This window comes from Salicibibacter cibi, assembly GCF_016495865.1.
GTDB classification, from domain to species: Bacteria; Bacillota; Bacilli; order Bacillales; family Marinococcaceae; genus Salicibibacter; species Salicibibacter cibi.
In genome coordinates this window covers 1781915-1838448 of sequence record NZ_CP054706.1, presented here as the reverse complement: position 1 = coordinate 1838448, position 56534 = coordinate 1781915, and the positions used below count along the sequence as shown (strand labels likewise).

Annotated in this window: 69 protein-coding genes and 1 pseudogene (2 of these 70 running past the window's edge); 21 read left to right on the top strand and 49 right to left on the bottom strand. The window is 41.8% G+C overall.

Annotated features, from left to right (window positions below; genetic code table 11):
- The 3 genes from HUG20_RS09415 to HUG20_RS09405 form a co-directional block, all read left to right on the top strand.
- A protein-coding gene (locus HUG20_RS09415) for a GyrI-like domain-containing protein (RefSeq protein ID WP_200090260.1) crosses the window boundary here: on the top strand, window positions 1-382 show its 3' portion. 104 nt of this gene lie to the left of the window's left edge; the window shows 382 of its 486 coding nt (coding positions 105-486); its start codon lies beyond the left edge, outside the window; its stop codon occupies window positions 380-382.
- 314 nt (window positions 383-696) lie between these two features.
- On the top strand, window positions 697-2070 hold the full coding sequence (locus HUG20_RS09410) for an FAD-binding oxidoreductase (RefSeq protein ID WP_425504102.1): 1374 nt from the start codon (window positions 697-699) through the stop codon (window positions 2068-2070).
- Between the two features lie 7 nt (window positions 2071-2077).
- Window positions 2078-3043, top strand: a complete 966-nt coding sequence (locus tag HUG20_RS09405; protein ID WP_200090258.1) for a bile acid:sodium symporter family protein — start codon at window positions 2078-2080, stop codon at window positions 3041-3043.
- Window positions 3044-3050: 7 nt separating this feature from the next.
- Here the strand turns inward: HUG20_RS09405 and HUG20_RS09400 are convergent, their stop codons facing one another.
- The 3 genes from HUG20_RS09400 to HUG20_RS09390 form a co-directional block, all read right to left on the bottom strand.
- A complete protein-coding gene (locus HUG20_RS09400) occupies window positions 3051-4250 on the bottom strand; it encodes a multidrug effflux MFS transporter (RefSeq protein ID WP_200090257.1) in 1200 nt (399 codons plus the stop codon).
- A 237-nt stretch (window positions 4251-4487) separates the two neighbouring features.
- Complete coding sequence (locus HUG20_RS09395; protein WP_211200017.1) at window positions 4488-4682, bottom strand: hypothetical protein; 195 nt, start codon at window positions 4680-4682, stop codon at window positions 4488-4490.
- 315 nt (window positions 4683-4997) lie between these two features.
- Window positions 4998-5831, bottom strand: coding sequence for a MerR family transcriptional regulator (locus HUG20_RS09390; protein ID WP_200090255.1), 834 nt, complete (start codon window positions 5829-5831; stop codon window positions 4998-5000).
- A gap of 360 nt (window positions 5832-6191) precedes the next feature.
- Between HUG20_RS09390 and HUG20_RS09385 the strand changes: the two genes are divergently transcribed.
- From HUG20_RS09385 to HUG20_RS09335, 11 genes are all read left to right on the top strand, one after another.
- On the top strand, window positions 6192-6827 hold the full coding sequence (locus HUG20_RS09385) for a TetR/AcrR family transcriptional regulator (protein ID WP_200090254.1): 636 nt from the start codon (window positions 6192-6194) through the stop codon (window positions 6825-6827).
- Entirely contained in the window at window positions 6824-7732 is a 909-nt protein-coding gene (locus HUG20_RS09380) for an ABC transporter ATP-binding protein (RefSeq protein WP_200090253.1), read from the top strand. Before HUG20_RS09385 ends, HUG20_RS09380 begins: the two co-directional genes overlap by 4 nt.
- A complete protein-coding gene (locus tag HUG20_RS09375; protein WP_200090252.1) occupies window positions 7732-9333 on the top strand; it encodes an ABC transporter permease in 1602 nt (533 codons plus the stop codon). The genes HUG20_RS09380 and HUG20_RS09375 overlap by 1 nt, the downstream gene beginning before the upstream one ends.
- A 486-nt stretch (window positions 9334-9819) precedes the next feature.
- Window positions 9820-10419 (top strand): class I SAM-dependent methyltransferase, encoded by a 600-nt coding sequence (locus HUG20_RS09370; RefSeq protein WP_200090251.1) that lies wholly within the window; start codon window positions 9820-9822, stop codon window positions 10417-10419.
- A 423-nt stretch (window positions 10420-10842) separates the two neighbouring features.
- Window positions 10843-11736, top strand: a complete 894-nt coding sequence (locus HUG20_RS09365) for a helix-turn-helix transcriptional regulator (protein WP_200090250.1) — start codon at window positions 10843-10845, stop codon at window positions 11734-11736.
- A 182-nt stretch (window positions 11737-11918) separates the two neighbouring features.
- Window positions 11919-12743: an NAD(P)H-binding protein gene (locus HUG20_RS09360; protein ID WP_200090249.1), complete on the top strand. Its 825-nt coding sequence runs from the start codon at window positions 11919-11921 to the stop codon at window positions 12741-12743.
- An 83-nt stretch (window positions 12744-12826) separates the two neighbouring features.
- Complete coding sequence (locus tag HUG20_RS09355; protein ID WP_200090248.1) at window positions 12827-13783, top strand: ATP-binding cassette domain-containing protein; 957 nt, start codon at window positions 12827-12829, stop codon at window positions 13781-13783.
- Window positions 13780-14604, top strand: coding sequence for an ABC transporter permease (locus HUG20_RS09350; RefSeq protein ID WP_200090247.1), 825 nt, complete (start codon window positions 13780-13782; stop codon window positions 14602-14604). The genes HUG20_RS09355 and HUG20_RS09350 overlap by 4 nt, the downstream gene beginning before the upstream one ends.
- A gap of 133 nt (window positions 14605-14737) precedes the next feature.
- On the top strand, window positions 14738-15283 hold the full coding sequence (locus HUG20_RS09345) for a PadR family transcriptional regulator (RefSeq protein WP_200090246.1): 546 nt from the start codon (window positions 14738-14740) through the stop codon (window positions 15281-15283).
- 137 nt (window positions 15284-15420) lie between these two features.
- Window positions 15421-16146: an ABC transporter ATP-binding protein gene (locus tag HUG20_RS09340; protein WP_200090245.1), complete on the top strand. Its 726-nt coding sequence runs from the start codon at window positions 15421-15423 to the stop codon at window positions 16144-16146.
- Between the two features lie 6 nt (window positions 16147-16152).
- On the top strand, window positions 16153-16863 hold the full coding sequence (locus HUG20_RS09335) for an ABC transporter permease (protein WP_200090244.1): 711 nt from the start codon (window positions 16153-16155) through the stop codon (window positions 16861-16863).
- 319 nt (window positions 16864-17182) lie between these two features.
- Here the strand turns inward: HUG20_RS09335 and HUG20_RS09330 are convergent, their stop codons facing one another.
- Window positions 17183-17431: a hypothetical protein gene (locus HUG20_RS09330; RefSeq protein ID WP_200090243.1), complete on the bottom strand. Its 249-nt coding sequence runs from the start codon at window positions 17429-17431 to the stop codon at window positions 17183-17185.
- A gap of 277 nt (window positions 17432-17708) precedes the next feature.
- Between HUG20_RS09330 and HUG20_RS09325 the strand changes: the two genes are divergently transcribed.
- Window positions 17709-19754, top strand: coding sequence for a catalase (locus HUG20_RS09325; protein ID WP_200090242.1), 2046 nt, complete (start codon window positions 17709-17711; stop codon window positions 19752-19754).
- A 144-nt stretch (window positions 19755-19898) separates the two neighbouring features.
- Here the strand turns inward: HUG20_RS09325 and HUG20_RS09320 are convergent, their stop codons facing one another.
- Entirely contained in the window at window positions 19899-20051 is a 153-nt protein-coding gene (locus HUG20_RS09320; protein ID WP_200090241.1) for a hypothetical protein, read from the bottom strand.
- Between the two features lie 1334 nt (window positions 20052-21385).
- Between HUG20_RS09320 and HUG20_RS09315 the strand changes: the two genes are divergently transcribed.
- Window positions 21386-21985, top strand: a complete 600-nt coding sequence (locus HUG20_RS09315; protein WP_246476604.1) for a tyrosine-type recombinase/integrase — start codon at window positions 21386-21388, stop codon at window positions 21983-21985.
- Window positions 21986-22015: 30 nt separating this feature from the next.
- Here HUG20_RS09315 and HUG20_RS09310 read toward each other — a convergent pair whose 3' ends face one another.
- The 18 genes from HUG20_RS09310 to HUG20_RS09235 all read right to left on the bottom strand — a co-directional run bounded on the left by HUG20_RS09310 (window position 22016) and on the right by HUG20_RS09235 (window position 35018).
- Window positions 22016-22462, bottom strand: a complete 447-nt coding sequence (locus tag HUG20_RS09310; protein ID WP_200090239.1) for a tyrosine-type recombinase/integrase — start codon at window positions 22460-22462, stop codon at window positions 22016-22018.
- A gap of 11 nt (window positions 22463-22473) precedes the next feature.
- Entirely contained in the window at window positions 22474-23145 is a 672-nt protein-coding gene (locus HUG20_RS09305) for a tyrosine-type recombinase/integrase (protein ID WP_211200016.1), read from the bottom strand.
- A gap of 535 nt (window positions 23146-23680) precedes the next feature.
- Complete coding sequence (locus HUG20_RS09300; RefSeq protein ID WP_246476603.1) at window positions 23681-24034, bottom strand: RNA polymerase sigma factor; 354 nt, start codon at window positions 24032-24034, stop codon at window positions 23681-23683.
- A gap of 451 nt (window positions 24035-24485) precedes the next feature.
- Window positions 24486-24587: a metal-sensitive transcriptional regulator gene (locus HUG20_RS20090; RefSeq protein WP_343073208.1), complete on the bottom strand. Its 102-nt coding sequence runs from the start codon at window positions 24585-24587 to the stop codon at window positions 24486-24488.
- Between the two features lie 188 nt (window positions 24588-24775).
- Window positions 24776-25009: a metal-sensitive transcriptional regulator gene (locus HUG20_RS09295; protein ID WP_200090237.1), complete on the bottom strand. Its 234-nt coding sequence runs from the start codon at window positions 25007-25009 to the stop codon at window positions 24776-24778.
- Window positions 25010-25081: 72 nt separating this feature from the next.
- Complete coding sequence (copZ, locus tag HUG20_RS09290) at window positions 25082-25288, bottom strand: copper chaperone CopZ (protein ID WP_200090236.1); 207 nt, start codon at window positions 25286-25288, stop codon at window positions 25082-25084.
- A gap of 43 nt (window positions 25289-25331) precedes the next feature.
- Window positions 25332-26246, bottom strand: a complete 915-nt coding sequence (gene trxB / locus HUG20_RS09285; RefSeq protein ID WP_425504117.1) for a thioredoxin-disulfide reductase — start codon at window positions 26244-26246, stop codon at window positions 25332-25334.
- Between the two features lie 172 nt (window positions 26247-26418).
- Complete coding sequence (locus HUG20_RS09280) at window positions 26419-26625, bottom strand: copper ion binding protein (RefSeq protein ID WP_200090234.1); 207 nt, start codon at window positions 26623-26625, stop codon at window positions 26419-26421.
- 253 nt (window positions 26626-26878) lie between these two features.
- Complete coding sequence (locus tag HUG20_RS09275; protein WP_200090233.1) at window positions 26879-27253, bottom strand: Spx/MgsR family RNA polymerase-binding regulatory protein; 375 nt, start codon at window positions 27251-27253, stop codon at window positions 26879-26881.
- Window positions 27254-27277: 24 nt separating this feature from the next.
- A complete protein-coding gene (locus tag HUG20_RS09270) occupies window positions 27278-27565 on the bottom strand; it encodes a glutaredoxin family protein (RefSeq protein ID WP_200090232.1) in 288 nt (95 codons plus the stop codon).
- 444 nt (window positions 27566-28009) lie between these two features.
- Window positions 28010-28855: a hypothetical protein gene (locus HUG20_RS09265; protein WP_246476602.1), complete on the bottom strand. Its 846-nt coding sequence runs from the start codon at window positions 28853-28855 to the stop codon at window positions 28010-28012.
- Window positions 28856-28866: 11 nt separating this feature from the next.
- Window positions 28867-31287 (bottom strand): heavy metal translocating P-type ATPase, encoded by a 2421-nt coding sequence (locus HUG20_RS09260; protein ID WP_200090231.1) that lies wholly within the window; start codon window positions 31285-31287, stop codon window positions 28867-28869.
- Window positions 31288-31290: 3 nt separating this feature from the next.
- Window positions 31291-31629 carry a (2Fe-2S) ferredoxin domain-containing protein gene (locus HUG20_RS09255; RefSeq protein WP_200090230.1) on the bottom strand — a complete coding sequence of 113 codons (339 nt, stop codon included), beginning with the start codon at window positions 31627-31629 and terminating at the stop codon, window positions 31291-31293.
- 823 nt (window positions 31630-32452) lie between these two features.
- The gene (locus HUG20_RS09250; protein ID WP_200090229.1) at window positions 32453-32686 is read right to left on the bottom strand and encodes a hypothetical protein; all 234 of its coding nucleotides are present in this window, start codon (window positions 32684-32686) and stop codon (window positions 32453-32455) included.
- A 295-nt stretch (window positions 32687-32981) separates the two neighbouring features.
- Window positions 32982-33113: a hypothetical protein gene (locus HUG20_RS19470; protein ID WP_281392430.1), complete on the bottom strand. Its 132-nt coding sequence runs from the start codon at window positions 33111-33113 to the stop codon at window positions 32982-32984.
- 357 nt (window positions 33114-33470) lie between these two features.
- On the bottom strand, window positions 33471-33806 hold the full coding sequence (locus HUG20_RS09245; RefSeq protein ID WP_425504101.1) for a DUF2834 domain-containing protein: 336 nt from the start codon (window positions 33804-33806) through the stop codon (window positions 33471-33473).
- A gap of 214 nt (window positions 33807-34020) precedes the next feature.
- Window positions 34021-34341, bottom strand: a complete 321-nt coding sequence (locus HUG20_RS09240) for a pyridoxamine 5'-phosphate oxidase family protein (protein WP_246476601.1) — start codon at window positions 34339-34341, stop codon at window positions 34021-34023.
- Between the two features lie 35 nt (window positions 34342-34376).
- Window positions 34377-35018, bottom strand: a complete 642-nt coding sequence (locus tag HUG20_RS09235) for an alpha/beta fold hydrolase (RefSeq protein WP_200090227.1) — start codon at window positions 35016-35018, stop codon at window positions 34377-34379.
- Window positions 35019-35065: 47 nt separating this feature from the next.
- Here HUG20_RS09235 and HUG20_RS09230 point away from each other — a divergent pair, with 47 nt between their 5' ends.
- Together HUG20_RS09230 and HUG20_RS09225 are read left to right on the top strand one after the other, a co-directional pair.
- Complete coding sequence (locus HUG20_RS09230; protein WP_200090226.1) at window positions 35066-35350, top strand: GyrI-like domain-containing protein; 285 nt, start codon at window positions 35066-35068, stop codon at window positions 35348-35350.
- Window positions 35351-35618: 268 nt separating this feature from the next.
- Window positions 35619-35981: a DUF3021 family protein gene (locus tag HUG20_RS09225; protein WP_246476600.1), complete on the top strand. Its 363-nt coding sequence runs from the start codon at window positions 35619-35621 to the stop codon at window positions 35979-35981.
- A gap of 516 nt (window positions 35982-36497) precedes the next feature.
- On the opposite strand, the gene HUG20_RS09220 is transcribed toward HUG20_RS09225, so the two are convergent.
- From HUG20_RS09220 to HUG20_RS09210, 3 genes are all read right to left on the bottom strand, one after another.
- Window positions 36498-37034, bottom strand: coding sequence for a peptidoglycan-binding domain-containing protein (locus HUG20_RS09220; protein ID WP_200090225.1), 537 nt, complete (start codon window positions 37032-37034; stop codon window positions 36498-36500).
- 43 nt (window positions 37035-37077) lie between these two features.
- Window positions 37078-37230, bottom strand: coding sequence for a hypothetical protein (locus tag HUG20_RS09215; protein WP_200090224.1), 153 nt, complete (start codon window positions 37228-37230; stop codon window positions 37078-37080).
- Between the two features lie 79 nt (window positions 37231-37309).
- The gene (locus tag HUG20_RS09210; RefSeq protein ID WP_200090223.1) at window positions 37310-37438 is read right to left on the bottom strand and encodes a cation transporter; all 129 of its coding nucleotides are present in this window, start codon (window positions 37436-37438) and stop codon (window positions 37310-37312) included.
- A gap of 382 nt (window positions 37439-37820) precedes the next feature.
- Between HUG20_RS09210 and HUG20_RS09205 the strand changes: the two genes are divergently transcribed.
- Both HUG20_RS09205 and HUG20_RS09200 read left to right on the top strand, forming a co-directional pair.
- Window positions 37821-38660 (top strand): C40 family peptidase, encoded by an 840-nt coding sequence (locus HUG20_RS09205; RefSeq protein ID WP_200090222.1) that lies wholly within the window; start codon window positions 37821-37823, stop codon window positions 38658-38660.
- Window positions 38661-38974: 314 nt separating this feature from the next.
- Window positions 38975-39619 carry a class D sortase gene (locus tag HUG20_RS09200; RefSeq protein WP_200090221.1) on the top strand — a complete coding sequence of 215 codons (645 nt, stop codon included), beginning with the start codon at window positions 38975-38977 and terminating at the stop codon, window positions 39617-39619.
- A 163-nt stretch (window positions 39620-39782) separates the two neighbouring features.
- Here HUG20_RS09200 and HUG20_RS09195 read toward each other — a convergent pair whose 3' ends face one another.
- The 14 genes and pseudogenes from HUG20_RS09195 to HUG20_RS09140 all read right to left on the bottom strand — a co-directional run bounded on the left by HUG20_RS09195 (window position 39783) and on the right by HUG20_RS09140 (window position 49096).
- Window positions 39783-40319, bottom strand: coding sequence for an SCO family protein (locus HUG20_RS09195; protein ID WP_200090220.1), 537 nt, complete (start codon window positions 40317-40319; stop codon window positions 39783-39785).
- 50 nt (window positions 40320-40369) lie between these two features.
- Complete coding sequence (locus HUG20_RS19785) at window positions 40370-40744, bottom strand: redoxin domain-containing protein (RefSeq protein WP_343073207.1); 375 nt, start codon at window positions 40742-40744, stop codon at window positions 40370-40372.
- 5 nt (window positions 40745-40749) lie between these two features.
- Window positions 40750-40962, bottom strand: a complete 213-nt coding sequence (locus tag HUG20_RS19780; RefSeq protein ID WP_343073206.1) for a hypothetical protein — start codon at window positions 40960-40962, stop codon at window positions 40750-40752.
- 18 nt (window positions 40963-40980) lie between these two features.
- Window positions 40981-41739, bottom strand: a complete 759-nt coding sequence (locus HUG20_RS09185; RefSeq protein ID WP_200090219.1) for a cytochrome c biogenesis CcdA family protein — start codon at window positions 41737-41739, stop codon at window positions 40981-40983.
- Window positions 41739-42383, bottom strand: coding sequence for a hypothetical protein (locus tag HUG20_RS09180; RefSeq protein ID WP_200090218.1), 645 nt, complete (start codon window positions 42381-42383; stop codon window positions 41739-41741). The genes HUG20_RS09185 and HUG20_RS09180 overlap by 1 nt, the downstream gene beginning before the upstream one ends.
- Before the next feature lie 38 nt (window positions 42384-42421).
- Window positions 42422-43141, bottom strand: coding sequence for a cytochrome c biogenesis CcdA family protein (locus tag HUG20_RS09175; RefSeq protein ID WP_200090217.1), 720 nt, complete (start codon window positions 43139-43141; stop codon window positions 42422-42424).
- A gap of 49 nt (window positions 43142-43190) precedes the next feature.
- A complete protein-coding gene (locus tag HUG20_RS09170) occupies window positions 43191-43406 on the bottom strand; it encodes a hypothetical protein (RefSeq protein ID WP_200090216.1) in 216 nt (71 codons plus the stop codon).
- On the bottom strand, window positions 43403-44755 hold the full coding sequence (locus HUG20_RS09165; protein ID WP_200090215.1) for a sensor histidine kinase: 1353 nt from the start codon (window positions 44753-44755) through the stop codon (window positions 43403-43405). The genes HUG20_RS09170 and HUG20_RS09165 overlap by 4 nt, the downstream gene beginning before the upstream one ends.
- Window positions 44756-44758: 3 nt before the next feature.
- Window positions 44759-45460, bottom strand: coding sequence for a response regulator transcription factor (locus HUG20_RS09160; RefSeq protein WP_246476599.1), 702 nt, complete (start codon window positions 45458-45460; stop codon window positions 44759-44761).
- A gap of 224 nt (window positions 45461-45684) precedes the next feature.
- Window positions 45685-45810 (bottom strand): hypothetical protein, encoded by a 126-nt coding sequence (locus HUG20_RS19465; RefSeq protein ID WP_281392549.1) that lies wholly within the window; start codon window positions 45808-45810, stop codon window positions 45685-45687.
- Window positions 45803-47074, bottom strand: a complete 1272-nt coding sequence (locus HUG20_RS09155; protein WP_200090213.1) for an MFS transporter — start codon at window positions 47072-47074, stop codon at window positions 45803-45805. Before HUG20_RS09155 ends, HUG20_RS19465 begins: the two co-directional genes overlap by 8 nt.
- A gap of 22 nt (window positions 47075-47096) precedes the next feature.
- Complete coding sequence (locus HUG20_RS09150; protein ID WP_200090452.1) at window positions 47097-47753, bottom strand: ArsR/SmtB family transcription factor; 657 nt, start codon at window positions 47751-47753, stop codon at window positions 47097-47099.
- Window positions 47754-47815: 62 nt separating this feature from the next.
- A pseudogene (locus tag HUG20_RS19150) lies at window positions 47816-48084 on the bottom strand (NAD(P)/FAD-dependent oxidoreductase); the annotation flags it as partial.
- Window positions 48085-48649: 565 nt separating this feature from the next.
- The gene (locus tag HUG20_RS09140; protein ID WP_200090211.1) at window positions 48650-49096 is read right to left on the bottom strand and encodes an Lrp/AsnC family transcriptional regulator; all 447 of its coding nucleotides are present in this window, start codon (window positions 49094-49096) and stop codon (window positions 48650-48652) included.
- A gap of 118 nt (window positions 49097-49214) precedes the next feature.
- Between HUG20_RS09140 and HUG20_RS09135 the strand changes: the two genes are divergently transcribed.
- A complete protein-coding gene (locus tag HUG20_RS09135) occupies window positions 49215-49763 on the top strand; it encodes a cysteine hydrolase family protein (RefSeq protein WP_200090210.1) in 549 nt (182 codons plus the stop codon).
- 16 nt (window positions 49764-49779) lie between these two features.
- Here HUG20_RS09135 and HUG20_RS09130 read toward each other — a convergent pair whose 3' ends face one another.
- The 9 genes from HUG20_RS09130 to HUG20_RS09090 form a co-directional block, all read right to left on the bottom strand.
- Window positions 49780-50379, bottom strand: a complete 600-nt coding sequence (locus tag HUG20_RS09130) for a class I SAM-dependent methyltransferase (protein WP_200090209.1) — start codon at window positions 50377-50379, stop codon at window positions 49780-49782.
- Window positions 50380-50760: 381 nt separating this feature from the next.
- Complete coding sequence (locus HUG20_RS09125; RefSeq protein WP_200090208.1) at window positions 50761-51252, bottom strand: PaaI family thioesterase; 492 nt, start codon at window positions 51250-51252, stop codon at window positions 50761-50763.
- Between the two features lie 158 nt (window positions 51253-51410).
- Window positions 51411-51560 carry a hypothetical protein gene (locus HUG20_RS09120; protein ID WP_200090207.1) on the bottom strand — a complete coding sequence of 50 codons (150 nt, stop codon included), beginning with the start codon at window positions 51558-51560 and terminating at the stop codon, window positions 51411-51413.
- A gap of 37 nt (window positions 51561-51597) precedes the next feature.
- Window positions 51598-52800 (bottom strand): ABC transporter permease, encoded by a 1203-nt coding sequence (locus HUG20_RS09115; RefSeq protein ID WP_200090206.1) that lies wholly within the window; start codon window positions 52798-52800, stop codon window positions 51598-51600.
- Window positions 52779-53477 carry an ABC transporter ATP-binding protein gene (locus HUG20_RS09110; RefSeq protein WP_200090205.1) on the bottom strand — a complete coding sequence of 233 codons (699 nt, stop codon included), beginning with the start codon at window positions 53475-53477 and terminating at the stop codon, window positions 52779-52781. Before HUG20_RS09110 ends, HUG20_RS09115 begins: the two co-directional genes overlap by 22 nt.
- Complete coding sequence (locus HUG20_RS09105; protein WP_200090204.1) at window positions 53461-54636, bottom strand: efflux RND transporter periplasmic adaptor subunit; 1176 nt, start codon at window positions 54634-54636, stop codon at window positions 53461-53463. The genes HUG20_RS09110 and HUG20_RS09105 overlap by 17 nt, the downstream gene beginning before the upstream one ends.
- A gap of 4 nt (window positions 54637-54640) precedes the next feature.
- Window positions 54641-55306 carry a hypothetical protein gene (locus HUG20_RS09100; protein ID WP_200090203.1) on the bottom strand — a complete coding sequence of 222 codons (666 nt, stop codon included), beginning with the start codon at window positions 55304-55306 and terminating at the stop codon, window positions 54641-54643.
- A gap of 176 nt (window positions 55307-55482) precedes the next feature.
- Window positions 55483-55878 carry a hypothetical protein gene (locus HUG20_RS09095; protein ID WP_200090202.1) on the bottom strand — a complete coding sequence of 132 codons (396 nt, stop codon included), beginning with the start codon at window positions 55876-55878 and terminating at the stop codon, window positions 55483-55485.
- A gap of 75 nt (window positions 55879-55953) precedes the next feature.
- Window positions 55954-56534: the 3' portion of a hypothetical protein gene (locus HUG20_RS09090; RefSeq protein WP_200090201.1), read on the bottom strand. The gene runs 223 nt beyond the window's last position; the window shows 581 of its 804 coding nt (coding positions 224-804); its start codon lies off the right edge, out of view; it ends in the stop codon at window positions 55954-55956.

Below are 56534 nucleotides of genomic sequence, written 5' to 3'. Positions count from 1 at the left end.
TCAACATTCAATCAAAAGAGTAGAGGAATTTGATTATGCTGTAAACCCAGATGTGAGATTAGGGTTGTCCTATCATCTTCGACCTGATGGTTTCGTTTACTATTCTGCTTACGAGGTGCAAGATGAGCAAGCTCTTCTAGAAGGCATGGCTGAAGTTAATGTTCCGGAAATGACCTATTTGGTAACAAAACATAAAGGTGGCAGCATTGAAAACACATATGGAAAAATCATAGATTGGTTAAAGGCAAGTGAATACGTACCTTTTACAGAGCAAGATGTTGAATACTACGATGAGCTCCCAATAAAACATGAAAAACACCCAAGTGATTCAGACACAAGCGACCCTCATTTTGAAATCTTCATACCTATAGTTAGACTATAAACGGTCTTCCGGAATCGATCAGTATTCCGTAAATACAGATGTGATCGTTGATTCAAATTCTTGATTCCTAAAAACACCAACCTTGTTATATCTGTTTCAAACCTTTAGTCAGAATGCTTCGGAAAGCATTGACTGCATGCTTACAGACCACCGGCAAAACCACGTTTTCCGAAACCATTTGTTTGTGCAATACAACTGACATTAGTATACTAATTAATAGTATACGTGAGGTATAGAGATGCAAATAAAGTGACCTGCGGCATATGTTGTGAGAATTTCACTGATAAAATCTATTGTTATGGAGGGGTATGCAAATGTCCACCCTTGTTGAATCATTGCAGGAATCACTAAGCACGTCACAAGTATCGACGAACGATACAGCGCGAGAATTGCATAGCAAAGACGAATCTTACCATCCACCGGTAACGCCTGAAGTCGTCGTTTACCCTTACGACGCTCAGGACATCAGTGAAATAATGAAAACCGCGAAACAGTTTCATCGTTCTGTATATCCATTTGGGCTCGGGTCCAGTCTTGAAGGTCATGTGATTCCAACTGAAGATGGGATTTCTATCGATTTTTCCGAAATGAATCGGATTATTGAAGTGAAAGAGCAAGATTTGCTTGTCAAAGTTCAACCCGGTGTGACGCGCACACAGTTAAACAAAGAACTCAAAAAATATGGGCTCTTTTTCACCGTGGATCCCGGCGCTGACGCGACGATTGGCGGTATGGCCGCGACGAATGCAAGTGGTACAAGTTCTGTACGTTATGGAATTATGCGTGATCAAGTCCGTGATCTTGAAGTCGTACTCGCCGACGGCTCGATCATGCATACCGGAAATCTCGCCGCTAAGTCTTCTTCCGGCTATAACTTAAACGGGCTGTTCATCGGTTCGGAAGGGACGCTTGGCTGCTTCACAGAACTAACATTGAATGTGCATGGTATTCCCGAGCATATCGTCGCCGGACGAGCTGTTTTCCCTACGATTGACAAAGCCGTTGAAGCCGTTGTATCTACCCTACACGCCGGCGTGCCAATAGCACGTTGTGAGCTCGTCGATGAACCTTCCGTAAAAAAGGCAAATGAATTTAGCGATACAAATTATCCAATCCAACCTACGCTCTTCTTAGAATTTCACGGCAATGAGGCTGGCCTTAATCAAGATCTTGAATTTATGAAAGAGATCATTAAAGATCACGGTTGTAAGAAAATAGAATTCGAACAAGATAATGCGGCAAGAAACAAGCTGTGGGAAGCTCGTCACAACCTGGCCTATGCGTACGTTCACGGTGCACCCGGAAAGAAAATGATGGTCACAGATGTCTGTGTCCCTATTTCCGAATTAGCAGAAGCAATCAAGCATGCACGAAAAGTCGTTGATGCGTCCATGTTTGAGGGAGGCATCGCCGGACATGTTGGTGATGGTAACTATCATATCATTCTTATGTTTGATTCCAGTAGCAATGAGGAGATTCAGGCTGCAGCCAAACTAAATGAAGAGATCGTCAAATACGCGCTCGCTGTTGGTGGTACATGTACCGGCGAACATGGTGTTGGCCTTGGCAAACAAAAATATCAAGCAGAAGAACATGGGGAATCGCTTTTTGTTATGGAGAAAATCAAACAAGCTTTAGATCCGGAGAGTAGGTTAAATCCGTTTAAGCTCGTCCAGTTAAAGGAGTAAATGGACCATGAAGGCATTATCATCGATAAGCACATTCGCAGGAAGGTTTTTTGTTTTTTTTGTCATTGCTGCTGCAATTCTTGCTTTTTCAGTTCCTGAACCATTTATTCCAATTAATGATTACGTCCCTTTTTTACTCGGGATTGTTATGCTCGGGATGGGGATGACGCTTAAACCTGCCGATTTTAAGCTCATAGCCAAACATCCGCTTCCTGTCATACTTGGCCTGATCTTCCAATATACGATTATGCCGCTCGCAGCGCTTTTGATTGCTTATTTATTAAATCTTCCGCCCGAGCTTGCAGTAGGCCTCGTACTGCTCGGATCCGTCCCTGGAGGTACAGCCTCAAATGTCATGGTCTATCTCGCAAAGGGTGACTTGTCTTTATCGATTACGATGACTTCCCTATCAACACTCGTGGCACCTATCACTACACCAGCGATCCTTTTCGCTCTAGCTGGCCATTGGATGCCGGTGAACTTCTGGGACATGTTTACAATGATCGTTCAAGTCATTATCGTCCCTGTCGCACTGGGCCTTATTTTGCGGCGTTTTCTGCCCGTCATTGTCGAGAAGACAGTTACGGTCATGCCACTCGTATCGGTTTTAGCCATTCTTGCTATACTTATGGCATCTGTCGGAGCAAATGCAGAGAGCCTTGCAACAGCAGGTCTTATCTCCTTTGTGGCTGTCATGCTTCATAACGCTGTAGGGCTCGTACTTGGTTATGCTGCCGCTGCAGTATCCCGACTTACTCCAAGCCAACGAAGAGCCGTATCCATTGAGATTGGCATGCAAAATACCGGCCTCGGTGTTACGCTCGCAACAGCTCATTTAACACCGATTGCAGCAATTCCGAGTGTAATCGGAACTGCTTGGCATAACATTACAGGACCAATCATTGCTTCCTATTGGTCAAAGCGACCGTTGAACAACGGGCATAGATCTCCGAAAGACACGAACAATTTTTAAAGGAGATTTACCGATTAGATGCTGAATGAACAAACAGTGCTAATAGACTTATGACAAATATGATTATTGCCATAGGAATAGCCGTCTCACTTCCGCCTAATCCTACAAGAGGGGCGATAAGACCTCCGATACCAAACTGAAAGAGACCCATAAGTGCAGAAGCACTTCCCGCATTTTTACTCTGTGATTTCATTGCCAATGATTGAGTTGTGGGAAAGATAAAACCAACACTTGAAATCGTTAGAAATAAAGTAATAATTGTAGCAATCAGTCCAACATCTACAAGGGTAACGATGAAAAATAATGCTGCGCCGATGATCAAACATAATAAACCGAACTGAAGCAAAGTCTTTTCGCTAAATCGTTCCGTATATTTTGCAGTTAAGGAGGATGTAAGCATAATTCCCACAGCATTTAAGGCAAAAATTATACCATAAGTTAATGGAGTAACATGATAAATGTCTTGAAAAACAAATGATGAACCTGAAATATATGCAAACATTGCACCTGAACTAAATCCTAGTGCCAACGAATAACCCATAAAAGAGCGATCAGTAAACAAACTTAGTAGCGTTTGAAAGGTGCTTTTGTATCCTCCGGTTGAGCGTTGTTCACTGGGTAGTGTTTCATCTAGTGTAGTAATAATTAATACAAGCAGTAAAATGCCTAAACCTGCCAACGCAATGAAAATACCTTGCCATGAGACGAATTCTAACAGAATTCCTCCCATTAATGGTGCGACAATAGGGGCAATCCCCATAATCAGTGCAAGCATGGCAAAAATCTTTGTCATTTGCACTCCATCATATAAATCTCGAATTGAGGCACGTGATAACACCATACCGGCAGCCCCAGCCATTCCTTGAATGAAGCGTAGAATAACTAAGGCAGCTATCGACATGACCGTTGCACATAAGATGGAAACGATCACGTACAAAATTAATGAAAAAATTAATGGTTTCCGACGCCCCATTCTATCACTCAAAGGTCCAACGATAACTTGACCTATTCCTAATCCGAGTAAACAGGCTGTAAGGCTTAATTGAATTAAAGCAGTGGATGTTTCCAATTCTAATGTCATTATTGGGAATGCCGGCAGATACATATCGATCGTTAATGGACCAATTGCCGATAATCCAGCAAAAATAAAAATAAACAACAGCATCAAGGATTGTTTATGATCTGCTCTTGTAAGTGATTGACTCATTTTATCAAACCCCTTCTGATTTCAATAACTTGATTGTAAACAATCCAGTTGCTGGAGGGTCAATATTTTATTTGGGGTTTGCAGAATAACACTAATTTAAATTTTTCACGTTAAAACTACTTAATATGCGTTATAAATAACGATTAAGCAAGGTTTCTTCTTCTTTCATTGTAACGTCCAATCGTTTCATACCTTTCATTATCCTCTATTTAGGGATTGCTGAACAACTTGCAGCTCTCAGCTGAAGCCAGGATGTCGCTTCCATGGCTTCGCTTTCCGCGGACGAACGGTCAAGCCTCCTCGCGCAAAACCGGCGCTGCGGGGGCTTGACGCGTCCGTTTTTCCGCTGGAGTCTCGCCATTGCAGCACCATCCCTCCGTACGTTGCCAGAAGTGCAAGGGTTTTTTGCTTATAGGATGGATCTCCTTGCATCCAGTTTTGACAACACCAACGGAAAATGCTTATGTGCCAGTCTTTTTCCATTATTCAGTCCCTATTTAGGGTCAACACTAAAATCAATGGTTGATATTCGTGATTAAATATGGCAACACCACTAGCGAGCGAAGGAAAAACACGTAGACTCCTGTGGGAAAGCGCAGGACGAAGACCCCGCAGGAAAAAAGCGAACGTCTTTTTTCCGAGGAGGCTGAGCTCGGGGCCCACGGAAAGCGTAGTGTTTTTCCGTAGCGGTCACTACCAATCATAATTGCCCCTAGTTTGTCAGCCATAGATTTTGGTGAAGAGCCCCTATTTATTTTTAATTTTTACTTGTATTTCAGTGACGTATTCGTCGGGATCATCAGTAATAAAATCATCAATAATGTCTCGTACAATATAATTGCTATCTTCAACAAGTTGATGCTGATTCATATACGCAATCATCACAGAGAAATGATCAACAGCTTCGCTAAGTAATCCACGATAGCGATAAATGAGGTAATTTCCAGCTTCTAATTTATCCAATTTTAGCAGTTCCGGATGTTGAATCTGATCTTCCTCAATTAGCACTACGGTTGATTGGTAGCCTTCAAAACCATCTCTAGCCTGGGAAATAGCCACCATTAAACCAACTTTACCAACCATAAGTGGGGAAGTATTTTGAGAGGATTTCTTTAACTGTCGAAGTGAAAGTTCGATCTCATATAACGATTTCATATCAGCTTTTTCCTGAATGATCTCTCGTTCAGGAAAGAGTTGAATGATGGGAGTGTGCATATCAGTCTGATTACGGCTTTTTGTAAACTCATCAATTCGTTTTTCAAAACGCTGATAAATTAGGTGGAGTTCTTGGAGCCTTATTTCTGTTTCTTTCATATGCTCTGTTAATAAAGAGATCCAATCATCAATTCGTTTCTTTTTTAACTGTTCTTTAATTTCATCTAGAGGTAATCTCTGCCATTTTAAATATAAAATAATGTCAAGGTGCTTGATTTGTTCTAAAGAATAGTAGCGGTATTTATTCTTTTCATCAACTTGTATAGGCTTAAAAAGTCCAATGTCATCGTAATATCGCAATGTTTTAACCGGAATATCATTGAGCTTGGCAAATTGTCCAATGGTAAATAGTTTTTGCATTGTCATACATGATCCTCCCTGTAAAAATCATCATTTTAAAGATCAATCATAATGCTTTTTTCAGAGAGCGTAAAATGTTTTGTGTGCATAACTCTGAATAAATGTCTTGAACTTAACTCAGATATTAATCCCCATGCTATACATGGGAAAATTGAATAGGAAGTGCCGTAAGGTTCTTTCTGAGATTTGTTTATTGAGTCAACCGAACGGACCATTTTCATAAATAAGGTATTGAGGATAAGAAAAAATATACGTTCATTGTAAGATCAATTGTAGCAAGCGCATTTTTATATTGACCATTATGGTCAATAATGATATTCTGAAATTGACCACGATGGTCCATAACTAAAAGGAGGGGGTTGAAATATGAACGAAACGTTTAAAAACCTTGAGGAAACGAAACAAAAACGAATATTGAGCGCAGCTATGAAAGAATTTGCGGATAAAGGGTATGAACAAGCGTCCACCAATCAAATCATCAAAGACGCCGGAATCGGAAAGGGCACGCTCTTTCATTATTTCAACAACAAAAAAGATCTTTATGAGTATCTTGTTGATTATGCCATAACCATTATGCATGATGAATATTTTAGTCTGATCGATACAAGTGAATCTGATTTTATCGAAAGGATGAAACAAATCGCACAAGTTAAAGGGAACTATATCGCTGAACATCCGAATGTCACCAATTTTATCGGAATGGTTTATTTAAATGATGAAGTGACATTGCCGAAGGAATTAGAAACACGCTTGGCAGATCTTAAAAAAACTGGATACTCATTGATATATAAAAATATAAATCAAAAAATGTTGCGTCGCGATATCAATACAGACAAAGCTTTGAAGTTGATACAATGGTCGATCGAGGGATACCAGAACGAATTAATGCGACTATTTCAAGGCGAGAAGATTGCACACATCGATCTCCAACCTTACTGGGATGAATTCTACGAATACCTGGACGTGCTAAAGACGACATTTTACGAGGAGGGGCAGACATGAGCGTGCTCACCGTGAATAATTTAACGAAACAATTCGGAAAATTCACCGCCTTAGATGGGGTCAATATCGAAGTAAATGAAGGGGAGATTTATGGTTTTATCGGTCCGAACGGTGCTGGGAAATCGACGACCATTCGTGTGCTGCTCGGCATTTTAAAAGCAACAAAGGGAGAGGCGAAAATCTTTGGGCAAGACGCGTGGTCGGATGCGGTTGACATTCACAAGCATATCGCGTATGTACCGGGCGATGTGAACCTTTGGCCAAACTTGACGGGTGGTGAAGTCATTGATCTTTTCGTCAAGCTACGTGGAAACAACAATAAAAACAGACGAGAAGAATTAATCCAGAAATTTAATCTCGATCCGACCAAAAAATGCCGAACGTATTCGAAAGGAAATCGCCAGAAGGTCGCGTTAGTGGCTGCTTTCGCCTCCGATGCCGATTTATATATTTTGGATGAACCAACCTCCGGATTGGACCCGCTCATGGAACAAGTTTTCCAAGAATGTGTATTGGATGTGAAAAGCAAAGGAAAAAGTGTGTTGTTGTCTAGTCATATCTTATCGGAAGTGGAAAAGTTATGCGACCGTGTCGGTATTATTCGTCAAGGAAAAATGATTGAATCGGGAACGTTAAGTGAATTGCGGCATTTGACGCGCATCCATATGCTTGTAGAAACGAAACAACCATTGACCGACCTGCATGAATTCAAAGGCGTTCATGCCATAGAGGAAAAAGATCAAGCCTTGTCTTTCCAGGTAGACGTCGAAGCGTTGGATAATGTCATCAAGCATGTTAGTCAATGTGGCATCGTGAAATTGGAAAGTTCTCCGCCAACATTGGAAGATCTATTTATGCGTCATTATGAACAAAAAGATGAATCCGAGGTGGGAGGTGCTTCCTGATGGCAGGTTCTTCTTTTAAAAAAACCGGTTCCCTTTTTAGATTTATTTTGAGGCGGGATCGCCTCCGTATTCCGTTATGGTTAATCGGGATTACCTTCTTTACATTGATGGTACCCTTGGCCTTTGTCGATTTGTATGATTCCCAACAAGAGAGAGATGGATTGGCTGAAACGATGGCAAACCCGGCAATGACGGCAATGGTAGGGCCGGGGGATTTGGAGAACTATACGATCGGCGCAATGACGGCACACCAAATGTTGCTTTTTACGGCGCTTGTTGTCGGACTGATGAGCATATTGCTTGTGGCGCGCCATACACGGGCCGATGAAGAAGATGGGCGGCTAGAAATGATTCGTTCCCTCCCGGTCGGTCGTCTATCCAACTTAAATGCAACGTTATTGGTTTTATGTGCGACCCATGTGCTGTTGGCGCTTATCACGGGGTTGGGCTTATATGCTTTAGGGATCGAAAGCATGGATTTCGAGGGTTCGCTACTGTACGGCACTGCTTTAGGTGCTACCGGTATTTTTTTTACGGGAGTGACGGCGTTTTTCGCCCAGCTTTCCGAGAGTTCCCGTGGCACGATTGGTTTGTCCATTGCCGTATTGCTCGTTGCCTATCTTTTGCGCGCGGTGGGGGATGTTGGCAATGAAACACTATCGTGGTTCTCGCCGTTAAATTGGGTGACGCGGACAGAGGCGTACGCGAGCAATCATTGGGAGCCGCTTGTCTTAATGCTCGCTGTAGCGATCGTTCTGGGGGTATTGGCCAATTATCTGAACGCGATCCGCGATTTGGAAGCAGGTTTTTTTTCGGCGAGACCGGGAAGGAGAAAGGCTTCACCCTTTTTGCAAAGCCCAATCGGGCTCGCTGTCAAACTGCAGCGCACCGGCATGATTGCCTGGGCAATTGGAATACTCGTGATGGGTGTTGCTTATGGATCCGTGTTAGGGGATCTGGAAGCTTTTTTTGAAGGCAATGAGATGATGGAACAAATGCTCGTAGAAGAGGAAGGATATACACTAACCGAGCAATTCATTCCCACGCTCATGATTGTGATGGCCTTGCTTGCAACAGTTCCTCCCGGTATGGCTATGTTGAAACTTTATGGGGAAGAGAAAAAGAACCGCGTTGAACATTTGCTTGGAAGGGCTGTGTCACGCACAAAACTGATGGGCAGCTATCTGATTATCTCGGTTGTGAATGGGTTTGTCATGTTATCCTTAACGGCCATCGGTCTGTGGGGTGCGGGAGATATTGCCATGGAAGAAGGCCTTGATTTTGGCACGATCTATGGAGGAGCTTTGGTTTATTATCCAGCGATGCTCGTAATCATCGGTCTTGCTGTCCTGCTCATTGGCATTCTTCCAAAGCTGAGTAGCGTCATTTGGCTTTATGTCTTTTATTCCTTCATTGTCCTTTATTTGGGTGGATTATTTGATTTTCCGGATTGGGTCGGGCAATTGTCCCCTTACGGACATATCCCTGAACTTCCGGTTGATGAAATGGAATGGATGCCGATAAGCATTCTAGTTATCATCGCGGTTACCCTAATGATTGCAGGGTTTATCGGATATCGTCGCCGTGATATAGAAGGGTAATATCAGAACAACTGAACCGAACCATCATAATAAAGTTGTATAAATCGGGGTAAACACTAAATCCTATGGTTGACAAATAGATGTAATTGATGATAGTCGCTACGGAAAAACACTACGCTTTCCGTGGGCCCCAAGCTCAGCCTCCTCGAAAAAAGACGTTCGCTTTTTTCTGCGGGGTCTTCCCACTGCGCTTTCCCACAGTCTCCGTGTTTTTCCACCGCTAGCTAGTGCTATTACCATAATTAGTCACTTATATCTACCATAGATTTTGGCGAAAAGCCATAAATCATAGAAAAAACAAGATTTATAAAGCATTAGCCAACACCATTCCGCATGGAGAACATCGAATGCTTGAAAATGCTGGGTATGCTACCATTCTCATAGATTGTCCAGACGAAGTAGTCATAGCAATCTATGACCTGTTACCCATCATGCAAAATAAAAATGAATGCCAATAAATAGGAAATGGTGGGGAGGTGGGGAGGTATGGACCGTCAATCATTAATGAAAAAATTTGATAAGCAAGCGAGAAAATACGATAAACGACGAAAAAAAAGGCATGGAAATCAGTTTCGTCAACAAATTTTTCAAGAAGCAAAAGGGAAGGTTTTGGAGGTGGCCATCGGTTCGGGGCTTAATTTTCCTTTTTACAGTAGAGATATTGAATTGACAGGATTGGATTTTAGTCAAGAGATGCTGAAAACAGCACAACATGCGGCAAAATATTATCCTTTTAAAGCGACCTTTATACAAAAAGATGTTGAAACGATTGAATTTAGCGAAAACAGTTTTGACACAATAATATCATCTGCCAGTTTATGTGCCTATGAAGAACCTGTCGATGTCCTAAACAATTTTCAAAAATGGTGTAATCCAGAAGGAAAAATACTCATGCTGGAGCATGGCGTTAGTACAAATAAATGCTTCGCAGGATTGCAAAAATCATTGAATCCATTGGCCTTCAGAGTTGTAGGATGCCATCAGAACAGAAATATTTCTGAGATTGTAGAAAAGTCTAATCTAAAGCTTATTAAGGAAGAACGTTACTTGGCCGGTTATTTGTACTTGATATGGGCTACACCATAAATGTTTAAAAGCGATCGTATTATAAGGTCAATCAGAATTTGTTTCTGGTTGGCCATTTTAATGGGTTCATAGGGACTTGATTGATTCCCGCCCACAAACATGAAACATAAAACGCCACAACAGTTTCAGCCATCTCCAGGATCTTATCATGTCACTCTTTATATATCCTTTTGCTTCGTTCAAGAAGGATAATTCCTATCGTTTAATGAGTAAATCCGTTTGTAATTGTAAAGATAGTTTCTCAATGGCAACACGTGTATCAAAAATTTTTTACAAAGGTTTTTAATCCTGACATACAAGATGTCAGGGTGGATGATTTATTCTTAAATTAGCCGAAATGAAAGGAGTTGGATACAATTAACCATATGACTCAACAAAGTACGAAGAGATAAAGGAAAAGTCTCTGGATAAGGAGAGAAAAAGATGAAACTTGATCGTTTGCTGGGGATTACGATGGAATTATTGACGAATAAAAGAGTGACGGCTAGTGAATTGGCTTCGAGGTTCGAGGTCTCTGTTCGAACAATCTATCGTGACATTGAATTGATTAATCAATCCGGCATTCCTGTTGCATCTTTCTCCGGAACAGATGGTGGCTTTGAGATAATGAATGGGTTTTTCTTATCAAAGCAGCATTTTTCCATTGATGACTTTTCTGTGATCTACAACCTTTTAAAGAGTATGGAAGGCGCGGTTGGCGGAAATACATTTACATCTTTAGTCAATAAGCTTGGCAGTTTGCAGCCTGCGCTGTTGGATGAAAGACTCCAGAAGAAAATTGTTTTCGATATGAGCACTTCAGTAGAGGAAAAAGAGATTCTTCTTCTCTTATTGGAAGCAATCGATCAATCAAAAAGGGTTACATTTACCTATATCAATGCCTCTGGTCAAATATCAGAAAGGAAGATTGAACCGTTGAATCTTTTATGGGGACAGGGGGCTTGGTACTTGGATGGTTATTGCTTATTACGAAAAGACAATCGTTATTTTCGTATGTCAAGGATCAGCAAGCCCGAAGTGTTAGAAGAAACATTCGATCCGAGAGCAGATTCTAAACGTCTGGTTCATTCAGAAGAACAAGGCATAGATGTTCATCTCCGTTTTAATTTAACTGCGCAACCGCGAGTTTTCGAGCAATTTCCGGGAGAATACACCTTTCATGGGGATTTTGTTGATGTACAAACGATCTTTTATTCAAAGGAGTATGCCCTCTCTGTCATTTTAAGTTATGGGTCTAAGGTTGAAATCCTTTCCCCTAATGACTTAAGGCAAGATGTAATTGACAAATTGAATGAGATTCGAAAGATCTATTTTTGAAGAACGTTTGATTTTCCTTATGTTAGGGATTGCTGCACAACTTGCAGCTATCAGTTGACGCCGGGATGCCGCTTCCATGGCCTCGCTTTCCGCGGACGACAACACCAACGGAAAAAGCTTATGTGCCAGTCTTTTTCCATTAGTCAGCAGTCCCTATGCAGGAACAAAATGGAGGTTATAAAATGACAATTTTAGTGACAGGTGCTACAGGAACAGTAGGAAGACATGTGGTAGAACAACTCGTAAATAAAGACGTACAAGTAAGAGCGGTATCGCGCAACCCGGAAAGGGCTAATTTGCAGGAAAGTGTTGAGGTTGTAGCAGGAGATCTTACGTCTCCCGAAACGTTAATTCCGGCATTTCAAGGTGTTACCGCATTATACTTGATTACCTCAAGTGATCAAGCTGATGCGACGTTGGAAACCAATCCTCAAGTCGTTGAGTTGGCAGAGAAGGCTGGGGTTCAAAGCGTATCTTTATTGACGGTCTACGGTGATGGCCCAGTGGAACAAGCAATTAAAAATAGTCGCCTTGAATGGGCGTTTGTTCAACCCGTTGGATTTATGGCCAATGCCATTGACGATTGGCAGGAATCAATTCGAAAAGAAGGCGTTGTTCGTACGCTTGGAGGCGAAACACGCGGTGCCATTATTCATGAAGCTGACATTGCAGCGGTTTTTGTTGAAACACTTCTTGAGAATGGGCACCATGGAAACGTTTATACACTCACCGGCCCGGAAGCTCTTTCCACGATCGAACAAGTGGAGATCATTAGTAAAGGCATTGGAAAAGAGATTAAATTTAAAGAATTAACGGAAGAAGAAGCACGCAGGGAATGGGAAAAGAGGGGTCTCGATAAGGAAAGTGTTGATTTTATGGTTCAAATGAGTAACAACCCCCCTGAAATTGGTTATACCGTTTTACCAACGGTCGAAGAAGTAACAGGACGTCCGGCAAAAACATTTGCTGCGTGGGTATCAGAACATAAAAGTGCCTTTATGGAATAGATCCTGATTTCAAATAATGCCCTGGGTTTTTACTAGGGCATTCTTAAAGAATCAATACAACAGTGGATAAGGAGTTATCTTAAATGCAATATGCCGTAGAAGCAAGTAAACTTAAAAAATCGTATAAAGAGAACCAGGTCGTTAATGGGATCAATTTGCAAGTAAAAAAGGGGGAGTTATTTGCTCTTCTTGGGCCAAACGGCGCTGGTAAAACCACGGCCATTCATATGCTGTCAACGCTCTTAAAACCGGATGGAGGAACTGCTTTTATCCAAGGGTTAGATGTTGTGAAAGACGCCAAAAACGTTCGGAAAAAGATAAGCTTGACAGGTCAGTTTGCTGCACTCGATGAAGGGTTATCGGGCTTCCAAAATTTAATATTGATTGCCAAACTGCATGGTTACTCTAATAAACAAACCCATTCAATAGCGAATGAATTAATACGTTCCTTTGATTTAATGGAAGCCAAAAATCGTATAGTAGCAAATTATTCTGGAGGGATGCGACGTCGCTTGGATATTGCAGCAAGTATCGTCACCCAGCCAGAAATTATTTTTCTTGATGAGCCAACAACGGGATTAGACCCCCAGAGTCGCATGCAAGTTTGGGAACTGGTCCGTGCACTTTTAAAATTAGGTACAACAGTTTTATTAACGACGCAATATTTAGAAGAAGCTGATCAGTTGGCTGATCGAATCGCCGTTATTGATAAAGGGACGATCATTGCAGAAGGGACACCAAACCAACTGAAGGCCTCGATTGGTGGGAAAACGCTATCTTTGCGATTAACCAAATTTTACGAGCCTAAAAACATTCGTGAAATTTTAGATGGTCCGTACCCGCACGCTTTAAATATAATCGAAGATGAAAATCCGCTTGTTTTCAAGATCCCTGTAACAAAAACAAGACTGGCAAATGACATCATTGACACGCTCTTAAACCACGCAATTCCCATTGAGGATTTTACATTGAGTGATCCAAGTCTGGATGAAGTGTTCCTAGCGCTGACAGATACCAAACATGAGGAGGTTACTCAATGAATGTAACGAAGAATTTGAACGAGTCATTGTCTTATTGGAATTCACCACCCAAAAGTGCCAGTGCCTTCAAAGCTACACGAACTTTTATGTGGAGAACAGTACAAAACACAAAGAATAACTTATTTGGCTATGTAATTGAAGCTGTTCTGAGCCCTGTCATTATGCTGCTTATATTTGGTTACTTGTTTGGTGGAGCAATTGCTGGATCAACAACAGAATACATTCAATTCCTTTTACCAGGGATTCTTATTTTAACGGTCGTTCCATTAACCGTATACAGTGGAACAAGCCTATGTCTGGACATTACAAAAGGGGTTTATAATCGATTTCGGACGATGCCTTTTTGGCAGCCGGCAGCCATACTTGGACCACTAGTTACTGACGGTATCAGATATACGGTAGCATTGCTTTCTGTATTAACTACCGGTGTTGTATTGGGATTTCGTCCAGAAGGTGGCGTATTGGGAACAGTACTTGCCATATTGTTTATTATTTTCTTCGCATTTAGTGTGAGTTGGATTTTTTCAACGATTGGGGTTATGGCCAAACGCCCGGAATCAGTATCGGGATCGAGCATGATAATCATTTATCCACTTATGTTTGCCAGTAATATTCTGGTCGATTCAGCTACGATGCCCAAATGGATTCAAGTCATTGTTGATATAAATCCAATCAGTATCGTGACCTCTACGGTAAGAGGGCTAATATCTGGAGCTACTACCACCGCAGAAATTGTAAGCGGTATTGTCATATGCATACTATTCATTGTTGTTTTCGCACCGTTGACCATTTATCTGTATCTCTCAAAGAGCAATAGGTGAACAAATCAGATTGACTGAAAATAACTTTAAAAATATAGTCTTAAGTTTTATCTAGGCATTGACTTTGCCATTGACATTCTTTAACTTCAAGTTTATAATGAATAAACAAACTTGAACAAACAAAGGTGATGGTATGGCAAAGTTATTAGTGCTCGCGTTGTTAAGCATAAAGCCAATGTCAGGATATGATATTAAAGAAATGCTGAAGGTCATGGATGCTGAACGATGGAGTGGATTGCTTATTGGTTCCATCTACAATGCCCTCAATAAACTGGAGGGTGGGGGATACGTTGAAGTCAGTCAAATTGAGCATACCGGACATCGCCAAAAAGCGATCTATTCAATCACCAATAGCGGACGAGATTACGAAAAGAAACTGATAAGAGAAGCACTGGAAAAGCCTTTGAATCCTTATCCTACCCAATTGTATTCCGGGTTATCTTTCGTTGATAAACTGGATAGGGAAGAAGCCCTTGCAGCGTTGAAAACACAACAACAAAACCTGGAGGCTGAACACGAAGCAGTTTCTTTTGGTTTAAAAGCAAAACAAGAAGCGCAGATAGAAAATCTGTCCCCTTTTACGCTCCTTGTCTTTGAACACATGTTTGAGACGATAAAACTCCAGCAGCATTATATTGATAAAGCGATTACGTTGTTGCAAGAGAACGAAACGTTTTGAACAAAAATTAGCGCCGCATTCGCCTTCAAAATCTTTGATTTAGTGGGGGAATGCGGCGCTAAGGTCTTCGCTTTTTCTTAAAGGACTCCCTGTATTAGGGAGGGTTAAAATAAACATATAGTCAAAATTGAATACACATGTTTAATGAAGGAGGATTCACTTTGCGTACGTTAATAAAAGCTGAGAATTTGACGAAAACATATCGAGGTCGAACCGTTGTTAAGAACGGTTCGCTGCACATTCGAGAAGGAGAAACCATTGCATTGATGGGACCGAATGGTGCTGGGAAAACAACAATGATTGGAATGCTTTTAAGACTGATCCATCCAGATTCTGGCGTTGTTCAACATTGGACTCAGAATTTCAAAGCCGAAACGGGTGTTCAATTACAGTCGACGCCTTTCTTTGAGGGGCACTCGGTTGAGGAAAACATTCGATTATTTGCAGCCTTCTATAACGTGAAATCAAAGGAACTTGATATTAATTCTTTACTGGAGGTTTATGGATTGCGTGAAGAAAAAAAATCACCTGCAATCAAACTGTCGTTAGGCCAACAAAAACGCCTTGCCATCGCAGTGACTACGTTACACAACCCAAAATTAATCATTCTTGATGAACCTTCTGCCGGTCTCGATCCTCGAGGGCAAAAAGACATCCAACAACACATTGTAGAAATGAAGGAGAGGGGAGACACGGTGTTTTTTTCCTCTCATGACATGCTCGAAGTGAGCAAAGTTGCCGATCGGGTGATGATCATGAACGATGGAGAAATCGCGGTTACAGGTACTCCGCAGTCATTAATCAACGAACATGGGGTATCCGATGTTGATGAACTTTATTCTCTGATCACAGAACAGGGGTGAATGAAAATGACCACCGTTTTTTTATTGAATGTAAAAGCTGCTGTAAAAGACGTCTACTTATTGTTTTGGTCTGTTGCTTTGCCAGTTGGCGCCCTTATTACGATGGGCATCTTCTTTGATGGCTATGTGGAATATACGCTTGTGGGTATGTCCGCAGTAAGCCTGCTTTTTTATGCGTTTATGTCGACTTCATTTACTTCCTTATCGCAACGACGCAGGGGCGTATACGATTTGTTACACGCAACCCCAATGCCTCTTTATCAATACATTCTAAGTGTTTCCGGAGCCAGGTCGATGATATCCATGGTTTTAGGTTATATGATATTAGTGGTAAGCTGGATCTTCTATAGCCCTTCCTTTTCTATAATAGGACTGCTAATGACATTCCCTGTTTTGTTAATTGGGTCGACTGCCTTTATCTTTTTAAGCTTTGCGGTTTCAAGTGTCGTAAAAACAGAAGGACATTTAAGTATGTCGACCAATTTGATCATGCTTCCAATGGTTCTTTGCAGCAGTGCTTTCTACAGTCTGGAAAATGCTCCTTCGTTCATTCAGTATGTCAGCATGGTAAACCCTTTTGAATGGCTAGTGACAGGGATAAGAACTTCCATGACCGTGGAAATGACTTTATGGATTCAGAATGTATTCATCTTATTTGTTTTCTTTGCGCTATTTTTTATTTTGTCATTAAGGACATTTAAATACGAGCGACACTAGGGTTGCAGGTGGTTTGATTTTCAACTGAATACAGCAATCAAAATGAAAGATGCTATAAACAAGCATTGAACATATAGCCTGACATATATGTTTGTTGGTGGCTTAGTACCCAACTGAATATTTTGCATAAATGCTTTTATATTGGCTGGAAATAGCACAATACACAATATAATACCGACTATACTGGAGATTTGTTGTGTGGAAGGGATGATAACTCCAATTGCAATAAATAATTCCATGATGCCTGTAGTATAAACAATCAATTTTGGAAATGGAAAAACTACAGGCACCAATCGAATAAATATTTTGTTTCGGCCATTTATTGCTTAAGTTTATATATCAACTTGATATAGTAGGGATTGCTGAACAACTTGCAGCTATCAGCTGACGCCGGGATGCCGCTTCCCATGGCTTCGCCTTTCCGCGGACGCGTCAAGCCCCCGCAGCGCCGGTTTTGCGCGAGGGGGCTTGACGCGTCCGTTTTGTGTCTACGCCATTGCAACGTCATCCCTCCGTACGTTGCCAGAAGTGCAAGGGTTTTTTGCTTATAGGATGGATTTCCATGCATCCAGCTTTGACAACACCAATGGAAAATGCTTATGGGCCAGTCTTTTGCCGTTATTCAGCAGTCCCTAAGTAATTTAGCTGTATTACTGGATTGCGAAATGAAGCTTTATCCAGTTTACAAACAAAATATAAGCGTAAATACATTAACAGCAGCACTTTCCATAGCCGCTCATGCTCAGAGGGCAGTTTCGCTTTATGTAGAAAGCAAATCCCTATGAATACTTTTAGTTTTTTTACTAACAGTAAACGTAATGTCCATTGTTAGGAGATGAATCTGTATGAGTGAAGATGAAAACTTAAACAAAAAGGAAAAGCAATTAGAGTCATTTGTTAGGGATACGCATAATCAGGAGATGATTTCCAATGAAGGGAAAAAGATCGTGGATGATGAAAATTCACTGACCGCTGGAGATCGTGGACCGACCTTGATTGAAGACTTTCTTGCCAGAGAAAAACTAGCGCATTTTGATCGGGAGAGAATACCCGAACGGGTCGTTCATGCACGAGGTTATGGTGCTTATGGAGAATTCGAACTGTATCAATCCATGAGTGATATAACCATGGCAGATTTCTTACAAGATCCATCCAAAAAAACGCCGCTATTTGTGAGGTTTTCACAAGTTATCGGCTCACGGGGCTGTAATGAAACCGTTCGGGATGTACGAGGGTTTTCCATTAAGTTCTATACAGATGATGGGAATTTTGACATTGTTGCCATCAATTTCCCGATTTTTTTCATTCAAGATGCGATCAAATTCCCTGATTTGATTCATTCTGTCAAACCAGAACCTGATAATGAATACCCTCAAGGCCAAACGGCACACGATACGTTTTGGGATTTTATGGGAAGTAATCCGGAGACGACGCACATGGCCATGTGGATTATGAGTGATCGAGCCATTCCCAAGAATTACCGTACCATCGAAGGTTTTGGCGTTCACACGTATCGTTTTGTAAACAAAGACGGTGTAGCCCATTTCGTAAAGTTTCACATCAAACCCGTTCTGGGTGTTCATCCATTAATTTGGGATGAAGCTCAGAAACTTGGAGAAGATGCCGATTTTCATCGAAGAGATCTTTGGACAAATATCAAAATGGGAAATTATCCGGAATATGAATTTGCTGTACAGGTTATTCGAGAAGATCAGGAATTTATGTTTGACTTCGATATTTTAGACCCGACAAAGTTTTGGCCGGAAGAGGATGTGCCGCTTCAAAAAATAGGGAAGTTAACGTTGAACAAAACGGTCGACAATGCCTTTTCGGAAACTGAACAAAGCGCGTTTCATCCGGGAAATATTGTTCGTGGCATTGACTATTCTAATGATCCGCTGCTACAAGGACGTCTGTTTTCATATACGGATACGCAACAAGCCCGAATTGGCGCCAATTATCAACAACTCCCCATCAATAAACCGGTTTGTCCTGTTTTTAACAACCAGCGAGATGGGGCGTCACGTCCTGTGATTGATCGCGGAAAAGTTTCTTATCACAAAAACTTATTGGCAAATAATACACCATCAGAAGTTCCGGCAGACGAGGGAGGCTTTGTTACCTATCCTTCCAGCGTAGAAGGATTGAAAAAGCGTCAAACAGCAGACTCGTTCCACGATCACTATTCACAAGCCAGGCTCTTCTGGAACAGCATGACACCAGTGGAACGGGAGCATATTATTGGAGCCTATAGTTTTGAACTGGGAAGATGTCTTCATGTACCTGTCCGACAGCAGATGGTTGACCGCTTAGCGAGGGTCAGCAAAGAACTCGCGGAACCTGTAGCGAAAAAAGTTGGGGTTACCGTACCGAATGTAGAAGAATCAACTGTTACGAAATCGTCACCAGCTGTAAGTTTAACGAATACTAATTTTGTGGCGGATACACTTAAAGTAGCTGTTTTTCTTGCAGAGGGTTTTCCCGGAAAAGAAGTGGATGCCATTCTGAAGCAATGGACCGAGGCGGGAATGCATCCTGTTATCGTCAGCAATAACCTTGGTGAAGTTAGCGGTAGCGAGGGATATTCGTATAAGGTGGACCAAAACTTTTTAACTGGATCCCCATTAAGCTATGAAGGCGTATTTCTTGTCGGCGGCAACGAAGCGGATAACTATTTTCATTACGAAGCTCGTACCTTTATTACGAATATGTTCAATCATTTCAAGCCGATAAGTGCCAAAGAAGAAAGTCGTCAGTTACTAAAAGAAATGGGCATTGAAGAAATGCCAGGAGTTATTATAGACACGGATCCTCAATTTGGCCAAGCATTTATAGATGCGATGGCCAAGCAACGCTTTTGGGATCGACCTAGTTTTCTTTATAACGTTTAAGGCATGGACAAATCTTTTGTCGAAAGCCTCCTCAGTTGTGGAGGAGGCTTTCCTTAAAAAGATGCAAAAGTAAAATGACTGCGCCCGGTTTTTACAGAAACATAAACAGCAAATGTGCAATTGAACGATAAAATACTTTTTGTTTTACTTTTCTTGATCATTGAATATTGCTTCTACGAGTCTCGAAAATTCATCCACTTGATCTGTAATTAAAAAAACGGGCAGAAGTAAAACAGCCATGAAAAGTGCAGTACCGGATAGCATAGCTTTCGTAGCAATCTTTTTAAGTAACCGCATTCCCTCTCCCCCTCCTTTGAATATTCAATTATTATACGCCGTTTTTTACACAATACAAGAGGAAGAAGTATCATTTTATATTTATCCTTAATTAGGGTGAGGGTCATAGGATCAAAACTTTGCAGTACAATACCAGAAACCGGTGTGTTGGTTTTTGCTTGCAGAATATGATTGCTGGGGTGACTTCGGGTATTGCGTTGATCGTATGCTTGGTAGGTAGCCATGCAAACTAATTTCGAAAAATTTGACTTCCTATTGCATGTTCTGTATACTAATATGGTTGATATTTTCATCCCTCCATAATATCAATTCCTTCGAAAATCACCTCACAATTCCGCTTCCATCCCTAATCTTCTCATGTTTCATACCCACGTTGTAATTGGAAGTACATGCTCAATTCCTATGGCGCGGTCATCGGAGCCGCAATGATGAAAGAGTAGGAAGGGCTTTCGTTGTATTGAGATCATCGCTCATGTTATCTGAAAATTATTAATGATAAGTGCTGATCGGAAAAAGAATAGGTGATAAAAAGAACATTGTCGTGCATTCCGGTGTGTGGCGATGTTTTTGATGTTTTTGATGGAAATTTCGGTATAATAATCACCCGGAGAGCACGCTGTTTTTGCAATGGTGATCCAACGATAGTAAAAATAAGTGGTTAGAAGGACAGTATTCCAGATGACAATTCCGTAAAACGGCAATGATGAACGAAGTTGATCAAATTAAAATTTGATCGGGTAGAAATTGAGATTTCCTAAAAAGCTGCGTCGAAAGGGGCAATAGTACATTGATAAAATAAAACTGATTCAAAAAGGCCAGTTAAATAAGTCAAAGGAACACTTTACGCGAGCATTGTTTACTATAGTAAACATACAGACTCTGCCGGGAAAAGAAGGGAAGAGGGGGTATTTTGCATAAATATTCACCAACAAATTTTAAAATGCAAAGACGCCCGATTCTTTTCATGACAAATATAACTTCCGATAATATATATTATGTTAACTTAATGAAACGCAGACGGGGCGGTAACTTGACGACCCGAATGAGCATAATAATCATTATTGTTCACTCATCAAGCCGCGCGTGCCCATAAGATTCGGTTCGCTTCCGCTAATCGCTGATGGCGGGATTTTAATGCAACATGTCGATACATAAATACTGGAGACGGTCTTTTAACATTTTTTGGAGGTCGTTATCATGGAATTTCAAGCCGCTGTCGATGAATTTCTGTTTTATATGGAGGTTGAAAAAATTATTCACCCCATACGTGGCGCGGCTATGCTCATGATTTGCAGTGTTTTCAGCAATTTTTAATATGGATGGCCATCGATTTTATGACAGGCATTCAAGGGCCGAAGGCCGATCAAAAATTGCCGGTTTATATGACGTTAGCGCAATTACAACAGTTTTTCTCATATCTGGAATCGGATACTGATACGTTTGCGTTGCGGAATGAAACCATGTTCAAATTGCTGGCGACCACCGGAATGCGCCGGCAAGAATTGGTCGATTTAACCTGGCAACAGTTAGACTTAGAGGCAAATACATTACGGGTGATTGGCAAACGTCGCAAAGAACGCATCCTTCCCCTCCACGCGATTGTGGTGCCCCTTCTGCACACGTATCATGCATCTTTACCCAAGGAACGGGTCTACGCGTCGGAACCGATATTTTTGAGTTATCGCCATACAAAAATGAAACCCCACGGGTTGCATAATGTATTTAAACGATTATTGGCATCCGCCGGGTTACCTCCTGAACGATTTACGTTGCATCATTTGCGGCATACCTTTGCGACTCTGTTATTGGATGAGGACGTCGATTTAAAAACCTTACAGGAATTTTTAGGGCACGAAAGCTTGAGTACGACAGGCATGTACACGCATATTAATATGAAGAAAAAACGGGAAGTCATGGCTGCATGGAAACTCTGAATGTACGCAAGCCTTTACGCAAGTCTTGTCTTATAGATGAATGAGCTTTTTTTCAATCAACATGGATGCTAATTTTGGATCGGTTTCAATGAGTTTCACCAACGTTTCTTTCGAAAGTTCTGATTCAGGCATCTCCTGGGGGCGCTCCCCTGATTGTTTTGGGGAGACCTTCTCTTCTTCCTCCCCTGCTTCCTTGATGATTTTCATCGAAGGTGCTTGCATTAATGCTTCTTCCATCTGATTGATCTGTCTTCGCAAGAGATTCAATAGACGGCTATGTTTCCGAACGTAATAGGTAAGATTATCTTGCTGACGGTGTCCAAGCAAAAATTTGATGGCCGTCATGTCTGCCCCTTTCTCCGCCAAAATCGTGGAGATGGTCGCCCGAAAACCGTGTGGTGTTACCTTCTCTTCTCCTTCCCAACCGAATGCTTTACAAACGTGGTCAGTGATTCGATTCAATGCTTTTGCTTTCAACGGTTGCCCATTCAATCCAATAAAAGCAAATCATCCGCTTGGAGGTGATGCATATGGATATGTGCTTGCAATTCGGAAAGCAATTTAGGCGGCAATGGGATAATCTGAACTTTGTTTTTGCTGTTGATATACGCGCGTTCGTATTTTAACCACTTCTTATCAACGTGAATGCTTTTTACCGTTAAACTGGACAAGGCTTCATTTCGCAATCCAGTAAAAATCAGTGCTTTAATCGTCATAGCTGCCGGATGGCCTTCTTTTTGAAGCCCTTCAGCATACTGATAGACTTCTCGCAATTGGTCTAAGGTTAAGATCGGTGAATGATGCCCCGCTTGTCCAACGGGCAACGTGATGACTTTAAACGGATTCTTACCCACAATGCCTAAGTCTCGATAAAAGGAAAACAACGAGGATAAAGCAGTTGTTCTTCTCTTCATTGTGGAGGCACTTACTCCCCCGTCTTTTTGTTCCTTAATCCACTTTTGCACATAATCCAATCTACCATTTTGTAATGTCGGATCTAATCCCCTATCACAGAGAAAATTTTCAAAGCACTGGGCATCACTTTGATACCCTTCCAATGTCGAGTCGGACCAAAATTTATATTCTTTCATCACCTCCAATGCTTCGATTAACGTGGATTGGTCTGTAATGATTTCCTCAATGGGTGCCTGTTGGTGCATCATCATGACCTCCATAAGAAGAATGTTTTGAATGAATTCCCATCCAATGGCTGATGGTTAACAGCCCATAGGTCGTTGTTTAACCTCCCCCAGGATCGCTGCGGGCCGCCCCCATTGCGTGAATACCTTTATAAGGTAAGGCTGTGGCTGGACGGAAGTATCATGATCCCTCCGCATGAATCTTCGCCTTCAATGGAACCACCATTGATGTCTTGCCACGGAATCTGTCGCTCGCACTTTCGATAAAGTGATCATGGCGCTCCGGCAATTTGGCTTCTCATACGGGGAACGTACTGGAATGGGTTTTATTCTATTTTCAAAGGCCAAAGAGTTGAAAAACAAATCCCTGTGATTACCGTGACATTTCCGAACAAAAATCGGTACATTTTTATAAAAAAAATTGAACAAAAAATAAATGTCTAGTGAACCTTTTTCATTGACAAAAAAAGGATAGGGAAAAATGAAAAGAACCAGCCGTTAACTATTTATCAATTAACCGCTGGTTTTATTTTTCTTAAGATTCATTCTTCTTATCTTAATTGTCTTTTTCATTAAGCAAATGGTTCAACTTGTTTAGCCCTCTTTCAATCGATAGACGAACAACCCGTTCATCCACTCCTTCCAACCGCGCAATCTCCACTTTACTCAACCCCAAAATGTAATGCGCATATATACGGCGGAAGGACTTCTCCGACAATTGACTCATTGCCTGATACAATTCCTGCTGAAACACTTTTTCTTCATACTGTTCTTCTGTTGACGGGGAAGGAAAAAGCATTTGATGTTCAATGCCATCTTCTCGATTTAAAGAGTAATGCGCTTGATACCGGTACATACGTCGATGATATGCATGCTTTTTCCGCTCAAGTTCACGTAATTCTTCCAGCACCTCTTCTTCTATTTCTACCCAAACATCCCTTTAATAAAAAGGATACAGACCCCGTAAATTGATTTTCTTCATTGGACACTCCCCTTCTAGTTTTGATTTTTACGAGACATCAAAACTAGAAGGAGGGGAACGACAGTGTGTTTCATTTACAGAAAAAAAAGATCCTCCGGTACGATGGGGTTTGATCATGCATGTCATCTCCCTTCGCAATGCTGCAAAGGTGGCCGATGAAGTTCCCTTTCATATCCTTCAACTGGATGTTTAAATTGCCAAAGAGTTGAATAAGATTTTTAAGAAAAATAAAACCCAACTGTTTTCTACAGTTGGGTTTAAGCATTTATGCATCATTCATGATTATGATTCACTTAGCATCCTTAAATTGATATTTTTTTATCTGCTAATTTTCTTTCTGGTGAGCAGGAAAATTTGACAAAATACTCATCGTTCTCATTCACATTAATCGCTTCATAACATCCATCAATTCATCGATCATTTCTTCCTTGTTCCCTTCTTGAATGGCATTGGCCACACAGTAATATGTATGGTCTTCCATTAGAGCCTCTGCCAAAATTAAAATGAAGCTTTAAAGTAGCGAAACGTTAATGAAAAGCGTGTTTACAAATGATGTCAGATTACAAACGTTTGACGTGACGCCATGAATCTACAGAATCCAGCATATAATGGCGTCATCGGATAGTTATATGACGCCATAAAACAACGCATGTGTACATTTAATGGCGTCTAAGGACGATAAATGTCATTAGGTTTTAAACTGTCACGGCTGGGATTTATGATTTTGGCATTGGCACTTAAAGAAACACTCACCTGTTTGGCTGATTGAATCGCCGAGATTTGATGAAAGATATCGACACAATACTTATCGTTATCAACCATTTTTTGCACTCCACGGACTTGCCCTTCAATCCGTTTCAGCCGGTTGAGTAATGCTTCCTTGTTTGGTTGGGCGGTTTCCATTTCTTGTTTTACATATATAATTTCCCTCTTTGTTGACAAGGGATCGTGCTTATAAGAACACGATCCCTTTTTTTAAGCTACTTCATACCCTTGTTCTTCAATCACTTCTGTTATTTCCTTCAGATCTACTTTGCTCGGATCAAAACTGACCTCGACGTTTTCGTCACTTAAATGAACCTTGACGTGATTGACGCCGTTTAGATCGCCTACATTGCCTTCAATGGAATGGACACAATGGTCACAAGACATCCCCTGTACGTTTAATGTCATTTTATTCATGATTAATAACTCCCTCTTTATTTCAATACTATACACAGGTATTTCAAGTGATGAGTTGAACGCTGCTTTTCTCTTCCATCTTCTCACCCATGGTTTCAAGATAATGCTGCACATGTTGAGCGGCCAGCGCACCGTCTCCCGTCGCCGTAACAATCTGGCGTAGAGATTTTTCGCGGATATCCCCGGCTGCATAAATACCTGGAATGTTCGTCGCCATTTCATCATTGGTGACTACATAACCTTCTTGGTTTGTAATACCCAATCCCAGGACACTATCATTTAAAGGAAGCATGCCAATATAAATAAACACACCACCTACAGAAAGGGTCGAAAATTCCCCGGTTTCCGTATCTTTCATGGTTACACGGCCGACTTTCCCCTCATGTTCATGGATGTCTGTCACAACTTTGTTCCAGATAAAGTCAACTTTCTCATTCTTAAACGCACGTTCTTGTAAAATTTTTTGAGCACGAAGTTCATCTCTTCGGTGAATGATGGTCACTTTAGAAGCAAAACGGGTGAGATACATCCCTTCTTCTACGGCGGAATCTCCGCCTCCAATCACCACAAGTTCACGATCTTTGAAGAACGCACCATCACATACGGCACAATAGGATACCCCTCGACCGAGAAGTTCTCGTTCTCCCGGAATGCCAAGCTGTTTATACGAGGCTCCGGTTGCTACAATGACTGCACGGGCACGAAATGCTTGAGTTCCTGTCACCACTTTTTTCGTGTCCCCTTCATCGATGATTTGCTTAATGTCGCCATACGCATAGTCAGCCCCAAATGTTTGGGCGTGTTGAAACATCTTATGCGAAAGGTCAGGACCTAGAATGTGATCGAATCCGGGATAGTTCTCGACATCTTCGGTATCGGCCATCTGACCACCCGGCATGCCACGTTCAAGCAACAGCGTGCTTGCATTTGCGCGTGAGGCATAAACGGCAGCTGTCATTCCGGCCGGACCTGCACCGGCAATCAGCACATCATAGATTTTTTGAGTGTTCACAGTGAACACCTCCTTCCTATCATTTATGTTTGAAATCCCTCCATGGACGCGTGAACTTCATTCTGTAAAGGAAGGAGATGGTGAGATCACGAATTCACCAGCTCCCGTCGTTCATCCTTTAGGCGACATGATACCCTTGTTCCTCAATTTTTCCCGTGATTTGCTCGAGATCCACCTGGTTTGCATCATAAGAGACACCCACGATTCCCTCTCCGAAATTCACGTCAACTTTGCTCACACCGGTCAATTCTCCTACACTTCCTTTGATTGAGTTCACGCAACTCCCACAAGACATGCCGTTTACATTTAATTTAACATCTTCCATTTTAAACATCCTTTCCAATCCTTTTATTTTTATGAAGCGTTTGTCATTTCAAAATAGCGCACCCAGTGGCATCTTCCGTACTGGTTTTGCAATGCCCGTGTTGATCCGCATGTTTTTTCACATTCTTCTGCATACATTTGGCAGATAGCATCGATCCATTCTCTCGTTACATTGATGAAGGTCGTCAACTTTATTGAGACATGATTCTGACCATCGCTAACCCATCAAGGAGGGAACCTTCACTACATAGGTCTCACCCCTTGACATGCATCCTTTCAGCTCGAGGTAAGAAAGAGCGGATCTCCTCTTCATGATAGCCAACTTGCATTTGTTGATCATCCACCATGATGGGACGTTTGAGCAATGTCGGGGTGTTGGCAACCATTGTAAATAATGTGTTCGTTGTGAGTTCATCCATATCAAGATGAAGCTCCTTAAAGGACTTCGAATGCTTAGAAACAATATCAGCGACACCATTCTCCGTAAACTGGAAGAATTGAACCACTTCGTCCATGGATAGACGCGTTTTAGACACGTCGATCTCCATAAAGGGAATCTGGTAGTTTTGTAACCATTGTTTCGCTTTCCGACAAGATGTGCAACTGGCAGACGTATAGATCTTCAACATGCGACCACCTCCTTGACGCTCCCTTTATGGATGCCCTTCTCTAATTTGTTGAACGAGCGATTGAATCTCGTTTTGATTCCGCTCAAAGCCTGTAAACACGATGGGCTTTTGGAGCTTACCGAAAAGCGATTGTTTCTGAAAGACAAAACCGGGAACCACCCTCGACCCAGTGAGCTTTTTCAAGTCAGCTTCTTTCTCCGGTTGTTGACTTACGTCATATTCCGTGTAAGCCACATTTTGTTCGCTCAAGTAGGCTTTACTTTCCTTACAATCCGAGCAAAGCGGGTGAGTATACAGTTCGAGTTCGTACATGATAGCCCTCCTTACTCATCTATTTGAAAGGTAAACGGAAATAAGCTTTGTACAGCTTAGCGGTGTCGGTAAGCCATTTGTTTTTGCTCTCTTTTGCTCATTTGATACCAGCTCATTTGATGCCATTAACCAAAATCAACGTCTTCATTTTTCCATCACTTGCACCTGATTTCATTTATTTCTTCGAATGATTCTTTTGCTGATCTGTCTTCGCGTTTTCAGATTTAGTAGATTCTTTTGGTGAACAACACGAGCATGTTGGTTTAGTCATTTTCATCACCTCCTTCAATCGAGTGCGAGAGATGCTATATCGTGTCACAGTTATCAGCTTTCACAGAGTCCAAAAGGAGAAAGTCAGCAATTTAGCCGGTTCCTCCTTTCTTGGCTAGACATTACTGCTCACAGTTTTTTGTTGCCCTCTTTATTCGACGATCGTGACTTTACTTACTCATTTACTTCTATAATAAATGGATAGGTGTTTACGTCATCATCGAACTTGAATTCCGCCCAGATTTTGTACATTCCTGGCTCTGGAAAATGAGTCTGGAAGCTGGTTGTATCATCTGAATCCGGATGAACATGAATGTACTCTTCCCCATCTTCATCCACAATCACCACATGGCCTAAAGCTCCCATGTGAGGCTCTGGATTCTCTCCATGCATATCAAAGACTAAAGGAACCTCTTCGTCAGCCTTCGCCTCAACATCTTCTAAAGTGACGGTTTTCCCCTCTATTTCTTTCGTCCAATTATCCTCATTACTCAAGTTTGCTTTACCTGTCTCGTTTGTACCAACTTGCACCGGGTTTGGAGCTACCTGATACGCCATATCTTCTGGTGAAATATCAACAAAGGCTTGGTAATGACCCTCTTCAAGTTCCACCGGCACAGTATAGATCCCATCCTCCTCGCGTTCCGGATGGAGATGGATATAGTCTTCCAGATCATTGGAGACGATGATCAAATGCATCTCTTCTTCGTGTGTTTCTTCTAGCTTCGGTACATTTCCGTCTACATCTTCCAGCTGAATGCGAACCTCACCATCGTTATAAGAAACGTCGGTATGAACGTCAGATGCTCCGTCTGTTTGGTGATGTTGATGATCCATGTTTTCGTCCTCCTCGGTTTGCGTTGACGACGCGTCATGGCTTTCATGTGTTTCTTCACCATTTCCGTGATCGTCATGCATGTCAGTGCTCTCTAACGGGTTTGCACCCGTGATGGCCGTATAACTGCCAATAACAACGGCCACATACAAGACCCCCACGAGTGCCCAATGTTTAATTTCCATGATCTTCCCTCCTATCGGCTTAATTTCAACCGTTGCAGACGTAAAGCATTTGAAACGACGGATATCGAACTGAGAGCCATCGCCGCCCCGGCTACCCATGGCGCAAGTAAGCCGGCTGCTGCAATCGGAATGGCAGCCGTATTGTAAATGAAGGCAAGGAACAGGTTCTGTTTGACGTTGCGGATCGTTTTCGTACCGAGTTGAATGCTATCAGCCACACTGTGCAAGTCACCACGCATAAGTGTAATATCGGCGGCTTCAATCGCCACGTCCGTCCCGGTTCCGATCGCCATCCCGATATCGGCAACGGCAAGTGCCGGTGCGTCGTTAATGCCATCGCCAACCATTGCCACTTTTTTGCCTTGCTCTTGGATCTTTTGAATTTCTTCGGCTTTTTGTTCCGGGACGACTTCCGCAATCACACGGTCAATGCCGACTTGCTTGCCGATTGCTTCGGCCGTTTGCTGATTATCTCCGGTTAGCATCGCCACTTCTAAGCCGAGCTCATGCATACGCTTGATCGCGGCTTTAGACGTTTCCTTAACTGTATCGGCAACAGCAATCATCCCGGCATATTTGCCACCAATGGCAATGAGCATCGCTGTCTTTCCTTCTTTCTCAAAGGCAGCCATCTCCTCACCAGCAGATTCAATTGTCACGGATGATGTTTGCATGAGTTTTCGTGTTCCGACGAGCACTTCGTCTCCGCCAACAACGGCACGCACGCCAAATCCCGGGATGGCTTCGAAATCTTCTGCTTTATCAATGGCAATCCCTTTTCCTTCTATGCCTTTCACCATCGCTTCCGCGAGTGGGTGCTCCGAGTTTTTTTCCACCGCTCCGACGGCGGCAAGAACGGTTGCTTCCTGAAAATCAGAAGCGACTTCGACGTCTGTCAATTCGGGTTCTCCCTTTGTCACCGTTCCGGTTTTATCAAGCACAATCGTTTGAACTCCGCGTGTGTTTTCTACATGCTCGCCACCTTTAAAGAGCACACCATTCTCAGCCGAACGTCCAGTGCCTGCCATAATGGATGTTGGCGTTGCCAAACCTAGGGCACATGGGCAGGCGATCACAAGAACGGTAATGAGGGGGACGAGCGCTGAACGCAAATCTCCCGGGTCAAGCAAAAAGTACCAGACAAGAAAAGATGCGATCGCAATCATCACGACAATAGGGACAAAAATCCCGGAAACTTTATCAGCGATCCGTTGGACATCAGGTTTACTTCCTTGTGCCTCTTCCACGACTTTTACAATTTGCGAAAGTGCCGTATCTTTTCCGACCTTCGTTGCCTCGATTCGAAGAAGGCCATTTTTATTGATCGTTGACCCAATGACTTCGTCTCCTTGCTTCTTGTCGATGGGAACACTTTCACCGGTAATCATCGATTCATCCAGGGCTGAATGACCTTCATGAATTTTTCCGTCAACAGGTACTTTCTCTCCGGGACGAACCATGACTGTGTCACCAACGATCACTTCCTCGATGGAGACCTCCATTTCTTCGCCATTGCGAATAATCCTTGCCATTTTGGCTTGCAAATCGAGCAACTTTTCAATGGCTTGAGTCGTGCGCCCTTTGGCACGTACTTCAAACAGTTTCCCAAGGAACACGAGCGTAATAATCACAGCAGCAGCTTCAAAGTATAAATCAGCCATGCCTGGTTGGCCGGCGGCGTACCACTCCCAGCCCAAAAAGATGCTGTAAAAAAAAGCTGCCGACGTCCCAAGTGCGATCAGGACATCCATGTTTGCACTCTTATTTTTCAATGCTTTGTAGGCACCGCTATAAAAAGTGGCGCCAACATAGAACTGTACAGGTGCCGCGAGGGCTAACTGCACCCACGGATCCATGAACATATCCGGCAAATACAGGAAGGACGTAAATTCAAAGTGGGCGACCATCGTCCAAAGCAATGGCAAGGTCAAAACCGCCGCAAGCACAAATTTGCCGGTTTTCTTGCGTATTTCGTCGTCTTTATCACTCGCCGTTTCTTCTCTTGTTGCTTCCGGTTTTAACGCATAGCCTAATTTACGAACGGCATCCATCATGTCGCCGGTGGTGACTTGACCTTCGTTATAATCCACGGACACGTTTTCCAAGGCAAAATTGACCGAAGCGTTGGAGACGCCCTCCATCTTGCCCAAACGTTTTTCAATTTTCGTTGCGCATGCGGCACACGTCATCCCGGAAATATCAAATGTTTGTTGATCCTGAACCACTTCATAGCCCAGTTTATGAACCTTCTCCTCAAAGGCTTGAACATTTGTTTGATCGGGATCGTAGACCACTTTTGTTTTTTCAATCGCAAAATTGACGGTGGCTTCTTGAACCCCATCCATTTTGGATAGGCCCTTTTCAATTTTGTTGGCACATGCGGCACAGGTCATGCCTGAGATGGGTAAGGAAACTTCTTTTGCTGTTGACACGTTTTATCCCTCCTTTGGGTCATTTTCCTTTTGGAAATGCCCTTGTGTATACCTATAGAAACGGTGATTGCAAAAAGGCTGTCGTTGAAGCGTTGCAAGCACCAATTGCCTTGCAAGTATAGGTGTCATGGCTTGATACCAATTCCCTTTTGGATAGAGGATAACGATGGGGCCGTATTTGCACTGGCCATTACACAATGTTTTCGTCGTGTGAACGGTTTTCGCCGGACCACGCTCCGCGATGGTTTCTCGAATGACTTGAGTAACGGCTTCGGCTCCCTTTCGCGTGCATGATTTTCCATGACACAAGAGAAAGTGATCCGATATTCCCTCCATATCCATCTTTTGCTCTCTCCCTCCTAGCTCCCCATTGAAATCACTGCTTTGAGGGGGGGGGCGAATGTCCAACCTCCTTTTCCCTTTTTGGATCGTTGTTCAAATTTATAATACCATACCCTCCATGGGTATGCAATAGATTTTGCTTGTTTTTCCTCATGCGCATGTATCTCCTACTGTTCCTCCCCACCTAGACTCCGATTTTTAAGTTACCATATACACCGATACGCGATTACGCATGTTGAACTGAACAATCAGCATCTTGTCGTGCAACCCGAATCCCCCTTAGTGGTATCTTATCCTTTTAAATCACATACCCCTCTTTTCCTTTAATGATATCTACCTTACGCCGGAAGGGTATAATTGGTGTAAAAAACACCTAACCAACATATCTGGGTTATATCATGTAACTTATGATGACTTTGCTTATTCTTTTACTTCTAGGGTGAAAGGATAGACATTTACGTTATCACCAAACTTAAATACAGCCCATATTTTGTACATGCCAGGCTTCGAAAAAGGAAATCCATCCAGAGGATTTTGCGCCAGTCTCAGAATCTTATCCATGCACAGCACAGCGGGTTGGTCCAATTTCCATTTCGCGTTGTTTACCTTCTTCCAGATTTATTTACCCATATTGATTTGGCGAATATTATCATGTTCATAGATTTTCGGTTACCATTTTCAGGAATGCTTGTCCATCTTCTGCCTGCAAAGCCTCATTGCGCTGATATAAAGTACCAAGTCGTGCTTTAACATTGGCATCTTCGCTCAGTTCATCGATAGACGAATAGTGGGCAGGCAATACAGTCAAATCATCTGACAGTGATCATATACGACAGACAATTTGTTCTTCTTTTGACGGGGAAGGAAAAAGCACTTGATGTTCAATGCCATCTTCTCGATTCAAAGAATAATGGGCTTGATACCGGTACATACGTCGATGATATGCATGCTTTTTCCGCTCAAGTTCACATAATTCTTCCAGCACCTCTTCTTCTATTTCTACCCAAACACCTCTTCTATAATAAGGGTACAGATCCCGTAAATTGATTTTCTTCATTAGAATACTCCCCTTCTTGTTTTGATTTTTACGAGACATCAAGACAAGAAGGAGGGGAACGACAGTGTTTTTCATCGATGGGGTTTGATCATGCATGTCATCTCCCTTCGCAATGTTGCAAAGGTGGGCGATGATTTCCCCTTTCATATCCTTCAACAAATGTTTTTAGAAATCGCCAAAGGTTTGAGGGAATTTTTTGAGAAAAAAAGGAACCCAACTGAAAATTGATAAACAGTTGGGCATAGATATGATTTATTCATTATCTAGTTAGGGATTGCTGAACAACATGCAGCTATCAGCTGAAGCCGGGATGTCGCTTCCATGGCTTCGCTTTCCGCGGACGAACGGTCAAGCCTCCTCGCGCAAAACCGGCGCTGCGGGGTCTTGACGCGTCCGTTTTTCCGCTGGAGTCTCGCCATTGCAGCACCATCCCTCCGTACGTTGTCAGAAGTGCAAGGGTTTTTTTGTTTATAGGATGGATTTCCTTGCATCCAGCTTCGACAACACCAACGGAAAATGCTTATGGGCCAGTCTTTTTCCATTATTCAGCAGTCCCTAATTACATTCACGATTATTTATTTTAGTAGAGTTGTGCGATAGCTACGAGTAACTCGGTAATCCGGCTTAAAAATGACAATATTCATGTACTGAATACCAAATGATTGAGTAACCTATTCCTTTGCTTTCATTTTTGCCATTTTCCAAAGCAGAATCGCTAAACAACAAATAAGCGCGCTGATTTTATAATTAGCGCGCCCGAGTGTTGAAGATAAAAATTCCCGGTTCATTGACCATTTTCCCTTTTCTCAATATGGATTTGTCTTAATAAAAGAAAAAGTGGAAGTCCAAGGGATACACCAACCGTCACTGTCGCGATAATTGGTATCCATAAGTGGCTCATGCCTTTTTGTTTGCCTTCGTACACTATAAATCCAATGAGAACGATAATTGATACAATGACATCCCACCAAGCGAAAGCTCCCATTCTGGATTGGCTTACCTCACTAAAAAATTGGGTTAAACTAAGGCCATAATTATAAAGCCAAGGCAGTAATTGTGAATATGGAAGTATTGTCCCTAAAACTGATAACGCACCATAGAAATATTTCAATCCTATCACCTCATCGTTCCATTAAATCACCCGATTCTGGTACAACTTTTATTCCATTACTATCTTCCTGCAATAAATTATATTGGAAGATTGTATGATTGATCTCTCACTACCGCTGTTTCTGGTTCAAATCGGACGAACATCCAGTCCATATCTCCTAACACAGCACGGAATCGCGGATCCCACTGGTCTTGTTTTCCCATATATCGGCTTAACAATCGCTTTACCCGCTCAGCATCTTGGGGTACAAGGGTCGCTTTTCCACGAAAGCCAACATGATGGACAAGTCCTGTTTCAACGTTAAAATCCACGATCCCGATCGCACTCGCTCGATCCGTTTCGGAAAGGAATCTGTCTTGTAGTTACCGATCATCCATATTTTCTCATTTTCCCACAAAAACCATACAGGAGACTCGCGAGGCCCTTCCTCATGAAAAGTAGATAAATGAGCAAAAATAGGTCGTGAAAGAATGTCTGCCAGAAGACCTTGATGTGTACTCTTATCAACGCCAAACTGGGTACCAGGATCGTTGATTATTTTCATATAGAATACCTCCCTCCCTATGCACTTGTTTAACATTATAATGATAAAAGACGGTTGCCATCCCAAAAATCATCAAGAATAGCTGATAATTTAGCTGAATGTTCTTTATTTAATTCGTGACCTGCATCTTGAATCATGACAGAATTTGCATTTTTGATATGGTTACTTAAATATTTTGAGGCTCGTTTATTTGCGAAGTCCTTTTCTCCGCAAATAACCAAAGTATCGCATTGGATATTTGCCAATTCATGGGTGAAGTTTAATTCCTTCATAGAACCGGTTAATTTAATAAACGTCTCCTTATCAGAGCCTACCTTAGAGAATACAGACGCGGGCATTACATAAAAAATAACATTCTGGAAGTTTAGGAGTAGCTTTGGCGATTTATATTGCGCCCCAATTAAAACCAAAGAATCTACTCTGTCTGGTCGGTCAATGGCATAATTTAGTGATAAAATGGCACCTAAAGATATCCCACATAGGTGTATCGGTTCTTTAATACCTTCGCAATACTCATAAAATAGACGATATAAGTTTTGATAGGTAGGTTCGCTTGTGCCGAGAAGGGAAAATAAATTTGGGCAGGAGGTAATGTTAGAATTTAGCTTCAAACTATTGATGGTACTGTTCCAACTTGAGGCTTCCTGGCCAAGGCCATGAACAAATATATAATGCAAGCTCAACACCATCCGATACAATGATATGACATAATAAAGGGTATGCGGTGATTGTTCCTATTGAAAATGGAATCAGATACTTTGCTGGGGTTTTATCAGACAATGATATAAGCGGTTATGAGAAGCTCGAAGTAGCCACACAATCTTATGCAGTGCTTACTAAAAAGAATGGGATTTCAAGGCTTTTATTTGATGAATTTAAAAATGAATTTTTCACAAATGAAGCTCATGCTTCAAAATACAATGGGAAAGAAATTCTTGAAGTGCTTTTAAATGGAAATCCAACTGATGCCGAAGTTGAATTGTGGGTTCCTATTAAAAGTGAAACTTAATATGGCGGCGGCAACGATTCGCAAAATATATGGTCACTTTGGCTTTTTTCACCGATAATATTGTTATCGGTGAAATTTTAATTTAATGGACAGGCAATAAATTATTATACTACCTTAATGTTATTTAAGGTGCACATCAAATATAACAAAATAAATTCATCTTGGCTTTGATTGTCTAAAGGGGGTTCTTATGGTAAAAGTAATATAAAGTTATTCGGTAAACGAGAAATATCCGTAAAAATACTTTTGGGAAAGTGGGTTTTCAAAAATGTTGATGGCGAAAGCTCTTTTAAGAGGGGGAATACCACTTATTATTATCGGAGGTATTGCCCTATTGTTATATTTTCAGGGTAGGTATTTTGATGCTAAAGGAACATTTTGGGCCAGCTTAATCGCTTTTTTTGTTGGTGCAGCCACTGTTATTTATAACATCGACCATTGGAGTTTTACTAAGCGAAGTGGTGTTCATTTTTCAATCATGTTCATAACCGTTTATCCAATTCTATTGTTAAGTGGTTGGTTTACCATTTCCTCTACATTGGATGCTTTTAAAATTTTCTTACTTTTCGTTTCAGTTGGTGTAGTGATATGGACTGTGATGTCTATATTGGCTAAAATATTCTCTTGGTAACAGTAAGAGGGCTGGAACAAAATCAGTAATAAAAAGTGGACTCGTCCATAAATAACTCTTTTACTTTTTACAGTTTTTTCATCATTAATATTGGCATCAAAGGTAATTTTGATGACTATTATTAACAATCATCTTTTGTTAGGAATTTTTAACACAAAAAACCAGAAACCGATTCCAACAGAAAAGTAAATTATTAACAGACCAATAATATCTCTTGAAGTTACAGAATGTGTAAAAAGAAATACACCGGGCAAAACGATAAATATGAAGCAAAGACACATGATCACAAAAGTTTTGGTAAAACTCATTTAATCACCTTTTCAAGGTTACTATGAGAAGACTGAATCTGGCTTAAGCCAGATTCAGATCTCTAAAATTGATCCGCAAGTCAATTACAATAATAGTGACCGCCAACCAAGCCGATTGCTGTAGCAATTAATGCTGCTCCAACTGGCCCAAGTGACAATCCGAAGACTACGGCTGTGTGATAGGCTACTTTATTAGCATTAACAGTTATTACGAAATTACAGTAAAGTGCCAAGGCATCTTCTCACTCGGGGCTACAAATTCTTCATTATTACACAGTATATCTCCAGAAGGACAGCCAGTAATAGCAAGACTTCTGCCTGTAGCATTTGCTTCATTAATTGCATCTTTAAAAGCTACTTGTACTTCTAATTGATAGTCCTCCAAATCCACATTTGTTGCCCCCACTTCCTCAACTTCTGTTCCCTCGTCCGTGAGTGTATACATTGTAAGTGTTACTTCATCTAAATAAAGATTTCCAAAAACATCTGTCACGGCAAAACTGCTTAACTTTTCATTTTCTTTAAAAAATAAGCCAGCGAACATCAAGTTTGGTTTATCTTCCACTTCTGCTGAGACAAAGACAACTTCATTTTCGCTTCCATCCCCATCAAAATCCATTTCAGTCATGTAAATATCAGAAAACTCATCTAAATCATTTTCTTGTTGGAATTCTTCTACAGCAGCCTCCGTATCGGGGCAATAGATCCCATCAACCCCGGAAGGTAAATCAATGTCTGCTTCCATAATGTCGCATCGTGGTTCACTGGAAATTAATTTAATTTTTCAATCATTTTTTCTGAAAACGTCTTTGTGAGAGCAGCCAATGATGGTCATGATGATGGTGTTTGCTATGATCCACTGTTTCTTCCTTTTCAACTTTATTGGCGTGCGTTACATACTCGTGAATTTGTACATTCACTTCTTTTTGAGTTTCCTTCATTGTACTTCATTTTCCAAATACCATTAAGGGTATAGTTTTTTTAACAGGAAATCGCGCTACATCTGCACGACTCTCTTTCTTAGGCAACATCGTATCCTTGTTCTTCAATGCCCTCATTAATATTATTCACGTCCACCTTTACTGTTTTAACACCATTCATTTTTCCCACACTTCCTTCAATAGAATTAGCGCAATGCCCGCAAGACATCCCCTGTACATTAAGTGTTTATCCGTCATTTAAATGGCCTCCCATATTTTTAATTCATTTTAAATTTCAATATACCCAATATAGGTATTTTCAAGTAAAAAAATACATACGCATGATGGACTCTACAACTGATACTGACCTTGCATTATAAACGGTACTATCAGAGGTCTTCCCACTGCTAGGCTGGTGTGATCACCATAATTATTCACTTATATCAACTATAGATTTTGGTGAAGAGCCTGAGAGTATTGTATATAAATATTACCTTTCCCATGCGCTCCATTTAAATAGATTGTAATCATACAGTAATAGAAACTCCATATATTCTTCATATTTTCTTGTTATATTGATTTATGAATTCAAATATAGGGAGGACGTTTACATGTCAATTGGCAAAACTAGCAAAATACTTTTCTCTTCATCACTCATAACGGCGGTTATGTTTGCACCGACGTGGAGTGAAAGTGTCTCCGCATATGCCCCGGGTGATGATGATTCTAGTGGACAAGATGTCGAGGAAAACACAGGGAGCAGCTCCGGAAACTATCTCTTGAGAAATGATCAAGGCAGTGAGGTAGAGCAATTACAATCTGACTTAAGTGAAAACGGGTACACTGTACAAGTAGATGGGATATTTGGCCCTGAAACAGAAAATGCTGTCAAAACGTATCAAAGTGACCAAGGACTTGGTGTAGACGGAGTAGCAGGCCCAAATACATATGATGCATTAGCATCAGAAGAGTCAAGTAGTGAAGATGCATCAAGTTCATACGATTCAAGCAATGGAGATGAATCAGTATCGGAGGGGTCAGGTAATGGTGATTCTTCCAGCGAAGAGTCAGAAAACCAAGATCCATCCTCCAACTCGGGAATTGTGGCAACCGCTGAAAGTGTCCTGGGAACCCCTTATGTTTGGGGAGGTACAACACCTGATGGATTTGATAGCAGCGGCTTTATCAACTACGTGTATGATCAAAATGGCATTGATGTTTCCCGAACCCATGAAGAAATGTGGGAGAACGATGGCGAACATGTCACATCTATGAACGTTGGGGATCTCGTATTTTTTGAAGGAACATATGATACGTCAGGAGCTTCACACAGTGGTATCTATATCGGGGATGACCAAATGATTCACGCAGGAAGTGAAGGGATTGTTCAAGCGGACGTCACCAGTGATTATTGGCAAGACCATTTCATGGGAGTCAAATCGATGCAGTAAGTCATAATATCGAGTAGAAAAAGGGGGGGGGACTCCTCCCCTGAGCTCTCCCATCACTTAAATCTTCGATTCTAAATTAAAAAATTTACTAACAAAAATAATTTTCAGAATAAATAGATTTATCTGTTTTTAGAGCTGAGATTTTTGATTCGGGCTTGTATAGTGTCGATTAATGAAAGAATTAACCCAAACATATAGAAACGATTACAGTAGAGGCAAACACGATACATCGCCTCTTATGTTTCCAATCGATTCATTAACTTACGATGGTTCTGTTCAGACGATATCATCCATATGAATGGTGGTGTTATGACATGAGAAAGATTGGCTTCGTTTTTATCATTTTTGGGTTGGCGATCGTATCTTGGTTTAGTTATGAACACTGGGTTGGCACCCAATCGGTTGAAGATATAGAGAGGGACGTGATCAAGGCAACCGAGGAGGCTGAATCGTATGCCCCACTCCTTAGCGATGATCAAAAAGATCTGGATGAAAATGACTTTAGTGAAGATGATTCTGCAAGCCAAGATTTTAACACCGGCGAAAACGTTGCCAAACTCGTGATTCCTAAGTTAGATAAGGCTTATGAAGTTTATTGGGGGCAAGATGAAGATACCCTTTCGGGAGGGGTTGGTATGTATGATAGTGAATGGACAACAACCCCCGCAGGCGGTGGCCACACGGTATTATCAGGTCACCGGGATACGGTATTCCGCCCCGTTGGTGATTTAAATGACGGCGATACCCTTTATGTCAACTATGAAGGGGTTGATTACGAATACGAGGTTGAGAAATACTGGATCACAGATGAAAACGACCACTCTGTGATCGTGGACAAGGAAGATCCGACACTCACGCTGACGACGTGCTATCCGTTTGAATATATTGGAGACGCACCGGATCGATATATCATCCAGGGGAATCTCGTCAATAAGGGAGATCTATTAAATGAGTTTTAATCTCGATAGCGAGGAAACACATCACATTTCGCGATCTGTGATGTGTTTCCTCGCTATTTTTTGGAAAAGAAAAGCAACATGAATGAAACCATGAAAATGACCAGAACATATTAACGTAGAGTCTGCGTATAAGTACATATCAGAAATATTGCCGCTAAAATGGTCATATATTTTGCGAATCGTCTTCCTGTACCGCTTCAATATCTTCAGCAATCGATGCTGTATCCGTATCCATTCCATTGTATTGACGAAAAACCTTACCATTCGGATCAATCAAATAATGCTGCGTGGAATGAATAGTATCGTTTGCCTCCGGATCTTCTTCAATGACGGCTGCGAATGATTCTTGTGTAAAAGCTTCTATGTCTTCTTGGAGAAAATGCCAACTCTTAAAATCGGCGTTATAATTCTCCCCATATGACCGTAATTGTTCGGGATCATCAAACGTCTGGTCTACGGTGAACGACACGATTGGGATCTCCAATCCTTTGTTTTGAAGATCAGCCTGTGAACTCGCCATATTCGACGTCATCAAATTACACACCGTCGGACAACGGGTAAATACCATATTGGCGACCCAATAGTCCCCTGCCAAGTCTCCATTTGTGACGGTTTCCTCATCTTGATTCGTAAAGGAAAAGTCGTTTATATAACTCCGAGTCTGACAGATCGGTGCTATCGTCGGTTGCTCCTGATTCATATAACCAGCCGCAACCACTACACATTAACATCAGGATTCCAGACGCTTCCTTATTCCATCTCTTCCAACTGTTGCAGCATTTGCTCGTGGTTCATCGCACCCATGGAGACGTTGTGTATTTTTCCATTGGAATCAATCATAAATGTTGTCGGATATGCAATAATTTGATAAGTGTCCATAATATCGGCTTCTTCATCCATCGGCACCTGGAACGTTAATTCATACTCATCTATAAAGTTTTCAACCTCTTCTACGTTACTTTCCGTATCCGTCATATTGACGGCCAATATGACGACATTTTCTTCATCATAAAGTTTTTGCATATCAGGCATTTCCGCCCGACACGGCGGACACCAGGTTGCCCAGAAATTAAGCATCACGCGTTCTCCACGAAATTCGGATAACTGCACCGTTTCCCCATCCAATGTCGTTACCTCGAAATCAGGGGGATATCCCCTGTTTCCAACCCGACTTCATCATCTGATTCATCAATGTCTTCCACTCCCTCCGGCGATGAAGAATCGATATTATCATCTGAAACGACGACCTCTTCCTCTGTTGAATCATCTGATGACATTACAAAATCAAAGACTGCCCAGCCAAGTGCTCCTATCACAATGAGAATGAGAATGCTTTTTTTCATTGAAACCACCTCCGGTATTTATCCAATTTGTGACATCCATGTATCATCGATGAGATCCAACAACCATGTCGAAATATACGGCATCAATCCCAAAAATAAGACCAAACCCATGATAACCATAAGCGCTCCACCAATCTTCATGATCACTCCACTGTGCCGCACAATCCATGTCGTCGACCCGAGGAAAAACGTTAAAATAAGGAAGGGCAATGCAAAACCAATGACATAAAACATTGTGTAGAATATACCCTGGCCCGGATTAGATGCTGCCAACAACAGAATGGACCCAAAAATCGGTCCGATACAAGGTGTCCACCCGGCAGCAAAGCCCAAGCCTACGAAGAATGTGCCCATAAATCCGACCGGCTTTTTCTTATACCGTAAACGCTTTTCCTTCATCAGCGTCGGGATCGTAATCCATCCGGCCACAAACAATCCCATGAATATGATAAAGATCCCGGCAATGCGTTGGATAAGCAAACCGGTATCACCAATTAATAAATTTTGCACCCATTGCCCCAAAAAGGAGGCACCGGCACCCAGGCCGATAAATACCAGCGATACCCCCAGCAAGAAGAACAATGAATGGCTTAGTAGCTGACGGCGAATTTTCTCATCATGATCCCCCTGTAATTCTTTGACACTAATGCCGGTAATGTAGGACATGTAGGCAGGAAAGATCGGCAATACACAAGGGGATAAAAAGGACAACGCACCTGCACCTAGCGCTAACATCATACCGACGAACAACATTGTTTCTGCTTCAATGGCACCCACTATGCATCCTTCTTTCTTTTGCTAACAAACATGATTAATAAGCTGCCAACGAAAAACAAACCGATAAACCATGGCTCAATGATATAACCAAAGACGGTTGCAAATGGTTGGATAAACGTTAACACCAGCACCCCTGCCGTCCAACCAACGAATACCGTCATAAGCAGCATAGGCATTGGTAAACGCCCGCGCATAGAGACGAACATGATTAACAGTGCGGCCAATATAATCAAATACCCAAGAGAGTATGAATTGTTCAAGACCAGTTGCATAAACTCATAGAAAAAGGAAGCCGTTAGAAAAACATGTGCAAACACGTCAACAAAAGCGAGTATATCTACATTTTTACAAATTGATTTATAAACAATAGTGACGGCAGTAAAAAGAACGGCCAGATAAAATGCGCTGGTATCGGCAGGATAAGCGAGTATAGTCATTGGTTCCTGAAGAAATAAAGACAAATTAAACAAGATTTTTCCAACCCAAATAAAGATAACGAAATTTATCAGTTGCGACATCACTTCTTCTATATGTTTTTTCTTTTCCTTTTTCTGCAAATCACTTAATAAAAAGTAGAAAACCAACCCGACAGTAAAACTTGCTATTATGATCCCGATTGATATGATACTGCTGGTTATCACCATGAAGCGCTTCCTCCGTTCACTTCCATCTTAGGAAACATTCAAATCATCCAAGACGGAACATACTCTCCTAAATACGTCGCAATGCTCTCAAAATAACCTGTGAAAAGAAGAATGCCCAATATAATCATAATGACACCACTCCCTTTTTGAATGGTCGGTAAAAAACGATTGATGGAACGAAGTTTCTGGAAAGATTGCGCATAAAGGAGCGACATCCCTATGAAAGGTACCCCCAGCCCCATTGAATAAGCAAAAAGCATCGTTGATCCGGTTAGCATCGTTCCGGATGCTCCCGCAAGGGTGAGAATGGAACCGAGTGTGATACCAATACATGGACTCCATCCAGCTGCAAACACTAGGCCAAACAGAACCGAACCGGAAAAACTCGATGCTTTTTTCGGTGTTTTTGCTACTTTTTTTTCAGTAAGTAAGGCTCGGATAGAAAGGAACCCGGTCATCTGTAATCCAAATAGAATGATGAGGATGCCGCCAAATTGCATAATGGCGTCGCTGTACTGATTAAACCATGATCCAAGCAAGGTTGAGGATAATCCCAGCAGCAAGAAAATAATTGTAAAACCAAGAATAAATCCAATACTTCGCGAAAAAATTAACCGACGATCCGCATTAATCGCCCCCGATGAGATATTGGATCCGGTCAATTGAGCCAAATAAGCCGGAAGCAACGGGAAAATACAAGGGGAAAAGAAAGATATTAAACCGGCCATAAAGGCAATACCAAGCGATACATCATCCATAAAACGCGTCCCTCCTTTCACAACGCTTGCGCGGTACTTCGTTCACCACTTACGCTTCACTTTCTTTACGTTTGCTGATGAAAGAAATAATCATATAGATAATCACGCCTGCTAATAAAGGTTTGGCCATCCAGAGACAAATGTTAAAAAGGAGGTGAAAATAAGAAGGAACGTTATGCACGGCAGATACAATCCCTGACATACACAAAAAATGCAAGCCGACAGCAATGATAATCACAGCAATCCACCAATCCCTTCCAGTCATTCTTCTCCCTCCTTTGCTTCAGGAAACCGCAGCACAAATGCCGTCCCTTTTCCGGGCTCACTTTCTACTTGAATGCGTCCATATTGAAGTTCCGTTAATTGTTTTGCGATGGAAAGTCCTAAACCTGTTCCTCCAAAATCCCGAGCTCTGGACTTTTCACCACGATAGAAACGTTCAAAAATGTAGGGAAGATCTTCGGTCGCGATCCCGCTTCCCGTATCCGTGATTTTTACTTCTACATCCTCATTTTTCAAAAATACCTCAATCCAAATATGACCGTTATCCGAGTAATTCACCGCATTTTGCAGTAAATTTGTGAAGATCTGTTCCAGGCGGAAACTATCTGCTGCAATGGGAGGAAGGTCTTCTTCTATATCTTCGCTCAAGGATATGTTCTTTTTCTTTGCTTCGGCAACCACTTTTGTTTTGGTACGATTGATGACATCCCCGATATGAGTGAGCTCAAGATTTAATGGAAAATGCCCTTCTTCCATTCGGGATAATTCAAATAGATCATGGATCATTCGATTCATGCGATGTGTTTCTTCATGAATAATATTGATAAACTGTTGTTTTTCCGTCTCATCCCGATAAAGCTCCTTCTTTAACGCATCACAATACCCTTGGATATAGGAAAGCGGTGTTCGCAATTCATGAGACACGTTTGAAAAAAAAGCTTGCCTGTTGCTCCGATATCTTTTTAGTTCGCGCGCCAGTTCATTCATGGAATAGGAGAGCGACCCCAACTCATCTCTCGTTTCTACAGGCACTTCCACGTCCAGCTCCCCTCTCGTCATTTGCTGTGCCGCTCTTTCCATTTCTTGAAGAGGTTTGGAAAATTGTCTGGAGGCGATAAACGTAAAACCAAAAGCAAGAAGAAGGGCGCCAATACCTGATAGAAACAGCGCATGCTGTATTTGAACGGTTGACTGATCCATGCGATCTGAAGGGGAAAAAATAAAGACCTCTCCCATATCGTTACCCTGCACCTGTTCTCCAACATAAATATATTCTTGCTGATCATTAAGGTCTGTAAATGTTCCCATGTTATCTTCAGGATTATGAAAACCGCTGATTCCAGAGTCTTCGACAATGTTTCCATTCGAATCAATGATTACCATCTTTCGGGATGTCTCATCATCCATCGATTGGATAAGAAATTCTAAATTAAGATCATCGTCGGCAGCAAGAAGCGTTGCATATTGAGACGCCATTTCCTCCGTATCTTCGTACAAATGAAGATCATTATAATTGGTAAAAATTTGGATCATCACATAACCTAACGGAAGTAATACAATCAGAAACAAAATCATGATCGATCCACCAAGCTTATAAAAAATCCTGTTCATTAGTTATTTTCCTTCCGTTGTATTAAAGGTGTACCCCACTCCCCACACAGTATTAATTGGGTTAAATGGCAGACCTGCTTTTTTCAACTTAGTTCGGATATTTTTGATATGGGTATCAATCGTTCGAGGATCTTGCCATTCACGATCGATGGCCCAAATCTGTTCGATGACATTCTCCCTTGTATATACCCGTTCCGGATGGGTAGCCATTAAATATAAAATCTCAAATTCTTTTGCCGTTAAGTCAACGGATTGTCCCGCTACTTTTACGCTGTATCGATCCGGTTGAATAAACAATACACCGGCTGTGATCTCTGCTGATTCTTCATTTAAAGGGCTGGTTTTACGTCTGAGCAATGCTTTTACACGCGCAATCAGCTCCTCCGGTGCGAACGGTTTGACGAGATAATCATCCGCCCCCAAATCCAGCCCCTTGACTCGATCTTCCACTTCTGTCTTCGCTGTTAGTATCAAAACACCTATAGGGGAACCTGTGATACGTAGACGCCTGCAAACCTCCCAGCCGTCAGTCCGCGGCATCATAATATCCAAAATAATAGCATCGTAGGATTGCCGGGTGGCCTTATGGATAGCTTCTGCTCCAGAACTTGCTTCATCAAGTTCATAGCCCTCCTCTGTCAAATATAGACCAATCAACTGTCGCATTTTTCGTTCGTCATCGACAATGAGTATACGTTCCGCCACTTTGGATCCTCCCATAATTGATCTATCTCAAGTCTAACGGGAAAATATGTGATTTATATGAAGAATGGGGCCTTAAAATTTGATCATTCTTTGAAGTATACGATTTCATCATAAAAAGAAACCCTGAAGACAGGGAGAATACCGCCTCAGAGTCAACAGAATTATGCGTACGGTTCTATGACCGACTTTATTAGAATTAATTTGTTAATACACTTTTTAACGATTCAATCGATTTCGTCTAAACGACTGTCAATATCCCCTAATGGGATATAGTTAGCTCCATGTATTTTGTCCGTGGCAACTTCATCCGTTTCACTAACATCGATAATGCTCACCTCTTCCCTACCCAATATTTTTTCTTCTAATAGACCAAATCACAAGAGGAATGAGTATTAACGATAAAATCCCTCCAGCAAATGACATTATTTCAAAACTTGAACCGGCAACGACCATTCCCGACAAGGCACCACCAGTAGACCCTGCCAGTGCCATAAAAACATCTACTGTGCCTTGTGTTTTGGCACGTGTAGTTGCTTCTGTTGAATCGATTACGAGAGCTGTACCACTTATCAACCCGAAATTCCATCCAATTCCAAGTAAAGCAAGCGCCACGATCATAAAGAATAGAGAACCTCCTGGTGCAATGGCTGCTACGACACCCGCAAGGAGCAGTGTAACCCCGGCAGCAATGGCCATGGCAGGGCGACCAACTTTATCAACAAGAATGCCTGTCACAAGGGAAGGAAGATACATGGCACCAACGTGAATACCGATAACAAGGCCGATTGCACTTAAAGTATGGCCATGATGTTCCATATGGATGGGGGTCATTGTCATAATGGCAAGCATAACCAGTTGGGCGAGCACCATAATAATCGCACCAACGGTAATTCCTTTTTTATTTAGTTGATTTTTCTCTATTGCCTCGTCAAATTCTTTATTTTGCTTATTTGCATTAATTTTTAACGCTATTATGAATGGATCAGGACGTAAAAAAGTAAATAACATAAGACCTGCTGAAATAAACGCTGCTGCGGCTAAAATAAATGGGCCAGCGAGTTCCGGAATACCAATAGAGAGAGCGACGTTTCCCATAACTTCCACTAAATTCGGACCTGCAACAGCACCAAAAGTGGTGGCGACCATTGCTATACTTACAGCAGTCCCGCGCTGTTTGTTCGTTGCTAAGTCTGTGCCGGCATAACGGGCTTGTAGATTGGTTGCCGTCCCTGCACCATATACGAGCAGGGAAGCAAATAATAAGAAAACGTTACTTATAATCGCTGCCAACACAACACCTACGGCTCCAAGCCCGCCTGTTATAAAGCCTGTAGCAAGACCCATACGTCTTCCAAAACGATTGGACAGCCTTCCTACGGCTAACGCAGCGCCTGCTGAACCCAACGTAAATAAAGCAGCCGGAAGTCCCGCAAGTGCATCTGTGCCAAGCATGTCTTCTGCCAGCAACGCACCCACGGTTATGCCTGCAGCTAACCCAGCCCCACCAAACATTTGCGAAATCACGACAATGATCAATGTACGTTTATATAATTGTTTTTGTTTTTCGGGATGATCGATATATTCTTGTGCCAAATCACTTGTACCATCAGCCATCGTGAACAAACACCTTCTTTATCTAATGTAAATGTTCCTGAAACTCATTCCAATCTTGAACGCTGTTTTCTAAACGATAAGCATGAATGCCCTGACTTCTTAAAAACTCTACAGCCTCTACCGATAGCAAACAGTATGGGCCTCGAGAGTAGGCGACAACATCGCTGTTAGTTGGCAAAGAAGAAAGTTTTCCCCTCAATTCTTCAACAGGCATGGAAACAGCCCCCGGAATATGAGCATTTTCATATTCTTCTTTCGGTCTGACATCCAACAATAAAACTTCGCCCTTTTCCATACGATCGTTAAGTTCTGAAAGCGAAACCCCATCCATGCCTAAATTGGCATTTAAAAACGTTTGTTTAATTTGTTGAACCTGTACAAACTGTTTTTCTGACAATGTATGCAGGGAATTGATAAAGTCGGAAATGATATCATCTGCCAGTTCATAAATCACATAATTGCCTTCCTTCCGAAACTTGACCATTCTGGCATTGTGAAGCGTTTGTAAATGTTGGGATACGTTTGCGACAGACATCGTCGTTGCTTTTGATAATGCTTCCACTGACTTTGGGCCTTGAGATAAAAGATCAAGCACCTCCAGTCGTTTTGGACTGGAGAGACTTTTGCCTATTCTTGAAAACTCTTGATACAATAAGTCTTTTAAATTTCTTTCATTCAACATTTCAAATCACCTTTTATTCAATTATATTAATGAATAGTTGAATTATAAGCCTGACAAACTTTTTGGTCGACGATGTCTTCGATTTTAATATTCCCGTGTGCATATTCCGTACCGAACTTTTTCGCATGCCCAAACATCTTATTGGATAAATCGGCGCCATAAATAGGATCATATCCAGGGTAGTTCTCTATATGTTCCGTATCAGCCATTTGACCACCCCGGCATACCTCTTTCTACTTAAATTTACGCGTGAAGCATATACGGACGCTGTCATACCAGCAGGATCGGCACCCACAATAATAACATCATACATTTTTTCTTCGGACAAATTAATCCTCTTCTGCAGTATCGATCTTAACTATTTAATTGTTTAATTGAATATTAGATTCTTTTTAGCAAAAAGTCAATTGATTTATTACCTATTCGTCTGCATTCAATTTATATTGTCTTCCGTATCCCGGATGTCGCTTCCATGGCTTCTCTCTCCACGAACGGAGGTCAATCCTCCAGCGCTGCGGGGTCTTTGACACGTCCGTTTTGATGTCTTCACCATTGCAGCGTCATCCGTACGCTGCCAGAAGTGCAAGGGTTTTTCTGTTTATAGGATGGATTTCCTTGCACCTACTGGGCAGTTTCAAAAATTCTCGCTTTGTCCATACCCACAGCTCTTGAAGGGACGGTTGTCAGGCAGACACTTTTGTTGGTTTCACCCACCATACAAGACGACCGATGCAAGGGCGTTGTCGGATCCTTTGACCGGCTTCGACCCATGTTGGGAAATCATGTTGCCGTCCCTCAAAGGGAAAGAAAACTGCAGCTAGAGGGACGTCAAACTCTACCTCAATATTATCTGTCTCCTTGATATAACAAAAAACAATAGACGGATCCGAACATTATTGTATTGTGTCAGTAAACGGGTTTTGTTGTTTAAGAGCTTGTATGGACAGATTTAAACTATAATTCCCATGTTCGAGGAGTTGATCAAGAAAAGCATTCAATTGATTTTGGAATTGAACTTTAACTTTTAAATGATAACAGCCGTCCCCGGAAACGCGGTGAGCTTCAACGACCTCTGTTCGATCTTGAATAAAACGAATAAAAGCACCATGATGTGCCGTTTTCATATGAACAACGACAAACGCTGTAAAAGAAAAACCCAGTTTCATTTCATCGGTGACAAGAGAGTAGGCCTTAATGACGCCATTATCCTCCATTTTTTTAATTCGGTTCCCTACTGCTTGACCGGTCATATGAATTTGCTCTCCTATATCTCTCCATTGCATTCGTGAATTTTCAGTTAGTATCTGGAGAATCTGAACGTCAATTTCATCGATGTCCATTAAAAAATCCTTTCGCAGTGAAATGATTTGATATGAAAGTGTTTCATCAAAGGATCGATAAAAATTAAAAAATCCTTTATCATTTTTATTGTAATCAATGTTTGATGAGGTGAAAATAATGAGCACAGCTTTAATCGTTGTCGATATTCAAAATGACTATTTTCCAAATGGAAAAATGGCGTTAAGCAACCCTGACAAAGCAGCCGCTAACGCTGCTAAAATGATTGATTGGTTTAGACAAAATAACAAGGATCATATTTTTCATGTTCAGCATATCGCTAACAGTCAGGAGTTAGGCTTCTTTCTGCCAAATACAGATGGTGCTGAAATACATGAAACGGTTCAACCGTTAGATGACGAAAATATTGTCGTAAAAAATTTCCCTAATAGCTTTTTGCAGACTGATTTAGAAAGCAAGTTGAGAGAAAAAGGTGTAACCAAGGTCGTCGTTGCAGGCATGATGACACACATGTGTATTGATGCCACCGTTAGGGCCGCAGTTGATCTAGGTTTTGAAACGACACTTATTGAAGATGCATGCGCGACAAGGGAGTTAGTTTATCAAGAAAGGACAGTTCCGGCAGAACAGGTTCATGATGCATTTGTCAGTGCCGTGAACGGCATGTATGCGGATGTCATTTCGACAGAGGATTTATTGAAGAAATAGTTCAATATGATCCCTATCATTTCTTGATAACGGCCTGAATAACATGACCTAAGCCCACATGTCTTTTTCCTTCATCTCGCGTCGCCTCACCGTAATAAAAATGAATACATGTGTAATCTTTAATCCAATTTAAGATTTCTGCCGGGTCATACAGCATGTCAAAAGAGGGCGGGCCACCTGTTTGATAATGGAGTTGATCCTTAGAATAAACTTCAAAAATGACATACCCACCAGGTTTCACTGCATCGATCATGTTTTCCATCAAAAATGGTTGATCTGTTTTTGGAACGTGTCCAAATACCATAATGGCTGCATCGTATAGGTTCGTATGGACTTTTTCTTGCGTCAAATCAATTTGAACGGTTTTTATATCAACTTTACGTTCCCTTGCCAACTTTTGCGTTTTCTCAAGGCCAATGGTTGATTGGTCATAAGCTGTCACATCATGACCTAATCTAGCTAGGTAAACCGCATTACGACCTTCACCTTCTGCAAAACAACCGACCTTTGAATGGTCTGGAACGATACGACTCATTTCATGTATAAATACATTTTCTTTTTGACCGTAAACAAAATCTTGATCCGAAAAACTGTTATCCCAATGTTCTTTTGACATTATTATTTCTCCTTAAAGGAAATCCATCCAGATTTTAATGGTAGTTACCGGTATGAGAATAGCCAATGATTTTATCTTTTATCCAATGAAAAATTCGGGAGCGAGCTTACATCATGCCTCCCACTGGCTAAAACGATTCACTTTCGTTGTGATAGATCATGCAAAGCTCCACGATCAGCAGCGATGCTTTTTTTAACATCGTTCCCTTCCAGCTTCCCCTATATTGAAGATTATTCTCTCTCCAAACGGCCTCTTTATTTGACCATTAAAAGCGTCCTTGATGAGGGTAAATCCCTACTTCAGCCGTTCTGAACTAACACACAGAATTTCCGTACTTTTTTTTCGTTTATTTTCATAATGGAGCTATCTATTCGTCCTGCACTAGGTATTTTCCTTCCTAAATGTTTTTGGCATTAACACAGCCGCTACTTCACCAGTAACAACGAGATTGTCCGTTGCAAATACCTCCGTGTAGACTTTATATTTTTTGGGATGGATTTCTTCTACTGTTCCAATTGCTTTTAATGGTTCTCCCATCGGAGTTGGATGTTTGTAATCGACGTTTAGAGAACTTGTTACGAATCTCGGTGGATGAATCCCATCACCGATCTCATTTCCATTCTTGCGGTGCAAATACAAAGATGCTGATCCAGTTCCATGACAATCAATTAACGACGCTAACAAACCACCGTAAACAAAATCCGGGATGCCTCCTGTATGCTCGGGGCGTGGCGTATAAATGGTTACCGTATTTTCACCACTCCAGCCTGTTCGGAGATGGTAGCCGTTTTCATTCAATCGACCACATCCATAACACCAAGAAAAATCATCAGGGTAATCATCTTGAATCGCTTTCATTGCTTTTTCCTCCATCTAAAAACCTCCCATTCATATACAAGATTATATACTGCGTGATCGATAAGAAAAAGATATTTACATCTCCTCGTTGGCCAGCCAAGCGTAGTGTTTTTTCCGTAGCGGTTACCATCGTTCATCAGTACACCTATGGGTATGCAAGACATCACCTTTTACTATTCAGCCTGATGAAGGATAATCCGATAAGCAAAACGGGTCAGCAGCGTACGCATTCCATATAACACTACGCCTGCATCGTTACGTAAAGCCTCAAACAAAGGTTTCATACTGCCGGCAACCTTCCATACAATACCATCTTGTGCCATTCCACATCTCACCGACAGTATGTACAAATTAAGTATCTTATTCATAACGCATGGCCTCGATTGGGTCGAGTTTCGCTGCTTTATTTGCAGGTAAGAGCCCGAATACAATCCCGATGAGCATCGAGAAACCAACCCCAAGAAGAATGATAGGAATCGAAACAAGGGACGGCCAACCAACAAAAAATGCAACCGTATTTGCAAGCCCCGCGCCTAAGCCGGTTCCAATCAACCCGCCAATCGTCGTAAGCGTCATCGCCTCAATAAGGAATTGCAGAAGAATATTGCTACGCGTTGCTCCTAAAGATTTCCGCAAGCCGATCTCCCTCGTTCTTTCGGTGACTGAAACCAGCATAATGTTCATGACGCCTATGCCGCCAACAACGAGTGCGATTCCCGCAACACCCCCAATAATGATGGTAGTAATGTTTGTCACCTGAGAAATCCCTTCTTCAATTTCCTCCATATTCAATACTTCGTAATCTCCCGCCAAAGAATGATTTTCGTTTAAGATTTGCGTTGTATTTTCCCCCGCTTCTTGTATGTGATCGGCTGAAGTGGCTTGCACGTTGAGAATATCCATGTCATCCGTTCCATACAGCATCGGCCACACCGTTTGGGGAATGAGCACCTCATCCATGGTAAAGTCGAATAAACTATGATTTTCCCTAGTAAAGACCCCCACAATTTCAAACGGCGTATTTTCGATATCGACTATTTGTCCAATCGGATTCTCTCCGTTATCAAAAAGCTCCTCAACTAACCCTTCACTCACAGTTGCAATTCTACGCCCCATGTCAACATCTCGATCATCAAGCAGTCGGCCATTTACAGCGGATAATTCATTTAGTTGATAATAGCTTTCGTTTAATGCGACCACTTGTGCTGTCGCATTTTCCTGCGTATAATCGATTTCTGTCGAAGTCTGGGCATAGGCAATCACTTGCTCAACGGTCGGAATCGCCTCGATGGCACGAATATCCTCTTTTGTATATTGCGTAGCTGAATACGGATCAGCACCGCTTCCCCACTCTTCGTCGGAAGGATCATAATAAACCTCAAAGGTGTTATTGCCCCCGCCGGCAAATTGAGAGGTGAGCACCGCTTCACCACCACGGCCGATCGCCACAATGGCAATGATCGCGCCGACACCGATAATAATCCCCAGCATTGTCAGGAGCGAGCGCATCTTATGACTCCATATCGAACTTAATGCCATTTTTAAACTGTCGATGAAGGACACGTTTCCTGCCTCCAATCATCGGTGATTTCCCCATCTCTAAAGGTGACAACCCGTTGCGCGTAATCCGCGACTTCTCGTTCATGTGTAACCGTGATCACGGTAGCGCTCTCCCTATGTAGCTTTTCAAACAGCTGCATGATTTGTTCGCCCGAGACTGTATCTAAAGCTCCGGTTGGTTCATCCGCTAAAATTAAGGCAGGGTCATTAATGATCGCACGGGCAATGGCGGCACGCTGTTTTTGACCTCCGGACAATTGATTCGGATAATGCTTCATCCGATCACCAAGCCCAACTTTCCCCAATGCCACTTGCGCTCGTTCTCTGCGCTCCTTTTTCCTTACACCGGCATAAACGAGTGGCAATTCCACATTCATTTCCGCAGTTAACCTGGGCAGTAGATGAAATTGTTGAAAAACAAACCCAATTTTTTTGTTGCGAATACTGGCAAGGGCCATCTCGGTTTGCTGCGAAATATCGGTTCCATCCAACGTATATGATCCAGCTGATGGTTGATCCAGACAACCGATCAAGTTCATAAGGGTTGACTTTCCTGACCCTGAAGGCCCCATGATCGCGACAAACTCATTTTTTTCTATCCGTAATTGCACATCTTTTAACACCGTTAATGTTTGGTCTCCGTTTTCATAACTTTTTTCCACCTTAGTCAGTTGAATCATCTTGATTCACTTCCATTCCCGGTACAACTGGATTTTCTTCATCTTGTATGATGATCTCATCTCCAGGTTCGACCCCGGAAATGATTTGCACGCCTTGCTCATTGCGAATCCCGGTTTCAATCCCTTGTCGAGTCACATGCCCATCCTCCAACGAATCGACATATTCCATTTCTTCATCTGACTCCATATCTATTTCGGTTTGAATGACCTCTGCCGGGATCACCGTAGCAGCTACTGCAGCTTCTACGTCAATAAAAACATTCGTATGAAAGCCATGAACAAGCTCAGGGGCCTCTTCATCCAACTGAACCGTAAACGGATAGTTCGTGGCGCTGTCCTCCTCCATTTCAATTTCACTGAACTCATCCTCATCGGCCGGAGCTGTGCCGAGTTCAACCATCGTCCCTTCCCAGTCCTCATCGTTTACCACGTTCGCTTCAACACGAACGTCCTGATCCTCTTCAAGACGAACGAGGTCATATTCAGAAACCGTTCCGTTAATCTCCCAATCCTCATCGGAAATGATATGTAGGAGGGGCTCTTCGCCTTCCATCGCCTCAGAAACCTCAAGACGTTCATGTACGACGCCATCCACATCGCTGTACACTTCATGTGTATCACTTTGTTGGTCTTGATAGTATTCGAGTTCTTCTTCTTGTTCACTCATTTCCTGGTTCGATAATTGCTGTTGAAAAAGGAGATCGTCCCGTTCTTGCTCGTACTGTTCAATCACTTCATCTGGTTCACCATCCCTTTCTGCATTGGCAATTTGTGTCTCCAAATTAGCGATCTGATTAGTTTGTTGTTCGACCTCCAAGTTTAAACGATCGATGCCATTTTCTATCGTGACGATTTGCCGACTCACTTCATCCTCCTCTTCATAACTGAGAAGCAAATCCCCTTCGCTCACATCGTCGCCCGCCTCCACGTGAATTTCTTCGATATCGCCATGTTGCGTCTCTTGATACACACGTTGTTCACTTTGTGGTTCAACGATGCCGTTTGCGACAATCGATTCGTACATATCTTCTTCTGTTGCAGTGATTGTTTCAATGGTCTCCGAATCACTTGCTTGCTTTCCTGACAATATGTATGTATTTATACCTACTACAGCGATCACAATCAACAATCCGATCAACAGTGCCATTCTTTTCTTCATATTCCTACACCCCTTGTGGCATTTCGATAGTTGAGATTCCACTTACAATCAACAAAATGATCAAGTAGACAATAGCTGTGACGGTCACAATATAACGGATAGATTTCACACTGTTCACCTTTAGGGCAAACACTTGCAAAAGGAAGCACCATATGTAAAATAAGGAAACCTGACTCCCGACCGCTACGAAGAAAGGCTGCGACCATATTTGTTCAGCAATAATGGCCAAACTTGTAATCGAATGCCCCAGATCCATGTTGAAGTTGATCAGAAACGGCAGATCAATCAAAGTAACAAGAATAAAAATAGGTAAAAAATAAGAAAAAATGATAAAGAGATTTTTAAATCCAACATCCTGAAAAAAGATCCAAAAGACAAGCGCAGCAACGACAACAACAATCACCGAGACACCCGCCATAAATACAGCCATTCCTCCTGCTATAAGGTTGATCGTAAACGCTGCCTCTTCCGCGCCAATGCCGGCTGCTTGAAGATCCGCCACCATTTCATCTGAAAAAAGATAAAACAACAGACCAGAAAGCAGCCAAATCAGCAAGGCGCTCACGATGGTCCGCCACACCAATCCTTTGCTCTCTTCAGCTTCAGATAATTTTCCAAAATGATTTTGCGTATCAAAAAGTCCACCTAAATATTTCACATGATGCATCATACTGTAACTCCCCCTAAAACTATGTCCCCTGTCAATTTCATTATACGGTACTTATTATGACAGATTGAGTGGCAGAGACAACAATGTACTCGTTTTGATAGCCTCGTGCTATAGGCAAAAAGCCAAGTTTTCTAACATATTCGAAACAACACATACGAACGCCCCAGCTTTTCATGCTAAAATTTCTTTTTTTCTATAGGCAAGTTTCTGAATCCAACAACTCTTTGATGTTTATAAAAATCTTCACACAGCTTTAACGTTTCTTCATATGAGATGCCGTCATTGACGAAGATTTTCCCATAATCATCAGAACTTTTTGGCGGCAGTGCTTCAAACCGATACACATGATCCTCCCCAACCACTTGAATAACTTCAATTTCGATTCCTGAATGCATATATCCAAGTGAAGCGAACATTGACCTATCAGGTGTTGCATGATCAATCGCTCCTTTAACTTGTTCCCAAACAGGGTCGATAATTTCATCTTCACTCGTTGTCAGCACCCAATACTTATCTTTTGAAACCTGCTCCTGATGTTTTTGATCTCTTTTAAAAAAGTCAAAAAAACCCATAAGCCACATCCTTTCATCCATACTTTATTTAAATTGATTTAACACATGCTTTCTTTATTTTTTGCCACAAATCAGCTACCAATCAATGCCGTATGGCGGTTCCACAATGCCGAGTAGCAAATAGATGATTACGATAAGGACCGCATAACTTGCCATGTAAAATCCACATTGGCGATGCAAGTATTTGTTGATCACATCGCTTGTCGCATCATGCTTAAATAGGTTCAGTTCCATAACGATCTTTTTTGACCGGCGAATCTGGACAGTATACTGGATTGTTTCCAACACCCATCGACTGATCATATAGACAAAAATCATATAGCCACCGAGAGCGAGCAGCTCCCATGGAGGGTTTGGATCATAAGATTGATCCCCGATGTATTCCATAACGACCACTACAGGCATAAAACCTACAGCAAAAAAATAAAAAAGAAAAAAAACAAAGTGAGAAAGTAAACGCAAAGGCCACATCCGCCAGCCCGGTGATAGGTCGAGACTGAGCACGCCGAGCAGTTTCGCCATCTTGGCATAATCGATCATCTTCCGGCTGTTCAAGACATGATCGGCAATATAGTAAGACCAAGATGCCCCTGAATTCGTACCGGGAGGACTGTAATGGTAATGGACTTCCCTTCGCGCAGAATCCTTTAAATCCC

Coding starts and splice junctions, on each gene's coding strand:
- HUG20_RS09410 (WP_425504102.1), top strand. CDS start 697: ATGTCCACCCTTGTTGAATCATTGCAGGAATCACTAAGCACGTCACAA.
- HUG20_RS09405 (WP_200090258.1), top strand. CDS start 2,078: ATGAAGGCATTATCATCGATAAGCACATTCGCAGGAAGGTTTTTTGTT.
- HUG20_RS09400 (WP_200090257.1), bottom strand. CDS start 4,250: ATGAGTCAATCACTTACAAGAGCAGATCATAAACAATCCTTGATGCTG.
- HUG20_RS09395 (WP_211200017.1), bottom strand. CDS start 4,682: ATGCAAGGAGATCCATCCTATAAGCAAAAAACCCTTGCACTTCTGGCA.
- HUG20_RS09390 (WP_200090255.1), bottom strand. CDS start 5,831: ATGACAATGCAAAAACTATTTACCATTGGACAATTTGCCAAGCTCAAT.
- HUG20_RS09385 (WP_200090254.1), top strand. CDS start 6,192: ATGAACGAAACGTTTAAAAACCTTGAGGAAACGAAACAAAAACGAATA.
- HUG20_RS09380 (WP_200090253.1), top strand. CDS start 6,824: ATGAGCGTGCTCACCGTGAATAATTTAACGAAACAATTCGGAAAATTC.
- HUG20_RS09375 (WP_200090252.1), top strand. CDS start 7,732: ATGGCAGGTTCTTCTTTTAAAAAAACCGGTTCCCTTTTTAGATTTATT.
- HUG20_RS09370 (WP_200090251.1), top strand. CDS start 9,820: ATGGACCGTCAATCATTAATGAAAAAATTTGATAAGCAAGCGAGAAAA.
- HUG20_RS09365 (WP_200090250.1), top strand. CDS start 10,843: ATGAAACTTGATCGTTTGCTGGGGATTACGATGGAATTATTGACGAAT.
- HUG20_RS09360 (WP_200090249.1), top strand. CDS start 11,919: ATGACAATTTTAGTGACAGGTGCTACAGGAACAGTAGGAAGACATGTG.
- HUG20_RS09355 (WP_200090248.1), top strand. CDS start 12,827: ATGCAATATGCCGTAGAAGCAAGTAAACTTAAAAAATCGTATAAAGAG.
- HUG20_RS09350 (WP_200090247.1), top strand. CDS start 13,780: ATGAATGTAACGAAGAATTTGAACGAGTCATTGTCTTATTGGAATTCA.
- HUG20_RS09345 (WP_200090246.1), top strand. CDS start 14,738: ATGGCAAAGTTATTAGTGCTCGCGTTGTTAAGCATAAAGCCAATGTCA.
- HUG20_RS09340 (WP_200090245.1), top strand. CDS start 15,421: ATGTTTAATGAAGGAGGATTCACTTTGCGTACGTTAATAAAAGCTGAG.
- HUG20_RS09335 (WP_200090244.1), top strand. CDS start 16,153: ATGACCACCGTTTTTTTATTGAATGTAAAAGCTGCTGTAAAAGACGTC.
- HUG20_RS09330 (WP_200090243.1), bottom strand. CDS start 17,431: ATGCATGGAAATCCATCCTATAAGCAAAAAACCCTTGCACTTCTGGCA.
- HUG20_RS09325 (WP_200090242.1), top strand. CDS start 17,709: ATGAGTGAAGATGAAAACTTAAACAAAAAGGAAAAGCAATTAGAGTCA.
- HUG20_RS09320 (WP_200090241.1), bottom strand. CDS start 20,051: ATGCGGTTACTTAAAAAGATTGCTACGAAAGCTATGCTATCCGGTACT.
- HUG20_RS09315 (WP_246476604.1), top strand. CDS start 21,386: ATGACAGGCATTCAAGGGCCGAAGGCCGATCAAAAATTGCCGGTTTAT.
- HUG20_RS09305 (WP_211200016.1), bottom strand. CDS start 23,145: ATGCACCAACAGGCACCCATTGAGGAAATCATTACAGACCAATCCACG.
- HUG20_RS20090 (WP_343073208.1), bottom strand. CDS start 24,587: ATGGAAGACCATACATATTACTGTGTGGCCAATGCCATTCAAGAAGGG.
- HUG20_RS09295 (WP_200090237.1), bottom strand. CDS start 25,009: ATGGAAACCGCCCAACCAAACAAGGAAGCATTACTCAACCGGCTGAAA.
- copZ (WP_200090236.1), bottom strand. CDS start 25,288: ATGAATAAAATGACATTAAACGTACAGGGGATGTCTTGTGACCATTGT.
- trxB (WP_425504117.1), bottom strand. CDS start 26,246: ATGACAGCTGCCGTTTATGCCTCACGCGCAAATGCAAGCACGCTGTTG.
- HUG20_RS09280 (WP_200090234.1), bottom strand. CDS start 26,625: ATGGAAGATGTTAAATTAAATGTAAACGGCATGTCTTGTGGGAGTTGC.
- HUG20_RS09275 (WP_200090233.1), bottom strand. CDS start 27,253: ATGTTGAAGATCTATACGTCTGCCAGTTGCACATCTTGTCGGAAAGCG.
- HUG20_RS09270 (WP_200090232.1), bottom strand. CDS start 27,565: ATGTACGAACTCGAACTGTATACTCACCCGCTTTGCTCGGATTGTAAG.
- HUG20_RS09265 (WP_246476602.1), bottom strand. CDS start 28,855: ATGGAAATTAAACATTGGGCACTCGTGGGGGTCTTGTATGTGGCCGTT.
- HUG20_RS09255 (WP_200090230.1), bottom strand. CDS start 31,629: ATGGATATGGAGGGAATATCGGATCACTTTCTCTTGTGTCATGGAAAA.
- HUG20_RS09250 (WP_200090229.1), bottom strand. CDS start 32,686: ATGAAGAAAATCAATTTACGGGATCTGTACCCTTATTATAGAAGAGGT.
- HUG20_RS09240 (WP_246476601.1), bottom strand. CDS start 34,341: ATGAAAATAATCAACGATCCTGGTACCCAGTTTGGCGTTGATAAGAGT.
- HUG20_RS09225 (WP_246476600.1), top strand. CDS start 35,619: ATGTTGATGGCGAAAGCTCTTTTAAGAGGGGGAATACCACTTATTATT.
- HUG20_RS09220 (WP_200090225.1), bottom strand. CDS start 37,034: ATGGAAGCAGACATTGATTTACCTTCCGGGGTTGATGGGATCTATTGC.
- HUG20_RS09215 (WP_200090224.1), bottom strand. CDS start 37,230: ATGAAGGAAACTCAAAAAGAAGTGAATGTACAAATTCACGAGTATGTA.
- HUG20_RS09210 (WP_200090223.1), bottom strand. CDS start 37,438: ATGTCTTGCGGGCATTGCGCTAATTCTATTGAAGGAAGTGTGGGAAAA.
- HUG20_RS09205 (WP_200090222.1), top strand. CDS start 37,821: ATGTCAATTGGCAAAACTAGCAAAATACTTTTCTCTTCATCACTCATA.
- HUG20_RS09200 (WP_200090221.1), top strand. CDS start 38,975: ATGAGAAAGATTGGCTTCGTTTTTATCATTTTTGGGTTGGCGATCGTA.
- HUG20_RS09195 (WP_200090220.1), bottom strand. CDS start 40,319: ATGAATCAGGAGCAACCGACGATAGCACCGATCTGTCAGACTCGGAGT.
- HUG20_RS19780 (WP_343073206.1), bottom strand. CDS start 40,962: ATGAAAAAAAGCATTCTCATTCTCATTGTGATAGGAGCACTTGGCTGG.
- HUG20_RS09180 (WP_200090218.1), bottom strand. CDS start 42,383: ATGGTGATAACCAGCAGTATCATATCAATCGGGATCATAATAGCAAGT.
- HUG20_RS09175 (WP_200090217.1), bottom strand. CDS start 43,141: ATGGATGATGTATCGCTTGGTATTGCCTTTATGGCCGGTTTAATATCT.
- HUG20_RS09170 (WP_200090216.1), bottom strand. CDS start 43,406: ATGACTGGAAGGGATTGGTGGATTGCTGTGATTATCATTGCTGTCGGC.
- HUG20_RS09165 (WP_200090215.1), bottom strand. CDS start 44,755: ATGAACAGGATTTTTTATAAGCTTGGTGGATCGATCATGATTTTGTTT.
- HUG20_RS09155 (WP_200090213.1), bottom strand. CDS start 47,074: ATGGCTGATGGTACAAGTGATTTGGCACAAGAATATATCGATCATCCC.
- HUG20_RS09140 (WP_200090211.1), bottom strand. CDS start 49,096: ATGGACATCGATGAAATTGACGTTCAGATTCTCCAGATACTAACTGAA.
- HUG20_RS09135 (WP_200090210.1), top strand. CDS start 49,215: ATGAGCACAGCTTTAATCGTTGTCGATATTCAAAATGACTATTTTCCA.
- HUG20_RS09130 (WP_200090209.1), bottom strand. CDS start 50,379: ATGTCAAAAGAACATTGGGATAACAGTTTTTCGGATCAAGATTTTGTT.
- HUG20_RS09125 (WP_200090208.1), bottom strand. CDS start 51,252: ATGGAGGAAAAAGCAATGAAAGCGATTCAAGATGATTACCCTGATGAT.
- HUG20_RS09120 (WP_200090207.1), bottom strand. CDS start 51,560: ATGGCACAAGATGGTATTGTATGGAAGGTTGCCGGCAGTATGAAACCT.
- HUG20_RS09110 (WP_200090205.1), bottom strand. CDS start 53,477: ATGATTCAACTGACTAAGGTGGAAAAAAGTTATGAAAACGGAGACCAA.
- HUG20_RS09105 (WP_200090204.1), bottom strand. CDS start 54,636: ATGAAGAAAAGAATGGCACTGTTGATCGGATTGTTGATTGTGATCGCT.
- HUG20_RS09100 (WP_200090203.1), bottom strand. CDS start 55,306: ATGATGCATCATGTGAAATATTTAGGTGGACTTTTTGATACGCAAAAT.
- HUG20_RS09095 (WP_200090202.1), bottom strand. CDS start 55,878: ATGGGTTTTTTTGACTTTTTTAAAAGAGATCAAAAACATCAGGAGCAG.